We start from the raw sequence: 50,520 nt of genomic DNA on the forward strand, positions 1-50,520 counted from the left end.
GGCCGCACCACCATGTGCCCCACCGAAATATACTGCGACCCGGACCGGCCCAACTGCTTGCGCCTGCTGCCGATCGAGACCCGGCGCAGCCAGGCCAGTCTGGAGCGTTTCAAACGGATTCCCCGCAACTGGGTGACCCTGCCCCTGGACCCCAAGACACCGGAAACGCTGCGCGCCACCCTCGATCAGGTCTCCGCCAGCCAGTGGGTCAGCGACGATGAGGCCCGGGCACTCGGTTTCTGTCCCGATGAAAACAGTGAGCGCAACGACCAGGGACAGGTGGCCATCCCTCGCTGGCGCCACGCCATGATCAGCCTTGATCACCCGCTGCTGCGCCGCGGCCTGCGGATCATCGACACTCCGGGGCTCAATGCCCTGGGCAACGAACCCGAACTGACTCTCAAGGTGCTGCCCCAGGCCCAAGCCATCGTGTTTCTGCTCTCGGCCGACGCCGGTCTGACCGCCAGCGACATGACCCTGTGGCGCGACCATATTCAGGGGCTTCGCCAGCAGCGCGGCAGCGCCGTGCTGACCCTGCTCAACAAGGTCGACAGTCTGTGGGATGATCTCCAGCCACCGGAGCAGGTGGCTCAGACGGTGGAGCAACTCCGCCAACTGACCGCCCGCCAATTGGCCCTGGAGCCCGAACAGGTCCTACCCCTGTCGGCCAAGCAGGCACTGCTGGCCCGCGCCCGCGACGACGCCGAGCGTCTTGAGCGCAGCGGTTTTGGTCACCTGGAAAAGGCCCTCGGGGAGACAGTGGCCCGCAGTCGTCAGCAACTGGCCGGCCAACGCCTGATCACCGACAGCCAGAGCATGATCGACAACGTCTACCACAGCCTCAAGGGCCGGATCGCAGACGCCCAACAGGAGCTGTTGCTGATACGCACCGGCGATCGGGCGCAGAGCGATGCCCTGCTCAACGAACGGCGCGAGGCCATCCGCCAGAAACATCGCCAGTACCACAAACAGTCACTGTCGCTGCGCACCAGTCAGATGCTGCTGGACAAGCAGAGACCGTCCCTCATCCAGGTCATCAGCCCGGAGCGGCTGGCCCGGGAAATCGACCACACCCGCCAGAAACTGACCAACAGCTGGACCACCCTGGGGTTGTCCCGCTCCATGGCACACCTGTTCGATTGGCTGGACCACCAGATGGGCCACCTGGAGCGAGAAGTGGAGCGTACCAACCGGGTACTGGACTCCATTTACCAGCGCCCCGAGCATGCCATTGACGCCGACCAGACCCCAGCCAACTACCGGCTGGACCTCGCGGACCAACGCCGGCAGTTGCGCCAACTGCACCATCAGGCCGACCAGTTCCGCGCCTCGCTGGACAGTCTGTTGAGCCTCAAGGGGCCACTGATTCAGCGTTTTGTCAGCACCCTCGTCCAGGAGGCCCGGACGCTATGGCATCAGCTCTACAACATCATTGATCACTGGCTGAAACAGGCCCTGGTGCCGCTGTTTCAGCGTAACCAGTATCAACGGCAGTTGCTCGAACACCATATGTTGCGCCTGACCCGCATGCGCCGGGAACAACAGGACCAGGCTCAGCAGGTGAGCACCCTGCGCGACAATATCGACCAGATGGAGCGCGCCCTGGCAGACCTCCAGGCGGTGCGCGAGCAGACCCAACCCGCCATGAATCAACCGGAGCATCAGGCCACGGTGGTTCCCCTGCACCGCCCCCGGGCGGCTCAGACCGCCCCCTGATCCGGACCGCATCGCTTGCAGCATTCCCGGCGCAACCTTAGACTTGCGGGTTTACTCTCCATCCAGGACTGAGATTGCCAATGCCCGACACCCTGCCCGACGACTCGGTGGGTCTGGTCACCCCCCAGACTCTGGAGTTCACTGAGCCGCTCACGCTGGCCTGTGGCACCACGCTCGAGCGCTACGAGCTGGTGTACGAGACCTATGGCACCCTCAACGACGACCGCTCCAATGCGGTACTAATCTGTCACGCCCTGTCCGGTAACCATCACGCCGCCGGCTACCACAGCATGGACGATCGCAAGCCCGGCTGGTGGGACAACTACATCGGCCCGGGCAAAGCCATCGACACCAACAAGTTTTTTGTGGTCTGCCCCAACAACCTCGGCGGCTGCAGCGGCTCCACTGGCCCGCGCAGCACCAACCCGGCCACCGGCAAGCCCTGGGGACCGGATTTTCCCATGCTGCGGGTACGTGACTGGGTCGAGAGTCAGGCCCGTTTATCCGATGCGCTGGGCATTGAACGCTGGGCCGCCATCGTCGGCGGTAGTCTCGGCGGCATGCAGGTGATGCGCTGGGCTCTGGAGTATCCGGACCGATTGGGTCACGCGGTAGTGATCGCCTCGGCAATGAAGCTGAGCGCCCAGAACATTGCCTTCAACGAAACCGCCCGGCAGGCGATCATGTCCGACCCGAACTTCCTTGACGGGCGCTATCTGGAGCACAACACCCTGCCCCGCAGCGGGCTGGCGGTGGCGCGTATGATTGGCCATATCACCTATCTGTCCGATCACGCCATGGGCGAGAAATTCGGTCGGGAATTGCGCAGCGGCAGCTTTGTGCGCGGTCAGCACGATCCGGTGGAGTTTCAGGTGGAGAGCTATCTGCGCTACCAGGGCGACAGCTTTGCCAATAACTTCGATGCCAACAGCTATATTCTGATTACCCGAGCGCTGGATTACTTCGACCTGGCCCGGGAATACGACGACAATCCGGTCCAGGCCTTTGCCGAGGCCCGCTGCCGGTTTTTTGTGGTGTCCTTCAGCAGCGACTGGCGCTTCTCGCCCCAGCGCTCCCGGGAAATTGTCGACGCTCTGCTCGGCGCCCGCCAGCCGGTCACCTACACCGCCATTGATTCGCCCTACGGCCACGATGCCTTCCTGCTGCCCAGCGAACGCTACCGGGAGGCCTTCACCCGCTACATGGCGGGCGTGGCCCGGGACGCGCAGCGCCAGGAGGCCAAGGCATGAACGGAGCCCCCATGCGACTCGACCAGACCGAAATTCAGCACTGGATTGCCGAGGGCAGCCGCATTCTCGACCTGGGCTGCGGCGACGGCACCCTGCTCAAGTATCTGCAGGAGACCAAGAACACCTCCGGCTACGGCCTGGAGATCGGCGCCGACCAGATCAACGCCTGCATCGACAAGGGCCTGAACGTCATTGAGCAGAACCTGGATGACGGCCTGGGCAATTTCGCCGACCAGAGCTTCGATACCGTGATCATGGCTCAGGCCATCCAGACCATGCACTACCCCCATAAAGTGCTGGATGAAATGCTCCGGGTGGGCAAGGAGTGCATCGTCACCTTCCCCAACTTTGGCCACTGGAAAGCCCGTTGGCACCTGGCGGTGCGTGGCCGCATGCCGGTGTCCGACCTGCTGCCCTTCGAGTGGTACGATACCCCCAACATCCATTTCTGCACCTTCCGGGATTTCGAGGTGCTCTGCCGGGACAAAGGCATCACCGTGCTGCACCGCCAGGTGGTCAACGAAGCGTCGCCGAACTTTCTCAAGGATGTATCGCCCAACCTGTTTGGCGAGACCGCGATTTACCACCTGCGCCTCGGTGACCGGGCCGGTCAGTAGACCGGTCTTCGCTTCAGCCACCCCCAAACCGGGAGTCAGCCTCCATGGGATTGCGACAGCCCTTCGGTCTGTACAACATCCGCACCGCGCTGCTGGCGTTTGTGCTCGCGCCCTTTCTGTTGATCATGATCACCACCGCCGGCTTCAGCCTGCGCCAACTGGAGCAGACAGCGGAAACCGATATGGAGGAGGAAATCGAGCTGATCGCCCGCTCCATTCGCCGCCCCCTGAGCTACGCACTGGAAAATGGCCACGAGGAAACCCTGCGTCGAACCGTGACCTCGGCGGGGGATATCGGTCGGGTGTACGGCGTCTATGTCTACGACGAGCAGGGCAACCGCATCACCGCCCAGGGCCCGAGCAACGTACAGGTACAGGACATTGAGGCCGCCAGCCTCGCCTCCCGGGGCAGCGAGCAGAGCGCCTTTGAGGAAATCGGTGGTGAGGCGGTATTTTCCTACTTCATGCCCCTGACCGACAGTGGGGGGCGGATCCACGGGTTACTCCAGGTCACCCGGCGAGGCAGCGACTTCGTCCAACAGATTCGCGCCTTCCGTACCCGGGCGATCAGCATTCTGGCCGGTTCGGCCCTGCTGGTGCTGATTCTGGTGTGGATCGGCTATCAGCGCGCCATTGGTCGCCACATCCAGTCCATGGGGAGCGGTATGGCCACCGTCGCCAGCGGCCGCCGGGACCATCGCCTGGATACCGAGGGCCCCACCGAGCTGCGCTTCCTGTCCGAAGGCATCAATCGGATGCTCGACAGCATCGTCGCCTCCGAGCGGGAAATCACCACTCGTCGGGAACGGGAATACCAACTCAAACACCAGCTACACCAAGCCGAAAAACTGGCCGCCATCGGACGTTTTGCCGCCGGGGTCGCGCACGAGTTGGGCACCCCCTTGAGCGTGGCCGACGGTAAGGCCCAGCGCGCCCTGCGCCGAGCAACCCCCGAGGATGCCAAAACCCTGCAGGACATCCGCCAGCAGCTGCAGCGCATGGAGCGGATCATCCGCCAGCTGATGGATTTTGCCCGCCCGGTGACCCCCGAGCACCGGGAAGTCCGCTTGACCGATCTGATGCAATCCTCCCTGCAGCAGGTGGAAGAGGAGCGTCGCAAACAGGTGGTCGACATCCAGGTTCAGGCGTCCGAGGCCCCCTGCCCCGCACTCAATGCCGATCGCCTGCGCCTGGAGCAGGCACTGATCAACCTGCTGCGCAACGCCGTGCAGGCCACCCCCAACGGCCTCGTCCGGCTGAGTTGGCACTGCACGGCCGACGCCGTGCAGCTCGTGGTGGAGGACAACGGCCCGGGCATCGACCCCTCGATACGCGAACAGCTGCTCGAACCCTTTGTCACCACCAAGCCAGTGGGGGTCGGCACCGGGCTCGGGCTGGCAGTGGTCAACGCCGTGGTCACCGAGCACGGTGGCCGTATCGACATCGGCACCAGCGAGCTCGGCGGGGCCCGCTTTGATCTGACCATCCCCTTTCAGCCCCCGGCCGACTCGCCGTCCGCCCTGAACGCACCTGAGGTAACTCCCAATGCCTGACACCCCCAGTGCCGCTCCCGTGGACATTCTGGTGATCGAGGATGACCCGGACTTGCGTCAATTGTTGCTGGAAGAGCTCACCGATGCCGGTCACCGCTGTGCCGGCAAGGGGGATCTGGCCAGCGCCCGGCAGTGGCTGAGCGAGGAGGCGCCCAAACTGGTGGTCAGCGACCTGCATCTGCCCGATGGCAACGGTCTGGACCTGCTCGAAGAGTTGCGTCAGTTGCCCGTCCGCCCGAGTTTTATCGCCATCACCGCCTTTGGCACCATCGATCAGGCGGTGGATGCCCTCAAACGCGGCGCCGATGACTTTCTGACCAAACCCCTGGACCTGGACCACTTTACCCTGTCCATCACCCGCACTCTACAGCGCCAACAGTTGGAGCAGGAGCTGAGCTACTATCGGCGCCTGCTGGATCAGGGCGAGTTTCACGGCATGATCGGGCGCAGCCCGCGCATGCGCCAACTGTTCACCCAGATACAGCAGGTAGCCCAGGCCGGCGGCCCGGTGCTGGTGACCGGAGAGAGTGGCGTGGGCAAGGAGCTGGTAGCCCGCGCCATTCACCGGGAAAGCGATCGTCGGGATGGCCCATTCATTGCGCTCAACTGCGGCGGCATTGCCGCCAACCTGCTGGAAAGTGAACTGTTCGGCCATGCCGCGGGCGCCTTTACCGGCGCCAGCAAGGCCCGGCGCGGCCTGTTTGCTGCCGCCGACGGCGGCACCCTGATGCTCGATGAGATCGGCGAAATGCCCATGGAGATGCAATCGAGCCTGCTGCGGGTACTGCAGGACGGTCGGGTGCGGCCAGTGGGCAGCAACACCGAACAGGACCTGAACGTGCGCATCATCGCCGCCACCAACCGGGAGCTGCCCGATGAGGTCAGCGAGGGGCGCTTTCGGGAGGATCTCTACTACCGGCTGGAAACCTTCACCATCGAAGTGCCGCCACTGCGCCAACGCGGCGATGACCTGGAGCGGCTTATCGCGCACATGGTGCACCAGTTCAACCAGCGCCGTCAGCAACCGGTGGACGGCCTGAGTGGCGAGGCGCTCAACCTGCTCAAGCGCTACCCCTTCCCGGGCAATGTGCGCGAGCTGTCCAATATCATCGAACGTGCGGTCACTTTCTGCTCGGAGCGCCTGATCGGGCCCGAACACCTGCCCGAGCGGATTCACCAGGCCACGCCAACCCCGGAGCCCGCCTCCGGCGACTCTTGGCAGCCCCCCACCGGCGAGGGCGAGCTGGTGTCGCTGGATGCAGTGGAGCGCAGTTACATCCACTATGTGCTCGATCAGGTGGACGGCAACAAAAAGCGCGCCGCCGATATTCTCAACATCGGTCGCCGCACCCTCTACCGCTGGCTGGAAACCGACGCGTGAATTTGCCTCTCTGAGCAGCTTGCGCCCATCCGACACACTCAAGGGTGAGTCAAATTGGCACATGAGCGAAAGGGCACAGTGACCCAGTCCACACACAGCAGGCCGCAACCTAAACAAAACCCATACAGATCAAAGCGTTATAAATTTTTTGGACTTCTGGCACGGGCGTTGCGATAAACCCGGGTACGCAACACAACTAACGGGTTTTTGAAAACCCACACTCTGTTTCACTGTGAGGAGAAACTTATGCGTACCATCAAACATCCCGTACTCGCTCTGCTGGCGTCTGTTGGTCTGCTGTTCGGTGCAGCGACCGTTTCCGCCCAGGGCGAAGCGCAAGCCCCGCAGGCCCAGCCTCAGGCTCAAGCAATGGACGTAAGCGAAAACCAGGTGGAAAGCTTCGTGGACGCCTACATGGCGGTTCAGGGCATCAACCAGGAGTACACTCAGAAGCTTCAGGCGGTGGAAGATCCCGAGAAAGCCACCGAACTGCAGCAGGAAGCCCAGACCAAGATGCAGGAAGCAGTGAGCGATTCCGGTCTGTCCATCTCTGAGTACCAGCAGATCGCCAACCAGGCCGGTCAGAGCGAAGAGCTGCGCAGCCAGATTGAGGCGGAGCTGACAGCGCGTATTGAACAGGACTCCTAAAACGGAGCAGACCAACACGCATCGATAACGGGGCCAGACGGCCCCGTTTTTTTGTATTCCAACCTTATGCCAAAGACCCACCGAGTAAGGTAGACTTTCTCCTGGTCGTGCTCGCGTCCGAACCCTTGTCATTCGAAGCCGGAGAACCCACATGTCACGCCTGCTGTCCCTGACCGCCCTGCTAGCGCTGCTACTGTCGCCCCTGACCCATGCCCAGAGTGGCTCGGAGCGCTTTGGTGATTACCAGGTGTACTACAGCGTGTTCAACAGCACCTTCGTATTGCCCGACATCGCCAGCGTGCACAATCTGGTGCGCAGTGAAGACCGGGCCCTGGTCAACGTCAGCATTGCCCGCGCCGACGGAGGATTGGGCCTACCCGCCAGACTGAGTGGTACCGCCAACAATCTGTTACAACAGAGCCAGACCCTCGAGTTCAAAGAGATCAGCGAAGGCGACACGACTTACTACATCGCTCCGGTGCGCCATCTCAATGAAGAGATGTACAACTTCCGGATTACCATTCAGCCCGAGGGCGCCGAGCAGAGCTTCGAACTGCGCTTCAGCCAAAAGCTGTACATTGAAAAGTAATTTCACCATCCACTGAGGAGCATGCATGCAGAAACTGGTACTCGCCAGTGGCAACCCCGGCAAACTGAAAGAGTTTCAACAACTGCTCGCCGATTGCGGCTATCAGGTCCTCTCCCAGGGCGAGTTCGGACTCGACAGCGCCGAGGAAACCGGCCTGACCTTTGTCGAGAACGCCATCCTGAAAGCGCGCCACGCCAGCGCCCAAACCGGCCTGCCGGCCCTGGCCGATGACTCAGGTCTGTCTGTGGATGCTCTGGATGGCCGCCCCGGCATCTACTCGGCTCGCTACGCTGGCCCGAAGGCCACCGACGCCGATAACAATGCTCGCTTGCTGCAGGAACTCGAGGGCGTCCCCGAGGCCGAGCGCGGCGCCTGCTATCACTGTGTGCTGGTGTTGATGCGCCACGCTGAAGACCCCACCCCGGTGATCGCTCAGGGCCAGTGGCGCGGGCGCATCCGCACCGGACCCAAGGGTGAGGGCGGCTTTGGCTACGACCCCCTGTTTCAGGTCCTCGAACGTCAGTGCAGCGCAGCGGAGCTGGGCAAAGAAGAAAAAGGCAAAATCAGCCACCGGGCCATCGCCACCCGGGCGCTGCTCGCCGGGCTGACCAACGGGGCGTCCTGACGCCCCGCACGCAAACGGACAATTGGCAATTGAAATTCACGCCAACCTGTGGCGTAATCCCAATTGTCGTACTAATAATAACGCCAGGGTTGAGGCGCCCCGTCATGGAGCAGTAGACGTGATGCCGACCGTAATGGCGTCGTGACATTCACATCTGCTCAAGAAGGACGGGCTGTACTCATGATGAAAACTCTCTCCGGCACTCGCGCCGATTCACTCCTGTTCAACGCTCTCTCCATACTCAGGGTCTGCTCTATCGCCTTGCTCACCCTACTTGCGCTTCCAACCGCCGCAGACTCACCGGAGTTGGAACAGCTCGCCTCTCTCTACGGTGTCGACCCTTCCCGGGAAATGGTCGCCATTTCGCCCAACGGTGAACTTCTGGCGTTTCGTACCCGGGATGGCGATAAAGACCTGATTCTGGTTCATTCCCTGAAGGAAGGAAAAAACATCACCGGTGCCCACGTCGGGGAAATGGACCCGCGGCGGCTGCATTTTGTCAGCGACCAATACCTGATCATGGTCGCCTCCAAGGAAACCCGTCTGATGGGCTTTCGGGGCCGTAACGAAATCAGTACCGCCTATGCGTTGAACGTCGAGACCGGCGACATCGAACAGTTGTTGCGCCCGGGCCATGTCATCTACGCCGGCCAGCAGGGCCTGGGGCGAATTCTCGGGATTTCCGACGACGGCCGGAAGTTGTACATGCCCGCCTATGTGCCCCGCTCCAAAACCGATCGACAACCCGATTACGCCCTGCTCGAAGTCGATATTGAGAAACCGCGCAATCCCAAGGTCCTGGAAGATGGCCACTCCTATACCGTGGACTGGTTCGTCGGGCGCAACGGAAAAGTCCTGGCGCAGGAGCGTTACAACGAAGACGACTATCAGCACGAGATTCTGGTGCGTGACGGCGATGACTGGCGGGTTATCTATTCGGACAACTCGCCGCGCACCGTGGCCTCGTTTATCGGAGAAACACCGGATCAGCAATCACTGGTGATGCTCAAGGAGGACTGGGATACCGGTCGACTCGAGTATTACCGATTGAACCTGAACAGTGGCAAGCAGGAACGGCTCGACCTCAACCGCAACGATAGCGACATCGCCAACGTCCGTCTCAACGCCGAGCGGGTCGCGATTGGCATCACCTACGCGGGCTTTAACCCCAGCTACCACTTTTTTGATGCCGTGCTGAATGATCGGGTGAGCAAACTTCAGGCACAGTTCAAGGGTCACTCCCTTTATGTGGTCAACGCCGACTCCGAGCTGAACAATCTGGTGCTGTATCTGGAGGGGCCCTCCACCGCCGGCGAGTTTTACCTGTCGCAGAAAAATCAACCGGTGCGTTTTTTGTTGAGTGCCTATCCCGGTATCAGCGAAGCCGAAGTGCAACCCTCGGTACCCTTTGAGTTCAAAGCCCGGGACGGATTGGTCATTCCCACCTTGCTGACCATTCCGCGGGTTCACGCCGCCAACCCGGAAAACCTGCCCGCCGTTGTGCTACCACACGGGGGGCCGGAATCTTACGATCGCCAGGAATTCGACGCGCTGGTTCAGTCGATTGCCGCCCGTGGCTATGCCGTCATTCAGCCCCAGTTCCGTGGCTCTTACGGCTTCGGATACGAGCATTGGGCGGCCGGTCTGGGCGAGTGGGGCCGAGCCATGCAGGATGACGTATCCGATGCGGTAAAAGCCCTGAGCAACGTCGGCTTTATCGATCCGGACCGGGTCTGCATTGCCGGCGCCAGCTACGGCGGTTACTCAGCCCTGGCGGGCGCAGCCTTTACCCCCGATCTGTATCGCTGTGCCATTTCCATACATGGGGTCAGCGACCTGAACGCCATGCTGGAACATGAAGAGAAGGACCTGGGCGAAGACCACTGGGTCATCGAATACTTCTCTCGCTCTATCGCCAAAAACTACTTCACCCCGGAGCGCTTGGCCGCTCACTCGCCCGCCAACTTCGCCAGTGGTATCAGCGCCCCGGTGCTGTTGGTCCACGGGGAAGAAGACGAGATTGTGCCGATTGAGCAATCAGAGCTGATGCTGGAAAAACTGCAGGCGGCCAACAAACCGGTGAAGTACCTGCCGCTGAAAGATACTGGCCACAGTTACGGTGAGGAGCCGGTGCGCCAGATGCTGATCGAGGAGGTACTGGCATTTCTGGATGAGCACCTGGCGCCCTCCGGGCAGACACTGGCAACGACGAACAGCGAGGCAGATTAGACTTCCGCCCTTCCGAGACAAGAGCGGCGGAGGTAAGGGAGGCGGAGGTCATGGTATAGTGACGGCCTGTTTTTAGTGAACCGCCGGATTGCCATGCGCCTCCCCCCGCTCTCGCTCTACATTCACATTCCCTGGTGCGTCCGCAAATGCCCCTACTGCGATTTCAACTCGCACCAGGCCGGTGACGCTCTACCCGAGGCAGAGTACGTCGCCGCCCTGGGGGCCGACCTGGCCGCCGAGGCTGATTTGGCTCAGGGGCGCGCCATCCAGACGGTATTTTTCGGCGGGGGCACGCCGAGCCTGTTTTCCGCCGAGGCGATTGGTCGGATTCTGGAAAACGTCGATCAGACGGTGGGACTGGCCTCCAATGCGGAGATTACCCTGGAAGCCAACCCCGGCACCTTCGAGCAGGCGCGCTTCAGTGCCTATCGCCGCGCCGGGGTGAACCGGCTGTCCATCGGGGTGCAGAGCTTTCAGGCCGAGCAATTGCACAAGCTGGGCCGTATTCACGGTCGCGATGAAGCGCTGGCCGCCGTGGCCATGGCCCGGCAGGCCGGCTTCGACAATATCAACCTCGACCTGATGCACGGGCTGCCAGAGCAGAGCACCGCGGCCGCCTGTGCCGACCTGCAACAGGCCATTGAACTGGCCCCCGAGCACCTGTCCTGGTATCAGTTGACCATCGAGCCCAACACCCATTTTTACAGTGCGCCCCCGCTGTTGCCGGTGGAGGATACCCTGGCCGATATCCAGCAGGCCGGCGAAGCCCTGCTGGCCGAGGCGGGCTACGGCCAGTATGAAGTATCTGCCTATTGCCAGCCCGGCAAGCCCGCCCGGCACAACCTCAACTACTGGACCTATGGGGATTATCTGGGCATCGGTGCCGGCGCCCACGGGAAAGTGACCCATCCCGAGCGCGGCGACATCACCCGGCGCTGGAAAACCCGCTTACCCGCTCACTACCTTGAGCGGGCCGCCGCTGCTTCGACCACGCCCGCGAACGCGGAGCACCCGATGCTCGCCGGGCAGGAGACCCTCAAGCCCGAGGACCTGCCACTGGATTACCTGCTCAATGCTCTGCGCCTGAACGAAGGCGTACCGGCGCAAGCATTCGAGGCGTACACCGGTCTACCTCTGTCCAGGCTGGACCCGGCCTGGCGCGACCTGGAACGCAAGGGACTGGTACATCCCAAGGACAAGCGCCTGTGTACGACCGACCTCGGGCGTCGGTTTCTCAACGACGTGCTGGCCGCTTTTTAGTGTTTCATTCTGCTAGCGGCTGCTGTCGGCTTCCAGGGCTTTGATCTGCTGATAGATCCCCTCGGCCTCTTCGGTCAATAAAGAGTAGGTTTTGATATCGCCACTGCGCTGGGCGAGCATGGCGTCCTTGAGGCGCTGTTCGTAGGCTTTCTGCAGCTTTTTACGGGGGTCTGACTTGAGCCAGCTCAACATGGTGGGTCACTCCTGAAGTTCGATAGTGTGACCAGTGTACGTGCCCTTTGCCCAAACGGACGAACCCTGATAGCCCATGGGGCCAACAGAAACTGGTGATTTCCCGTATCAGGGACTATGATACCGGTTACAGACCGACCTCTCATAATAGTAATAACGGACCGATTCCATGACTCGTACCATCAATCACGCCAGACTGCTGTTCTGGTCATTCACCGTCGCGCTGGGCGGCTTCCTGTTCGGGTTTGATACCGCCGTCATTTCCGGCGCGGAACAGGCCATCCAGGCACAGTGGGCGCTCTCGGATGCCCTGATCGGCCTGATGGTCTCATCGGCGTTGGCCGGTACGGTCATCGGTGCCATCTTTGGCGGCATTCCCTGCGACCGTTACGGGCGCAAGATAACCCTGTTCTGGATTGGAGTCCTGTATCTGGTCTCGGCACTCGGCTCGGCCCTCGCCCCCGATGCCTACAGCCTGATGCTGTTCCGCTTTCTCGGTGGGCTCGGCGTGGGCGCCTCCTCAGTGGCCGCCCCGGTATATATCTCGGAAATCGCCCCCACCGGTCTGCGCGGCCGCCTGACCGCCATGTTTCAGTTCAACCTGGTGTTCGGCATCCTGTGTGCCTATCTGTCCAACTACGGTGTGGCCAGTGCCGGGGGCGACTGGCGCATCATGCTGGGCGTGGAAGTGGTGCCCGCCCTGCTGTTTGTGATTCTGATTCTGTTTGTGCCCCGCAGCCCCCGCTGGCTGATCACCCGGCGCGCCGCCCACGACGAGGCTCGCCGAGTGCTCACGATGATCGACCCCAGCCGGGTCGAGCAGGCCCTGGCGGAGATTGAGCACAGCCACAAACAGAAGGCGCAGGGCAGCGAGCTCCGGGAGTTTCTGTCCGGCCGTTATCGCTGGCCGATTCTGCTCGCCTTTCTGTTTGCGTTTTTCAATCAGGTGTCCGGCATCAACGCGGTGATCTATTACGCGCCGCGCATTTTTTCCATGGCGGGCATGGAGAGCAGTGCCGCGCTCTTGTCCTCCGCCGGACTCGGGCTGGTGAACCTGGTCTTTACCCTGATCGGTCTGGCGCTGATCGACCGCTTCGGGCGGCGCTTTCTCATGTACATTGGCTCCTTTGGCTACATTCTGTCACTGACTAGCCTGGCCCTGATTTTTCATCTGGAAGCCTTCGGTGGCAGCCTGGTGCCGCTGCTGATTTTTGTGTTTATCGCCTCCCACGCAATCGGTCAGGGCGCCTGCATCTGGGTCTTTATTGCCGAGATCTTCCCCAACAGCGTCCGCGGTTACGGCATGTCCCTGGGCTCGGGCACTCACTGGGTATTTGCCGCCCTGGTCGCGTTCAGCTTTCCGTATTTTGCCGGCACCCTCGGCGGGGCACCGCTATTTGCTTTCTTCGCTGTCATGATGGTGCTGCAACTGCTGTTCGTGCGCTACCTGATGCCCGAGACCAAAGGTGTTTCACTGGAGGACCTGGAGGTCCAGCTCAGTCAAAAGCGGTAACCGGCCAGAGGGTGAAGTGCTACACTTAGTGCGAGCGCTTCGCCCACTCTGCCAGTGACCGACCTTCATGCTGCGACTGATTCGCTACACACGCGAAAACCCCATCGCCACCCGCCTGCTCGGGCTGATCATCCTGAGCAGCTCGGCCATCACTCTGGTGGCCATCCTGATGCAACTCTACTCAAGCTTTCACGACGACCTGTCGGCACTGGAAGAGCGCCTGGATCAGGTCCGCGTCAGCACCCTGGCGAGCATCACCAAAAGCCTGTGGGGGTTTGACCAGGATCAGTTGTCGATTCAGATCGACAGTGTGCTGGATGTAGAAGACGTGGTGCAGGTGAGCGTTTCCTGGCGCGACTGGAATAACGCCGAGCAGACCCTGATCGAGTACAAGGAGGGCACGACCCAGGCCGATATTGAAGCGCGTCCCAACCAGTATCTGATCAAGGAATACCCCCTGGTCTATCAGGACGAAAGCACACCCCGGCAAGAGCTGGGCACCCTGCAGATTACCGCCAGCCTGACCAACATCTATGACCGACTGTGGCAACGCACGCTGTTTATCGCCGGCGTACAGGGCACCAAAACTCTGATCATTTCGTTTTTCATCCTGTGGTTGGTGTACACCCTGCTGACCCGCCATATGGAAACCATCGCCCACTACGCCCGTCAGCTCCACCTGGATAACCTGACCACCCCCTTGCGCCTGAAACGCATCAAGCCGGATGACAACCCCGACGAGCTGGACAATGTCGTGGAGGCGATCAATCACATGCGGGAAACGCTGCTCGAGGATATCGAGCAGCGTCAGGCGATGGAGCTGGCGCTCCTGCACGAGCGGGAGGAGAAGGCCCGCAACGAGCGCCAGAAGTTGGCCGCCGAAGATGCCAACCGGGCCAAGAGCCAGTTTCTGGCCACCATGAGCCACGAAATCCGCACCCCCATGAACGGGGTGATCGGCATGTTGGACATGCTGCGGGACACGCCCCTGAACGACAACCAGAAACACTACCTGGATGTGATTCACCGCTCCGGGGAAACCCTGCTGGAAATCATCAACGACATCCTCGATTACTCGAAAATCGAGGCAGGCAAAATGCAGCTCGAAGTGGCCGCCTTTGATCTGGAGGACCTGATTGAAGACTGCCTGCGCCTGTTTGGTGCAACCGCCAACAAGCAGGGTATCGAACTGATGGGTGGCGTGGACCCGGATGTTCCCCGCAAACTCAAAGGCGACCCGACCCGGCTGCGCCAGATTCTGATCAACCTGCTTGGCAATGCCTTCAAGTTCACCAACAAGGGACACATTGTGCTGGAAGTCTGCCGGGCCGAGGACTACACCGACGAGCAACCGCGGCTGCTGTTTTCCATCCAGGATACTGGCATCGGGATTGCGCGCTCCTCGCAGACCCACCTGTTCGACTCGTTCAATCAGGAAGACACATCGACCACCCGGCAATACGGCGGCACCGGCCTCGGTCTCGCCATCTGTAAAAGCCTGGCTGAATTGATGGGCGGCACCATCGGCGTCGAGAGCGAGAAGGGGCGGGGCGCCCGCTTCTGGTTTACGGCCGCCTTCGAGTCCATGCCGGACCGCCAGAGGGCACAGGAGGAGAAAGCGCTGGCCATACTCAAGGGGCGCCGGCTGCTGTTTGTCGACCCCAGCCCACGCCTGGGGGACTTCCTCGCCCGCCACTGCAAACGTTGGGGTATGACTCTGGACTGCATTGCGTCCGGGGCCGACGCCATCGCTCGGCTGCACGGGATGAACGAGCAGAACAAAGCCATCGATTTTATTGCCATCGGCAGCCAGCTCGATGACATGGAGGGCATTGCGCTAGCCGAACAGCTCAAAGGCGATTCGATCGCCCAGGACATTCCCCGACTGCTGCTTGATGCGGGAGAGCTCGGCGCCGAGCCCGAGAATCTGGCGAACCTGGGCATTCACAGTGTGCTGCACAAACCGTTTTCTGCCCGCAGCCTACGCCGCCGGCTGATCAGCATGCTGGGCGAAAACCTGGAGGATGAGAACACCCAGGTGCCGACGCCCACCGACTATCAGCAATTCGCCCACCTGAGGGTGCTGGTGGCTGAAGACAATGCCGTCAACCGGATGGTGATCAATGGGTTGCTGGGCAAGATGGGTATCGACGCGCGGCTGGTGGAAGACGGCCTGGCCGCCTATGAGGCCGCCTGCCGGGGAAGCTACGACCTGATCCTGATGGATTGCGAAATGCCGGAAATGGATGGCTTTGAAGCCACCCGCAGCATCCGCGAGCACGAGCGCCATCACAACCGTCCGGCGATTCCCATTGTGGCGTTGACCGCCCACGCCCTGCAGGAACACCGTGAAGAGGTATTCGCCTCGGGCATGAACCATTATCTGGGCAAGCCCATCACCCTGGCTAAGCTGTATCAGGCCTTCGAAAAGATGGGCCTGAACCGGCACGGCGGAGAGGCCTGAGTCTAACGAGGGCCCGCTATTTGGGCATGGCCACTTCCGGGCGGTGCACCTCACCGGGCGTGACCGACTCCTCGGCCATTTTTTCCCGGGCCCACTGCCGATCCTCCCGATCGGCGTCCAGCCCTTCTTGCGGCCGTGCGTTGGGGCGATAGACTAGACGCACCAACACCGGAAAGTGGTCTGAACCAAAAGCCGGCAGACGCCGGAGGTTTTCCAGCACAAAGTGCTCGCTGTGAAACAGGTGATCCAGAGGCCAGCGCAACAACGGAACCTTGGCGTGAAAACTGTTGCACATGCCCCGCCCGATACGTGGATCCAACAGGCCACTGATTTTGCGGAACAGGCGGGTGGTCGCGGACCAGGCCACATCGTTCAGGTCGCCAGTCACAATCACCGGTGAATCACTTTCCGCCACACTGCGACCCACCACCAGCAGCTCCGCATCGCGCTCCGAAGAGGTTTCATTTTCGGTCGGGCTCGGCGGCGCCGGATGCAGGCAATGCACCACAATTCGTTCACCGGAGGGCAACACCACTTCGGCGTGCATGGACGGTACATCATCTTCCACCAGAAACTGAATTGCCACATTCTCCAACGGATAGCGGGAGTAGACGTGCATACCGTAGAGGTTATCGAGGGGGCACTTGATGGTGTAGGCATAATCCGTTTCGAGGACATCGAGCTGTTGCTGCCACCAGCGGTCGGACTCCAGGGTCACGAGAAGGTCGGGTTGATGCTCCTTAACCAGAGACAGCAATCGCTGGGCCTGGCGATTGGGCGTGAGGACATTGGCGGTCATGATGGCGATTCGGTTGGCCCGATCCGACTCACTCAACGAACCCACGCCGCGAACCTCTTTGGGATGCAGGCGGGTGTAGGGCAGGATCCACCAGGCGTGATAGGCGAAACAGGCCGCGCTGATCAACGCCATGGCCCAGCTGTGCCCGGCGTCCGAAGGTGGCAACCACCAGGGCAGCAGCACCAGAAGCAACGCTAACAAGGCCAGCTGTAAACGCGGAAAATCCAGCCCCCGAATCCACCAGCGATCGTGCCGCAACACGGGCAGAACGGTCAGCAGTACCAACAGCGTCACCGCCACCCACAGGCTTGCCAGCATGATTGAATCCCTTTGTTCGCCTCAATAGTGCGATGAGCCTAAGCGATCCATGGCATGCTGGCAAGGTAGCGGGTCTCAGTGCTTAGCGGGCCTGCTCCAGAAGCGGTTTCAGCCGCTCATAGGGCACAAACCCGGGCACCACTTCATCCCCCGCCACCAGGCTCGGGGTGCCGCGCAACCCAAGGCCGGTGAAGACGCCGTAGTTTTCCTGCACCTGGGCACCCTGGCCGGCACTGCGCTCAAGCTGCGCTTCGGTCTCCGTGGCCTTGGCCACATCGCGCAGGGAGCGGGCGGTGTGCATGCCACTTTTGCCCATCAGGCGCCGATGGACCTCGGGGAACTTACCCGGCGCCTCCTGCCAGACCTGCATGGCAAACTGCGCCGAGTTGGTATTCAGCCCCTCGACGCTCTGCTGGCGCAAAGGCAGAAAGACGTTGATGACTTTCAGGTCGGGATACTCCTCAATGGCTTGCGCCAGCACCGGCTCCAGGCGTTTACAGAACGGGCAGTTGTAGTCATTGAAGACCACCAGCACCCGCTCGCCTTCGAGATTCCCCAGCGCCGGGTGACGGGCATCGTTCATCCACTCGCGCTGATCCTCCAGGGCCGTGGCGGAATTTTTCTGTTGCTCCAGGTGGCGCTGCACGCTGGTCACCAGGGAGTCGATGATCTCGGGATTATCCCGCAGCAGGGTATCCAGGGTTTTGAGCTGTTCCTCCTGGGTTTCGGTCAGCGAGTCGGCCCACGCCAGCGGCGCGAGCAATACAGTGGCCAGCACCAGGGTGCTCAGACGGTTCAAAAAAGTCATGATCATGATTGTTCTCCAGAACAGGATTTATGAGGCCCACCACAGCCGCAGCCACAGGCCCGGCGGTGTGGTGATGCCCACGGTAAAAGAGGAAATTTCGCCCTTGCGGACAATCGCAATAGAGGGGGTGGCGGCTATGCCCCAGGCGCGCGCGAGCTCGCCCCGGGGATCATTGACCACCGGGAAGTCGTAACCCTTGGCGCTCATAAAGCGGGCCAGGCGACGGTTGTCACCGGAGGTCAGGGCGACCGACACCACGGTGTGGTCCTCGGCCAGCCAGTCGACGGTGGGCGACACCAGTTTGCACACGCCGCACCAGGTAGCCCAGAAATAAACCAGCACGGGGCGCTCCTCACTGAGCGCCGCCAGGTCGACGGTCTCTCCGGTCAGGGTATGCATGGGCCAGTCCGGCAGGCCCTGGTCCGGCACCGATCGGCTGCGCCAGGCGTCGGACAGGGTGGAGACCAGGGCAAACAGCAGTACAAACACCGCCACTTGACGCAGCCAGCCCAACCAGCGCCGTGTTGATCGTTCCGGTGTCGCCGTCATGGTGCCCCTCCAGACTCGGATTGATCGCCCGCCTGAGCCAGCGCCGCCAACACCTGATCGGCGGTCAACACGGTGGGCAGGTCGATGCCCTCCGGCGCGCCCGGCCCATAGACGCGATTGAAGGGCACACCGTACTGCCCCTGCGCCTTCAGGTACGCACTGATGCGTTCATCCGGCCGGGTCCAGTCGGCCCGCAGGCGCCGGATATCCGACTCGCCCAGGGCGCTATAAACCGGCTCCTGTCGTAGCACCCCCAGCTTGTTGGCCTGACAGGTGATGCACCAGTCCGCAGTCACATCGACAAACACCGTCTGCCCATCGGCTACCGCGGGCGCAATCGCCTCGCGCTCAAAGGTCTCCCAGGCATGGTCCTCGGGCAGCGGCTGACCCCAGTGCCCCAGCGCCAGACTGCCGAGCAGACCCACACCGAGCAGCGACGGCAGACCGGCGGCGAGAGTGACCCCCAGCGCCCGCCCGCCTTTGCGCCGGTAAACCAGCCACAGAGCGGGCAGCGCGAGTATCAGCAGAACCAGAACCAACGCGAAAGCGCTTAAAAAGTTCATCCAGAGACTCAGCAACCAGACACTGGTGGCCCCCATCAGAGCGCCAAACAATACTTTGAGCCAGTGCATCCAGGGTCCGGGACCGGGCAGCCAGCGCACCACACCGGGCCAGAGGGCGATCGCCAACCAGGGCACCGCCATGCCCACCGCCAGGGCGGTAAAGGTCGTCAGCAGTTGCAGGGCGTTGGCGCCGAGGGCGAAGGCCACGGCGGTCCCGAGAAAGGGCGCGGTGCAGGGCGTGGCCAGGAAGGTGGCAAACACGCCTTGGACAAAGTGGCCCCACAAGGAATGGCCGCCCCGTTGCGCCATCCAGTTACCCAGCCCGCCGGGTAGACGCAGCTCGAACAGCCCCAACAGATTCAACGCGAACAGCCAGGTGACCACCGTCAGCAGGCCAATAAACCAGGGGCTCTGAAATTGAATGCCCCAACCCAGAGCGCCACCGGTCAGTTTCAGCACCAGCAGAAAGGCCGCCAGCAGCCAGAACGACACCAGTATCCCCAGCGCCGAGGCGAGAAACTGCCCCCGCACCTGGCGTCTATCCCGCCCCGAGGCGCCCACCAGGCTGTGCAACTTCAGGCCCAGCACCGGCAGCACGCAGGGCATGGCGTTCAGAATCAGGCCGCCGAGCAGCGCGACACCGATGATCTGCCAGAGGGCCAACCCGGCCTCCGGCGCGATCGGTGCGCTGGCCGCCTCCAGGGTCACCGGGTACTCCGCCGCCAGGGATTGATCGAGCAGGGTCAGAGACAGGGTTTCCCCCACCCAGTCCGGCGCCTCGGCCCAGAACTCCGGCTGAAACAGGGCGGTCAGGGTGGTGCCATGCACGGTGATCTGCGGTTTCTGAAACAGGGTTTCATCGGCACCCGGGAAGTCGCCATCGAGCAGCACATCCGGCCGGGACCAGCCCGCCGGACGCTCCAGGGTGGCGCGCAGATAACCCGAACTTTCATCCCACGCCAGAGACGTCACCTCAATTCCCGGCAGAGCTCGGGGCACTTGGCTCAGGGCCTGGTTATAGACGTGTAATTGCTCATCCAAGGGCTGGAGGGAATCGGGGTCCACATCCAGGGTCAGGTCGTAATCGGTCAGCACACAGATATCGGTGCAACTGGACAGGGTAAAGCGCCCCTGCAGCCGCATCGGCTGATCGGCCCGCTCGGGGTGAATCTCCAACGGGAAGCCCACCTGCCCCCGATAGCCCACCGTGTCGATGCCCATCAGGTCAAAGCGCTCGGGCGCGGGCCAGCGCCACCGGACTCGTTCGAGATTTCGCGAACCGGACCAGTCCATGGCCGGTGCCACGCCCCCCTCACCGGGCGAGCGCCAGTAGGTTTTCCAGTCACCGTCCAGACGCACTTCGAGTAGCGCGCTCAGGCGCCCGTCGTCGTGCCGCTGACCGGTCAGAGAGAGGCGCACCTGCGCCTCGGGGTGTTGTTCGGTACTCAGCCAGCCCGTGGTCGGGGCGGCGGAGACCGAGGTCGCCCAGGCGAGCAACAGGCTCGCCCAGATCAACCATCGAGAGAAAAGCATAACGTGTCTCCAAACAGAATCGATCGTATAGGGTGCAAACTCGCCCGGTACGGCCGGGCGAGCGGTTCAATCGACGCTATTCGCGAAACACACAGAAGAGCAGATGCCGCCGACGCGGCGGGACAATGGGCTCGGACAGACGCCAGCGACCCCCTTTACCGGCCGCCAGCCCGATCAGCAGCCAGAGCAACAGCAGACAGGTGGGCAGAAACAGGTCCGCCTGGAACACCTGGCTCTGCAGCCACTGTTCGGTCAGATCGCAGTCGCCGTGCTCGGGGTTGAGGTCAACGGGAATCGACGCCAGATCGGCGTTCAGGATGGGCGCAAACTCGGGCTCCGCTACCGAGCGCTCATACAGCTCGGCCTTCAGCGGGCACAGCGAGGCCGCCGCCAGAGGCTGGCTCCAGCACAGGACCAATACCAGTCCGGCCGCCAGTAGCGACCAGAGAGCATTGCGTTTTGAGGCGGCGCGATTCAACATAGGTTCAGGATACGGCAGCAATCCGGGTAGCCGCTAAGACTACTGGATGCCGGCAAGGTTCTCAAATCTCCCCAACCGACCTCACCCATGACCGACACGGCCGATTACACGTTCTCCCCCATTGGCATCATTCGCTCCCCCTTTGTGGAGAAGTTCGGCATTCCGCGCCAGCCGGGCCTGGCCCCCGCGGTCCGGGCCCAACTCGAGCTGCTACCTCCGTACAACGACCCTCAGGCGCTGGCGGGGCTGGAGCACTGCTCGCACCTGTGGCTGCAGTTCGTGTTTCACCGCCCTCCGAGCGACCAGTGGCGCCCCCGGGTCCGCCCCCCGCGCCTGGGCGGTAACCGCAGTCTGGGCGTATTCGCCACCCGCTCGCCCCTGCGCCCCAACCCCATCGGATTGTCGGTGGTGAAGCTGGAGGGGGTGAAGCAGGAAAGCGGCAAACTGTGGCTGGAGTTGTCGGGCATTGACCTACTCGACGGCACGCCGGTGCTGGATCTCAAGCCTTACGTGCCCTACACGGATTCGCTGCCGGAGGCGGAGAACCGCTTTGCGGATAGCGCCCCGGAGTGGGTGGAGGTGGTGTTCATGCCGGAGGCGGAGGCCGGGTGCCGGGTGTTGGGTGCTCGCACGGGTGAGGATTGGGAGGCGCTCGTGCGCCAGATTCTGCAGCAGGACCCCCGCCCCCAATACCAGAAGCCGGACCCGACCCGACGCTACGGCATGACTCTCAAAGACGCCGAGGTGCGCTGGTTTTACCAACCTGACGACAGCGGCAACCACCGGTTGATTGTCACAGAAGTCCTTCCGCACTGATCGATATAATCTGTCGCAAATACACACGATGCGATCACTTTTGAGGTGGTTTGGGTCACGTCCGGCCCGCTGTGTGGTGCACTCTTCCCGGACACGCCGTTCATACATCCCTGTAGGCTCGGATCGCCGGTCCCCGGCTCCACGGTCCGGGAAGAGTGCACCACACATCGGCCCTCAGTGCCGGTAGCACCCAATGGTGGCGTAGGGCGGATAAGCGAAGCGCATCCGCCGTCACCCATCGTCGAGCCCCTCGGAAACGTCACGTGTATTGACGGCGGGTGCGGCCTCCGGCCTTACCGCGCCCTACGCCAACCTTTGGTCTTCGTTAGCACTGAGGCCTGCCGTGGGTTATACCACTTCGAGACTCTCTGAGGCATGGATGCCGATGAGAAGCCTCCAAGGGCCGCTCCTTGGCATCCATGCCATCGCGGCATTAGTGAATCCCTTCACGTCAAGGATTCACGGCGGGTCTCGAAGTGGTATAACACACGGCAGGCCGGACTGGATCGAACCCACCTATGCAGGAACTTGTGGTATTATGCGGGCCCTTTTTCATCCCCTCCCCCGCAGGGTCAATGCCAACCCGAATCCGCTGAGGTGACTGCGTTCATGAGCAAAAAGTCATTGGACAAAAGCAAGATCAAGTTTCTGTTGATGGAAGGTGTCCACCAATCCGCCGTCGACACCCTCAATGCCGCCGGCTACACCAACATCGACTACCTCAAGACCGCGCTGGCTGAAGACGAGCTGATCGAGCGCATCAAAGATGCCCACTTCGTCGGCCTGCGCTCGCGCACCCAGCTGACCCGCAAGGTATTTGAAAACGCCAATAAGCTGATCGCGGCGGGCTGCTTCTGCATCGGTACCAACCAGGTCGATCTGAAAGCCGCTCAGGAACACGGCGTGGCGGTGTTCAACGCGCCCTACTCCAACACCCGTTCGGTGGCCGAGTTGGTGCTGGCCGAAGCGATTCTGCTGTTGCGCGGAATTCCCGAGAAAAACGCTGTCTGCCATCGCGGTGGCTGGCAGAAGTCGGCCGTGGGTTCCTACGAGATTCGAGGCAAGACCCTGGGCATTATCGGCTATGGCTCCATCGGCAGTCAGTTGAGCGTACTGGCCGAGAGCCTGGGTATGAACGTCTGCTTCTACGATGTCATTCCCAAGCTGCCGCTGGGCAATGCCACCCAGATGCGCAGCCTGAACGAGCTGCTCAACCACGCCGATATCGTCAGCCTGCACGTGCCGGAAACCGGCTCAACCAAAAACATGATTAGCGCCGAACAGCTCGAGCAGATGAAGCCCGGCTCCATCCTGATCAACGCCTCGCGCGGTACGGTGATTGATATCGACGCGCTGGCCGAGGCGGTCAAGGCAGATAAGCTGGCCGGCGCGGCCATTGATGTCTTTCCGGTGGAGCCCAAAGGTAACGACGACGAGTTCGTCAGCCCGTTGCGCGGCCTGGATAACGTCCTTCTGACCCCCCACATCGGCGGCTCGACGGTTGAAGCCCAGCAGAATATTGGGGTGGAAGTGGCCGAGAAGCTGATCATGTACTCGGACAACGGTACCACCACCAGCTCGGTCAACTTCCCGGAAGTGGCGCTACCCGGACACCCGGACGCGCACCGCCTGTTGCACGTGCACGGCAACGTACCGGGCGTGATGTCGGCGATCAACCGGATTTTCTCGGACAATCAGATCAACATCGCCGCCCAGTATCTGCAGACCAACGAGAAGGTCGGCTACGTGGTAGTGGACATCTACTCGCCCTACAGCCCGGAAGTGCTCAAGCAACTGCGGGAAATTGAAGGCACCATCCGCTGTCGGGTGCTGTTCTGAACTGGCACCTCCAAAGCCCTGTAGGTCGGATTAGCGAAGCGTAATCCGACACAACAAGCTCAAACCCTGCGTCGGATTACGCCTCGCTAATCCGACCTACTGGAAGAAGAACCGTTCGACCGCGGCGAAGGCCGGGTCGCGGTACTCGGGCGTCTCGTTCACCAGATGGTGACGGGCGCCCTCCAGCATTTCCACTCTCAGGTTAGGCAACTTGCGGCCGATCTGCTGCAAGTTGTACTGCCAATCCACGGTGTCATCCCCGGTGCCCTGCACCATCAATAGTTCATCATTGCGTACCGGCCAACTCCGGAAGACCTCGTCCCAACGTTTCATGGCGCCCACCCAGTCGACACTCAGGCGTCGGTACTGCAGCGGGTCCTCGGATGCCAGAAAGCGATTGAAGTCCGCATCATGGGAGCTATCGATAAACGTCCGGGGAATCTCCCGCACCCAGCGGTGCAGCAGGGCATAGAGCCACCGGCTGAGCCCCCAGCCGCGCGGCAGCACCAGAGGCGCGAACAGGGCGGTACGGCCGGTCAGGGCGTTCCCATGGCGCCAGAGGTGGTTAAGCAGCGTGGCGCCTCCCATGCTCTGCCCCAGAGCACATCGCGTCGGGCCGAACAGGTGGCGGGAGCGCTCCAGCAGCTGCTGCAGGACATCGGCATAGCGATCAAAGCTGTCAATCACCAGGCGCGGCCCCGAGCTCAAGCCGTGGCCGGGCTGATCATAGGTGAGAACCGACAGGTTATGCCTGAGCGCAAATCGCACCGCATGAACGTACAGTGCCGAGTGATCGAAATACCCATGCACGATACTCAGATGACCCCGTGGCTGCGGAGGTAGCCAATAATGGCAGGCTATGTCCCACTGATCCACGCGGACCCGCCCAACGCCCTGAGCCACGTCAGGAAATTCAGCCGCCAAATCCAGCCCGTAGTGCCTTAAATAAGCCCGAGTGGTCGCATCGCCGACATTGGCTCCATCTTCCGCGGGATCAAACGCAAGATAGGGCAAAATTTCGGGCAGCTCTGAAAAATCCGGGGCGGATTTGGATAAGGTCACGGACGAGGCTCCTTTAAGGGACACTGGCACCAAATTCTGGCTGCCGGGCGGTATAAACACAACCCTGAGACAACCGCTGTTAGTCTATAAGACAAGATCCTGATTCGATCCGCTCGGTTGCTCAATGGTGGGAAATATGACAGATTAGCGCCTGTATGCCACCAGAATAATCAAGGTCCCCTACCCCAACTCCATGAAAGATTATATTTTCAATATCCACGACGTCATATTGATGATGACCGTCGCCGAGAGCATACTCCTGGCACTGCTCCAGGCCGCCATGCCCGCACAAAACCGGCTGTACGGGCGCCTTTTGAGCGCTTTCCTGTTGGTCATTGCCACAGGCTCCGCAACCACCCTGATCCTCTGGAACGATCAGGTCCACATTGGACCGACCGTTGACCAGTACTGGATTCCTTACTTCCTTATGGCCGCTCTCATGCTCAAAGGGCCGGCACTGTACCTGTATGTAGCCTCCATTACCCGCGCCCAGTTTACGCTCCGCCCCACTCACTTGGTGCACCTGGCGCCGGCGCTCGTGACCTGTCTGATCATGGCCCTGTTTGCCATAGACAGTAATGACCTCCGTCACCTCTGGGCCATGGGCGATGAGCAGCCGGAGAGGCTGGTCACTTTCCTCTGGGATTCCGCCAAGCTGGTTCCGCTGGTCTATTCCTTCGCTGCCGTGGCGCTCGTGCAACGATACCGCTCCGAGCTCAAGGACGAATACTCCCACTTCTCCAGTACCGAGCCGCGCTGGTTGAACATTCTGACCCTGGGATTTTTCGCCAGTTGGACCTGGACGATGATCGTCCACATTCTGGCAAAGTACACTTCTCCGGAAACCGCAGACTACCTGGGAATTGCCGATAACTACATTACCTTTATCCTGATCAATGGCCTGTTTACCTACAGCCTGATATACGCCCACCAATTGCTTGAAACACGAGCCGAGGAAACCCGTGCACCGGCTGAGGATAAACCCTCGGAATCGGCTATCGACCGGGTGAAGGCCGCGATGGAAACCGACAAGATCTATCTGCAGCAGAACCTCAACATTGAGCAGTTCTCGGCTCGCCTGGATCTTCCGGTAAAAGAGGTTTCTTCAGTGATCAACAAACACTTTGGGACCAACTTTTTCGAGTTCATCAATACCTACCGGGTGGAGGAGGCCAAGCGACTGTTGGCCGACCCGAAAGCCACAGAAAAAACCATTCTGGATATTCTGTTGGAGTCCGGGTTCAACAGCAAGTCCGCTTTTCACCGGTTCTTCAAGCGCCTGACGGGCATGTCCCCTTCCGAGTACCGCAAAGACAAGGGTGCTCACTAAACCTGAACAACAGGCAAAAAAAAGCCGCTCTTGATGAGCGGCTTTTTTTCATCTGAGCAAATCGTTATTCGGCCAGCTCCCAGCGGATATTATCCAGCCGGAACACCACATTGCTCTGCTGACCCGAAACGGGCCACAGGCTGAAGGGCGTATTGACACGACTGATGATAAAGCCCGAACCCGACGTCAAGTCCGCGATGGATACCGATACGGTATGCCACTCACCGTCGTTCTGCAGCGGTACCGACAGCTCATTCGAGGTACACGGATAAATGCAGTCAGCCTTGACGAGGAAACCATCAGTGTTGTTTCCGGCATCCACCACCTTCAGATCAAACACGAGGTTCCCGCCAGCGTATGCACTCAGATCCTGCGGGTCCGTTGACTGAATGTACATGGTACCGAAACCGCTGGCCCCGAAGGCTATTTCCAGGACGTCGCCGCGATCACCGTCAGATACGGTGGTAGAGGTGATGCTCTGACCCCCTTCAACATAGAAGTCCACGCCCGGATCCGTCCAGAGTGCATCCAGACTACCGTCGACAAACACATCGACCGCCTCGGTGCCTTCAGGCGCCGTGCCATCCAGTTTCGGATTGACGCTACAGGACGGGCCAAAGCAGGTCACACGGATGTTGTTCAGCTGCACGTGGGCGGTACCGCTACTCAGCTCAAGAACGAAGGGCGCATTGATGTCACTGTAGTTGACCTGACCCGCCGGATCGGCATTGCCGACAAAATCCGAAAACCGGACCGAGACGCTTTGCCACTCGCCTGTGGGCGGCAATTCAATTTCACGCGAACTGACGTTGGGCCATACGCTGTCGAGCTTGACGCTCAGGGTGGCGTCCTCACTCGCGTCGACTACCCGCATATCAAAGGTAATACCGCTGAGCTCTTCATTGAGTGAAAAACTGAAACCGTCATCGACATAGTCGACACTGCTCATATCACCGGACAGCAGGAAGACATTGCTCAGGCCGTTGAACTGAACATCCCAGACAGTCTGGTCATCCACCTGAAGCGCCGTATCGACAACCAGGTTTCCAGCGGTTTCCTGCCACTGTCCCGGAACCAGCGTGTTACTCACTTCGGTATCAAACACTGAAAAGTTCAGCGTTGCCGGGCCGTTTTCATACAGGGCAAACTCTTTTTCGGTGCCGCCCGTGCCCTCTACATCCTCGGCATCTTCATCGATCCAGGCGCACCCCTTGCCAGTATCGGGATCAACGTCACACTGATAAACGCGAACATAGTCGACCACCATTTCCTGAGGGAAAGTGGTCGCATCATCCGGCGCACCGGGCCAGTTACCACCGACGGCGACGTTCATGATCAGGTGAAACATTTCGTCGAACGGAGAAGCCGGGTTACCAGTCTCAAAGCCTTCGTCTTGCCCCTGCCAGGAGAGAGTAAACCAATCGTCAGCCGTCTGGGTCGCAAAGTGGACATCATCCACATACCAACGGATTTCACCCTCCTCCCACTCAATCGCGTAAGTGTGGAAGTTTTCCCAGATCGGCTCTGCGGGCGTAAAACTGGCTCCGCTGTTGAGGTTGTTCGGCCAGGGACGACCGTAGTGGAGGGTGCCGTGGACTTCATTCTCGCCGCTGGCGTTGGTATTCACCGCTTCGAAAATATCGATCTCGCCACTGAGCGGCCAGTCTCCGTAAACCCACTCCGTCGGCAGCATCCAGATGGCGGGCCACAGGCCTTGCCCCTGAGGCGTCTTGGCGTTGATTTCGATTCGCCCGTATTTCCAGTCCGCCTTGTTCTTCGTGCGCAGGCGGGCCGAGGTGTAGTCACGGGTAACCGAGGTGTCATCAGGATCGTACGCCGGGTCATCATCGAAAACGGCTGGGCCGCTATGGGTTTCCTGCCGGGCAACGATGTGCAGATGGCCGTCCGCCACATAACTGTTTTCTTCGCGCGCCGTGTAACACTGCAGCTCATTGTTACCACCGCCGGCGCAGTTCACTTCGTGAGACCAGTTGTCGGTATTGATCGAGTCACCGTCAAACTCGTCGCTCCAGACCAGCGTCCAGTCTTCGCTGACACCGCTGGCGGTGCTGCTGGAACTGTCACTGCTGACTGAAGAGGAGGAAGAACTGGAGGAACTGACGCTGCTGCTTGAGTTATCCGGAGTGTCATCGGAGTCACTGCCACAGCCGGCGATCGCCAATAGCGCCATACCCAGGCCGATGACTGGATAATTTACTGTTTTCATAAACACCTCATTATTATCATTGATGTTCCGCTTGGCCCGGGAGCCGATCGCCCCGGGCTAAACGTTCAGTGCGCCATGCACTGGGTTTATGGGCAGAGTCCCTCGCCCTCGTACTGCATTTCCAGACGAACGTTGTAGAGCTTGACCTGCAACTCTCCGGCCGTGCTCATATAGAAAGGTGACAACACCATCGACGGATCCACGCCGGCCTCAACCAGGCAGCTCAGATCAATCGACAGGGTCTGCCAGCTGTTCTCTTCGGCACTGGCCAACCACTCGGTGATATCCACGTTGGCGACGCAGTCCTGGCCACAGCGCATGCCCAGAGCCACTGCTGAAGTGGGCGCCTTGACCACATTGACGTCCAGACGCAGATGGGCTTCTCCGGCATAGGCACTCAGATCCACCCGCCCGGAAGAGCGCAGGGCGACTTCCGCAGGGCCCGCACCGGTCCAGCGAACGGCCCGGCTGTCTTCCTGGACCAGGCGGTCGACCGACTGGATTTCAATACCGGGCAGCTTCGCGCCACTACCGGTGACCACACGGGCCCGTTCAGTGACATCGCTGAGCACCCACTGCCAAGGCTCCATCGGACGGTTTTCAAACAGCGGCAACACAGTCTGCGCTTCGGATTCGGTCAGGCCACTGTCTTCCGAGAGCGGCTCCAGATTGCCTTCATCGGCGTAAGTCAGACCATAGCCATAGGGGAACTGGGCCGTTTGACCGTCGCCCTGATTCAGCGGCGTCTGGTCGGCACGGGCCGGCCAGGAAAACGACAGCTTGCCGCTAAAGTCGTGACGCGGCTGACCCTCTGCATCGGCGACCAGCACATCGGCCACGCCGACACCTTCAGAGCCGGGCAACCAGGCCACCACAAAGGCATCCGAGGCATTGATTTCCGGGTTGACCCAGAGCGGACGACCGGTCAGGAATACCGAGACCACCGGAATGCCCTCATCGCGCAGGCGCTTGAGCAAGGCCAGGTCAGCCTTGGGTTCATAGTCCACATCGGCGCGGTCGCCCTGCATTTCCGCATAGGGGTCTTCACCGAACACAACGACGGCCACGTCCGGCTTCTCGTCGAAGTTTCCGTCCACATCGAGTTCGACGGATCCGCCGGCAGCGGTCACCGCCTCGGCAATCCCATCGTAAATTGAGCTGGCTCCGGGGAAGTCGTCATTTTCATTGCCCGTGCCCTGCCAGGTCAGCGTCCAACCGCCGGCCTGCTTACCGATGTTGTCCGCGCCATCGCCGGCCACCAGAATGCGCTGGGTCGGATTCAGCGGCAGCAGACCGTTCTGATTTTTGAGCAATACCAGACTTTCACGCACGGCCTGACGGGCGACCGCCCGGTGTTCATCGGCACCGATCAGGTCTTCACGTCCGGCGTAGTGCCGCTCTGAAGGTTTGGCTTTTTCGAACATACCGGCGCGGAACTTGACCCGCAGGATCCGGCGTACCGCATCATTCAGACGCTCTTCGGAAATCTCGCCGGACTTAACCTGGGCAACGGTATTGGCGTGCAGGGCCCGCCACTGATCCGGAACCATAAATATATCCAGACCGGCGTTCACCGCTTCAGGACAGGAATCCTGCCGGCAACCATCGACAAACTCGTGGCCATTCCAGTCACCCACGATCAGACCGTCAAAACCCATTCGCTGCTTGAGCACTTCATTCATCAGGTAACCGTGGCCGTGCAGTTTTTTGCCCTGCCAGCTGCTGAACGAGGCCATGACGGTCTGGACACCCGCATCCAGGGCACCGAAGTAACCCGTGCCGTGCACATCGCGCAATTCCAGTTCTGAGAAGGGTGCATCACCGCGGTCGATCCCGCCCTCGGTGCCGCCGTCGGCAATATAGTGTTTGGCCGTGGCCAGCACCCGGCCCTGACCGAAGAATTCGTCGGTGTTTGCCCGCCCCTGAAGACCTTCCACCATGGCTTTGCCGTAGTCGTAAAGGATTTCCGGATCTTCGGCGTAGGCCTCATAGGTGCGGCCCCAGCGATCGTCCCGGGCCACGGCCAGGGTCGGCGCGAAGTTCCAGTCCAGCCCCGTGATGGCAACTTCCCGGGCGGTAACCGTGCCAATTTCGCGGATCAGGTCCGGATTGCGGGTGGCCCCGAGACCGATGTTATGGGGGAAGAGAGTAGCGCCCTTGACGTTGTTGTGACCGTGTACGGCATCGGTGGCCCAGACAATGGGAATGGCGGCAAAACCATCGCTATCGTCCATGGACGCCTCATAGAAACCGTCCGCCAGTCCCAGCCAGTCGTCGGCCGTGGCATTCTTGTCACCGCCGGGGAAGGAACCGCCGCCGTTGAGAATCGAGCCCAAGTGGTAGCGCTTGACGTCTTCCGGCGTCACATTGCGCAGTTCCGGCTGGATCATCTGGCCCACTTTCTCTTCGACGGACATGCGAGCCAACAGCGCATCAATCTCCGGCTCGTACGCCATCGGATCGGCCAGGGGCGTCGGATGCTCCGGCCATAGGTCGGCGCCAGTGGCGCTTTCGGATGGGTTGTCGTTGGTGGGGCCGTTACACCCCACCAGAACGGCCAGGGCCAAGGGGGCCCAAAGGGTCAGGGACTTCTTCATTGTCGGTCTCGCTGTTATTCGTATGGGGAAAAAAGGCTCCGGGGTCGCCCGCGCGGAGCCAAGCTTTTTCAAGGAGAGTCAGAGCGACGCATAACAACCACTTACCAATAAGCAATTCTCAGTGCACAACGTCGATCGATAACACGGACGAGTCCCACGCTCGCCCGTATTGCCATTCTTGACCGGTAATGGACAGGGGTCGTCCCACTTTGATGAGAGTGTGAAAGGTGGTGTTTGCCACTTTTGGGCCGCCGGGAGGCGGCAAAGGTGGGACACGGGTTCCCACCGGTGGCTGGGGCTGAAAGCTCCGGAGGATGCGGGCTTCAGTGGTCTCGCAGGTGGCGCATGATATTTACGAAGCTATCGACCCAGTAGCGCTCGGGATGGGCCGCCAGGTGCTCCAATAAAGCGTTGTGCGCCTCCCGGGAGACCGACAGGTAGTCGCCACCGACGCCGTGGAAAGTAAAGTTGGCCATGGTACCCCGGCGGGCCGCTTCCTCGACCACCGCGATCAGCTCTTCGCCGGACACCTCGGTTGGCACGGCCACCGTAATGCCAAAGCGGTCCAGGGATTCCAGCGAGGGAGTAACTCCTCCGGAACCGATGGATTTGGCCCCGAGAAAGAGCGGCTTCACCGGTGTCAGGTAATCCCGATCTCCGACCCGGACATCGCCGCAGGGGGGCGTATAGGTGCGCTCCGTCTCACCATCAATCAGAAACAGAAAGTCATTGGCCAAGGTGATCTGCTCGGCAAACGCCTCGACCGGGATCTGGCTCAGATCCTGATGCGGCGCCACCCAATCCCGCCCCGGACGCTGCTTGTCGCATTGATGGAACAGTGAATGGTTGCCCAACTCATGCCCCTGACCGGCCGCCGCGCGCCACTCGTCCAGACGCTCCAATAACAGCGGGGCCGCCGCCGGCACATAAAAACTGCCCCGGAACCCATGCCGGTCCAATTCGGGAATCACATAGTCCAACTGGGAGGCGAGCGCATCATCATAGGCAAGATTGACCGCGGCTTTGGCATTGCCGGGCCAGGAAATCGGTTCGGCCGAAGAAGACACCGGCCACCACAGCAGCAGAGCACACAGCAGCCCGACGGTTTTAAGACGCAAATATCGCATAAACATTACCCGGAGAGTTTAGAGGCAGGCGTTATAGTACTGCGGACCTTATCCCGACGCCATAGGCCCCGGTCACGCCTTTGAACGCCCTACCACCAGAAGTTGATCAGAATATTGAGTGGGCCAAACGCGTCCACATTGTGCCACCAGTGCTTGGGCAGGAACAGGGCATCGCCCGGCTCCAGATCTGCGACCTGGGCGGTGGATAGCGCTTGGGCGAAGCGCGGGTAACGGTTCAGGTCCGGCGCCCGCAGGTCCACCAGGCTGATCGGTCGGCCTCCCGGGGTGTGGGGCGCATCGGCGATATACAGATTGTCCTCCTGATCCGGCGGAAACAGGGTAAAGCGCCGACGTCCGGCCGCCACACAGGCGATATTGTCGGCGGCATCGTTGTGAGTGGCCACCCGGGTCGAGTTCCCCATCCACAGGTTGGGCTTCACTTCCGCACTCACCCCCGGAAGCGTACAGACCTTTTCCAACCCCGGAAAATAGTCGGGAATGGGTGTGGAGCCGACATAAAAGGCCGCCGGTCGGGGCGCCCGCGACTGCGAGGCCAGAATCTCCAACGCATCCGGCAGAAAACCTTTCATCCGGGTGAAGTTGAATCCACTCAGATCATCCGTATAGAACAGCCGCCCGCCCTCTTTGGGACCGGCGATCATGGCCTCCAGAGGCTTTCCGGCATCAAAAGGCAGCAGGTAGCGAGCCACCGCCTCCGGCGATTGCCGCGCCGCCGCCACCAGGGGCCAGTGCTGGGCGTAGCCTTTGAGCAGTACCGGGTACTGGGGCGGGGCCTGCTGAAAGTCGACGGCCAAAGCTCGCTCCCGATCCCACCAGGCCACTTGCTGGGCCCGGGGCTCGGTCGGTTGCGTCGGTGAGTTCAGGGTAACGGAAACAGTCATGAAGCATCAAAATCCAGAAACAGGTTAGCCGTCAGTCGACCCCGGGCCGGGTCGGCACTGAGGTCCCGGTCGGGCTCGATCAGCCCGGAGTGCAACAGGTTCCCGGGATAAATCAATAATCGATCCGGCCGGTAATCCACCTGGTGAATCAACTCAAAATGGGCATCGCTGCCCCGACAATAACGTGCCGGAGGCGTCCCGTGCTCGCGCATGTGCCGCTCGGCTTCCTGCACAAAATGTGCGAAGCGCTCATCGGTAATACGCTCGTAGCCGGTCGGGCGATGGCGAAAGAATCCGGTGCCGCCAAAAGGGCCCGGATTGAGGTAGTGCATGATCGCAAAATAGAACCCGCGACGGGTGTCGTAATGGGGCACACGCTGCAGCACGGCGAGATCGGATTCCGCCCGGGTGACCAGGGAGAACAACTGATGAACGCAATGGCCCCGGTGTGACGCCGGCACCGCGTACACTTCCCGGATCAGCGGCTCCACCCGAGACAGTACCCGGCGGGTGTAATCCGCCGGGAGGTTGGCACGTATCCCCGGATAAGCGGCCTGCCCTTCGCCGGAAAAGGCCGCCCATTCACTGGCGACCCGTTTGAGAGGCTCCAGGTCGCCCAGCACATAGTCCAGCACGATCACCGGGGTCTGCTCGTCACCGATGCGCACCACGGAAGCATCCACCTCTCGACTTATCCGCTCCAGCGCTGTTGCACCCGACATGATCACCTCTCAGCCGTTGGCCGCCTGGGCCATGGGCATCTTGCAGTAATAGTCGATAAACGCCTGATGGGAAGGCAACTTGGCCACCAGCTGTTCGGTCGATTGCCGCAGCTTTTTCAGGAAGTCCGCAAGCTCTTTCTCGGTCATCACACCCGCCATGGGATGGTAGGCCTTGGGCGTGATGCCCTGGCCCATCATCACCTGTATCCACGACTCTTCGCCAAACAGTTCATTTTCAATTTTGAACACCCGGGCCGAATCGCTGAACAGATCAATTCGCTGGCGCAACGGCGCCGGTATTTCCATGTTTTTGCAGTAGCGCCAGAAGGGTGTGTCGTCTCGTTCGGTGACTTTGTAGTGCAGAATGATGAAATCCCGGATACGTTCGACTTCGAGCTTGGTCTGCTGATTGAACTCATCGATGTCCGACTGGACCATCTGGCCGCTGGCCGGAAACAGTTGCACGAAGCGAACCAGGCTGCGCTGAATCAGGTGGATGCTGGTCGACTCCAGGGGCTCCAGAAAGCCGCTGGCCAAACCCAGCGCCAGGCAGTTTTTCACCCAGTGCTTGCGCCGGGTGCCGGTGCGGAACTGAATCGGTTTCGGGTCGGTAATCGGCTCGCCCTCAAGGTTGCCGAGCAGGGTTTCCCGGGCCTGCTCATCACTCATGTAGCGGCTGGAATACACCAGGCCGTTACCGACCCGATTCTGCAGCGGAATGCGCCACTGCCAACCGGCATCATGGGCGATGGAACGGGTGTAGGGAATCGGCTCGCCCACGGATTCGGTCTGTACCGCCAGGGCGCGGTCGCAGGGCAACCAGTGCGACCAGTCTTCGAAGCCGGCGTTCAGGGACTGCTCGATCAGCAGTCCGCGGAAGCCGGTGCAATCGATAAAGAAGTCGCCATCCACCTGTTTGCCCGACGCCAATGTCAGGGACTGGATTTCGCCATTGTCCGGGTTGAGGTTCACTTTCTCGATCTTGCCTTCCACCCGCTCGACACCCAGTTTTTCACTGCGCCGACGCAGGAACGCTGCGTAGCGACCGGCATCCATATGGTAGGCGTAGTTCATCCGGCCATTGGGCAGAACCGCGAACTTGTTTTTGTGAGACGCCAGCAATTCGGCACAGTAGTCACCGTAAGGATAATCAATGCCTTTGGCCTTTCCCGCCAGCCAGAAATGCAGAAAGCTGCAGGCCCAGCAGTCTTTGCCCGCATAGCCGAACGAGTGAATGTATTTGTGATCTTTCTCTCGCCAGTTTTCAAACGAAATGCCCAGCTTGAAGGTACCGTTCACTTCCGCGAGAAATTCCCGCTCGTCGATATCGAGCATTTTGTGAAAGGTCATCAGTGGCGGGATGGTGGCTTCACCGACGCCAACGGTCGGGATATCGTCGGACTCCACCAGTTTGATATCGAGATTTTTTCCAAGCGTCTGCGACAGCAGCCCGGCCGCCATCCAGCCGGCAGTTCCTCCACCAGCAATCACTATGCGTTTGATACTGTCAGTCATGGTCACCTCGGCTCACTCTGAGCAAGTCGTGCCTAAACGGTATGAAGCCCGTGTCGGCGAATATGGTTTATCAGGGAGCGGTTGTCCGGAAGCCCTTGCAGCAGCTTCCGGGTTTGCACCCCGTTTTCATGGAAAGCGGTCTGAGCGGCGGCTCCCGATGACCGGACCCGGCGCTCCAGCGCCTCCGGGGCGGTATACTCCGGGCGCATGCCATAAAGGATGTACTGGTAGCTGGCCGACGGAAACAGCTCGTCCCGGTACAGGCTGTCGCAGGTCCAGGGGCTGCGCGAGCGCCACAGCAACAGCTGCTCGGCCAGCTCATCGGGCACACTCTCTTCGGCCCGGTGCGCTCGCCAATAATCGGAATCCTCACGGGTGCTCAGAACATAATGCAGCTTGAGAAATCCGATGATGTTGTCCCAGTGGCGGCAGAAGCGTCGATTGAACCGACGGGCCACCACCGACATTTCCTCCCGGTTTTCCGGCATCTGCTGGACCAGGAACTGGGCCGAGCGCTCCACCAATACCAACGCGGTGGCCTCCAACGGCTCGATGAACCCGGCCGACAGACCAATGGCCACACAGTTGTTCTGCCAGAACCGTTCGCGGTGCCCGGGATCAAACTGAATCAGACGTGGGGACAACTCATCCAGTGTCGCACCGGAGTCCGTCCCGCGTACATAGGCCTCCAGCCGCTCATACACCCTATCCTTATCGATATGCGCGGATGAAAACACGGCGCCGACACCGCGCCGGGTCGGCAGCGCAATATCCCAGATCCAGCCATCGGGATGGGCCGTACTGAGGGTTTGCGATGCGACGGGGCTCAGCTCGCTTGAGTAAGGTACCTGCACCGCCAGTGCGGAATCGTTGAACAGTACCGGGCGCTGACTGACCCAGGGAACCTGATAGTGTTGTCCGAGAAGACGGGACGCCATACCGGTGCAGTCAATAAACAGGTCCCCAGCAAGGGTTTCGCCGGACTTCAGATGCAGGTGTTTGATATCACCATTATCCCGGGGCTGAACACCGGTCACCTCTCCCAAGTAATGCACCACGCCCAGATGTTCCACACAGTGGCGCTGCAGCAGGCGGGTAAATTTACCGGCATCCAGGTGATAGCCGTAGTTCAGGTTGAACGCGTACTCCGGGGTCGCCAGTTGCTTGGGTGCCCGTCCGTCGTCACATACCGCTGATTGCGGGCTGACCGCATAGGCGAAGGGCAGGTCCCGATGGGCGTAGCGCCAGTGCTCCGCCAGATTCAGGCGTCCGTATCCGGCAGGCAGCGTGAACGGATGATCATACCGATCGCCGTCGCCGCGGCACCAGTTCTGAAAGCGTGACCCCTGTTTGAAACTGACATCACATTCGCGGATGAACTCGGATTCCGACAGACCGATGGTCCGCAGGGTTTCAAGCATCGAGGGCCAGGTGCCTTCACCGACACCGATGGTCGCAATATCCGGCGACTCCAACAACGTGATCCGTCGATTGGGTCGGGAGTCAAGACGAGCGTCGGCGGCCAGCAGGCCCGCAGTCAGCCAGCCGGCGGTGCCGCCGCCAACGATGACGACGTGTTCGGTCGGACTATTGTGCACGCTCATGGTGGTTCCGTGATTTGCGCTCAATCAGAGCGCGCATTTTGCCCATGGACGCAATGGTCATATAGATGGGCTCCAGGTAGCCGCGCTCGTGCAGGCTCGCGACCTGCTCCGCGCTCAACGCTTTGAGTCGCTCTTCCTGAATGGTATAGAAACCCATCAACTGGCCGGTGGTGCCGTCTTCCAGAGTGATATCCATGGTTACCGGCTCCAACAGCTGCAGCTCGGTCAGAGTATCAATGAAGGCGATGTCGTGCTGGTGCCAGACATGAATGGCTTCCAGCATACCGGACACCCGGTCCAGATAATCGGTATTGGCCCCGTGCTCTTCGAACAGACGGGTGCCGGTTTCAGTGTTGACCTTGGGGTGCTCAACATCGATGTGCATCATGCGGCGCGGCTCGTCGCCGTCATCGCCGGGGTAGGTGCCGATGGAGAAAGGCACCCGCTGCATCATCAAGGGGATGTAACCGGCATCCCAGCGGTCATCCTGAAGAAAAAGGTTCTCTTCCTGCTCAAGGCCAAACAGAGCCACGGCAAAGAAGCGCCCGCTGTTCGGGTCTTTTTGAAACAGTATGGGATAGTGAGCCTGTACCGCGCGAAATTCCGGGGAAAAGGTCTGCCCCCACATCACCGCATCGCCGTTCTCGGGCCGGAAGCGCATGTCCACCCGCAAATCACGGTGTTGTTCACTGTTCAGTAATACGGTTTTCACCTAAAGGCTCCTCGTTTTTTGTGCTTATCGTAATAAAGGCTCAGAAATCAACAGATCAGAGACAAAAAAGCCGCCCGATAACGGCGGCTTTCCTTGCATCGTCAGGGTGACAGCCCCAACCGGCGCTGTCACCCCAGACATCGGCTCAGGCTTAGAAGCTGTAGCGAGCGCCGATGTTGTAGCGAGCGTAGCCCTGGTAGAAACCCAGAACCTGCTCATCAGCACGGCCGAAGTTGCGACCGCTCTCTTCGGTGAGGTTCAAGCCCTCGAAGAAGACGGACAGATTATCGGTCACGTCGTAGCTTACGTTCAGGTCCACCTGACTGTACTCATCCACATAGATCGGGTTGTTGCCCGTTCCGGAAGCGGTTGAGGCCAGGAAAGAATCCCGCCAGTTGTAGGCAATCCGCGCCTGCCAGCCGTCTTTTTCATAGAAGGCAATCAGGTTGGCGGTATCACTGACACCGGTAATCGCAAACTGCGGGTCACGCAGCACCATGTTGTCAAACTCGGTGCTTTCATCTACCAGAGTGTAGTTGGCAATCACACCAAATCCAGTATCCCAGAAGTTATGCTGAACCGCCAATTCCCAACCGTCAATGTCGACAGTCTGGTCAGAGTTGGCCGTTTCAGTCACGTCAAACGGAGAGTTGGGATCCTCACCGGGAATACCGACAATGATGATATTGCCGCTTCCGTCCATATAGGCGGTTTCGGGATCAGGGAAGTTATCGAAGATGTACTGGCGAATAGCGCCCACATCGTTCGGCGCGATACCACTATCGATGGCCGCTTGGGCGCGTTCACCCAGTGCCGGATGTGGGGTGTTGGCCAGAGGCGCTTCTTCACGCACCACACGTGAACCCAGGAAGTTTTCCACTTCTTTCTGGAAGTAACCCACGGACACATAGCTCGCTTCCCCGTAATACCATTCCGCCGACAGATCGAAGTTGTCAGACTTGAACGGCTCCAGACCGGGGTTGCCGCGGCTGGCGGTACCGCCATTGACCCGTACACCCTGGCTGTAGCTGGTTCCACCACGCAGGTCCAGCCAGTTGGGACGAGCGATGCTCTGGCCGTAAGAAGCACGCAGGATCACATCCTGAACCACTTCCAGGCTCAGATCCAGCGAGGGGAGCAGGAAGTCATAGTCACCGCTATCAATCACGGAGTCAGCGTCGCCGACAGTCGGCATGGTGAACTCGTTCGCGGCTACCCACTCGATCGGACCGTAGCTTTGGGCCGTCGCTGGAGTGCTGACTTCGGTCGACTCATAGCGAACGCCGGCATTGACGCCCAAGGGCATTTCGGCCACAAAGGTATCCCAGTTGAACTGGACGTAGGCGCTATCCGAGTCTTCATAAATCTCATTGAACTGATCCGGAGCGGCAGCGCAGTAGAACGAACCACCTTCGGCACAGTCGGCCGGACCGGAGCCGTCATCGTAATTGGCGGCAGCGAAATCACGAACATCCTGGAAGTTGAATGCAAAACGCTCATTCAGCGGCATGGTATTGGAACCGCCCAGGAACGCCATCTCTTCCGAAGTGGTGTCCGCATACTCTTTGTCGAAGCGATCGAGGATTGTCTCACGGGTGAAGAAGTCGGCAGGCATATCACCGGCCTCACCCAAACCACCCCAAGTGTCACGCTGGACGTTGGAGAAGGCTGAGCGATAGTCGCTTTCAGTGCGGGCAATACCGAACTGCAGACGCATGGCGTCGTTGAATTCCCACTCACCGTCGAGCTGAACCTGGTCGATTTCGTGCTTCATCTGGCTGTTACGGAAGAAGCTACCGGACACCTGCAGGTCTTCTGTGCGCAGGGAGCTTCCGCCGGCACCGTCGACGATATCCAGGATCAGGACCGGCATATCACCTTTGACATTCAAGGTGGTCTGGTCACGCACATAAGCGGAAACCGCGATACCGACGCTGTTGCCGTATGGGTTGTTAGGCCGGGCTTCTGCCTCAGAGCTATGCACATCCAGAGACAGAGTCAGCGGATCGATGGGATTCCACTCGACATTGAAGCCGACGGAGTTGTTCTCGTAGAGTGAGGACTGCTCACCGACACCAAACGGCAGGTCACCGTTGGTCATGTCTTCGGAGTACAGCAGCGGAGTCTGAACCGAAGGCGACTCATTGTCAGTGAAGATGGTGCTTTGACCGCCAAAGTTGAACCAGCCACCTACGTCGTTGTACTCAGAGTCGATCTCGTTCTGACTATAGGTATAGTCCAGCGTGGTGGTCAGATCTTCGTTGGGCGCAAACTGCAGGGTCAACTGACCGTTGGTCCGCTTGCGCTCAAACTCGGTAAAGGCGTAGCCCATCTGTTGCGGTGTGGAGTACACATCTTCCGCTGCCGGCTGGTTCTGGTGATTACCGTTGGCGAAGTCGACGCCACCCCATTCGTTGGTGACACCGGGGGCACCGCTCCAATCCTGCACTACTGTGCCCGGGAATGAGCGCCAGCCAGTACCGATTTGAGCGGCAGCGGACCCGCCTTGGCGCTCCTGGTAGCTGGCAGTGACTGCCACACCGAACTTACCGTCGGCATAGGTATCGGTGAAAATGCCGGAGATTTCCGGGGTCAGCTCACTATCCACCGATGATTCATCCATAACGCCCTTAACGCCGATTGAGGCGCGAGAGTCCAGCTCCAGCGGACGCGGGGTCAGGATATTGATGGTAGCACCCATACCACCCGGGGGAACGTCGGCGCGGGCGGTCTTGTACACTTCAACGCCGGTCACACCTTCCGAAGCCAGATTGGCAAAGTCAAAAGAGCGGGAGCCGGAGGCGACAGTGGCTTCCAGAGTCGCGCCGGGCATCTGACGACCGTTCAGAGTCACCAGGTTGAAGTCCGGCCCCAGACCACGAACGGTCACTTTGGCCCCTTCACCGTCGCGACGGTCGATCGAGACACCGGTGATCCGCTGAAGCGATTCAGCAAGGTTGGTATCCGGGAACTTACCGATGTCTTCGGCGGAGATCGCATCCACGATACCGCGGGAGTCCCGCTTGATATCCATGGCACGAGTCAAACTGGCCCGAATACCGGTAACCACGATTTCTTCCAGCATTGCCTCGTCACCGTCTTGGGCGTGGGCACCGCTGGCCAGGCCGACCATCGCGGAAGACGCGACGACGGAGGCGATAAGCTTGCGCTTGAAACTGCTGTTGTTGGTCATATGCGAATCCTCAAACCGTTATAATTTTAATCTTGCCGATGCGGTCGATGAGTGACGACCGCTCATTTGACACTATCCTCGCATCCCGCAACTTTCGTCGTCCCACTTTGCCGAAACACCCCAAGGTGGCCTGTCTCACTTTACGTTTCGTAAAGCGAGACACCCTTTCAGCCCCCGTGTGACGGCACTTTCCGGATACCGAACGCCCCCGGGGCGACCTTCAGCCGAACCCCGTCCGAGAAGCTTACGATCCGCTCTGTATCCCCAAAGTTGTAGGCCAGATAGGTCGTCTGTACGCCCGATTCAAAAACCACGGCGGCCGGATAGTCGGCCGTGACCTGGCCGGACCCCGAACGCAAATGACCCAACTCCGTCCAGGCGTGTAACCACTGATAGGTATGGGCCCGGGTCTCGCCTCCCTCCGGCGCATACTCAAAACCGGTCTCGGTCATATCCGCCAGTGCCGCCTCGGCGTCGGTCATCGCCCAGATGTTCCACCAGATATCCCGCCAGTGCCCATCCCTCAGACCGGAAGGCTTGCCATTGCCGGACTCACTCAGCCCCAGAGCCACATAGTCAGCCAGGTAATCCGGGTACTGCCCGAGGTGAAGCACCAATGGGCTGAGCGGCAGCCCCTGAATGCCCAGAATGTGGGCATGAGCCTCGCTGAACCAGGTGGTAAACACATGCCCGGCCCCCCAGACAATGGAGGTAGTGAGTTTGTCGTAGGCATCGGGGAAGTTCCGGTAGATCGCCGGGCGCTCGCGATAGCCGTCAATGTCATTCCAGTACTCCCAGAAGGCGGCGGCCGTGGAGGCGTGCAGGTAAACGCCCCGCTCCACCAGCTCTGGCTGTTCGGTCACCAGCCCGTACAACACCACGGCGCCGTAGGCCGTGGCCGCCTCGGAGGTCGACTCATTGTTATTTCCGAGCAGATAGTTGGCGGCCCCCGATGCCCAGGAGAAGCCGAGAGCGGGATCGAAATACCGCAGGTAGGGGAACTGAGGGTCGTCACGACCCGCCGCAAAGTCCCGGATCAGCAACTCGACCATGGGGCCCCAGCGGTCTTTGGCGCACCAGCCCGGGTCGACCCGACATATCTCCGCGGCGGCACGGACAAAGTAGCCATAATGAAAGTGGTGATCGTTCAGAGCCTGGTGGGTACCGAACGACTCGTGCACCCCCAGCACCGTGTTCCAGCGGTCGTCATAGACAAAATACCGGGCCTGCTCGGCGGGGTCGGCGGTAAACCAGTCCTCCAACTCGGATTTCAGCCAATCAATCAGACGATTGGCCTCTGGCTCAAGCCCCTCTTCCCGGGCCAAAAGGGCCAATTCGGCCACCTTGCCGTAATTTTTCCCCGCGAAATAGGTGTCGGTCGCCTGGTTCCAGTCCTGCGGGTCCTGGGCCATAAAGTCATGCACCAGTGCCCGCAGCCGCTCCGGGTCATAGTCACCCAGCCCGGAGGGGAGCCCGGGAAGAACACCGACAGAGGGCAGCTCGTACGCGAAGCCTCCCGTCACTGCAAACCGCATGACACCCCGGGCACTGCGCACCTCGTAGTCGGTAAGCGCTTGCTTACTGTTTTTCCAGTGCAGTGGCTGAAGCCCCGCCAGGGTTCTCACTGGCTCATCCCGGTATCGATACTGATGGGAGACGGTCACCCGGTAGCTGTCCGGATCGACCTTGTAGTCCACCTCAACCTCATCCACGGGCTGCCGGGCGTGGGCGATAAAATCGCCAATCATGGCGGCCGACGGGCCGGATTCCGGCGCCGGGAGCCAGGTCAGGGTGAAGTGGCTATTGCGGCTGGCGGCGGTGATTTCCGAGCCATTGACGCCGGTGAACTCGGTCGTCCCATGTCCGGTCAGCAAAAAGTGGTTCAGGTTTCCCGCCACATCGGTCCAGAGCCCCAGAGTGTTGCCCTGCCGATAGAAAATGCCTTTGCGCTCACCGTCCGGCTCCAGGGTCCGGATCTGCAGGTCGCCGCGAAACACACTGAGGTACACATAAGGGGAGCCCTGCACGAACGTCGCCGACATCACCGGGCGGTGGCCATTGCGCCACTCCAGAGACACGGTGCCATCACTGTAGTCCCTGACATAGGCATCGAGGCGATCAAACTGACTGTTGGCAATGGCAATACCATCAAACACTTCGGCCAAGGGCTCGGGCACCGGGTAGGTCACACCCTTTTCCTGGACTCGCAAACCGGCGGGTATGCCCATCAGCCGCATCCCGCGCTCGGTGATTCTGGCCATCAAGGGGTCCGGCGTGATGTGTCCGGGGCCGTCGGGATCATCCACCCCGTGCGCACCAAAAAAGGTGACATTGCCCCACCAGCGGTGGGCCATGGTGGGCTCGCGGGCGGCCGGAGCGACGACGCTCGGCTGCAACGGCAGTGGCTGCACCATACCGCCACAGGAGGGAACCTGCGCTTTCACCACCCCGGCGCTGGTCAGCCTGGCCTGCTCACGCTCCTCCTGACACTGGTAGCTTTGTGGCTGAACGCTGAGGCTCACCGAGCCGGCACCATGCTCCCCCGGCGGCTGGCAACCCGCCAGCACAACGCCCAACACCACTACACTGAATACCACTCTCGCCCGTGACACGTCGCCCTCTCTATTGTTATGTACCGCCGCCGGAGGTCCGACGCGGGTAACCGGTTTACCGGCCTTGGAGGACATAGAACCTGAAAGGGCGTAGCTCGTCGCCCCACTTTACACTTACGTGAAACTGGGACATCACAAGCGGAAAACGGGAAGGATTCAGAGAAGTGAGACGGCGGGTGCGGCCTTGGGCCTTACTGCGCCCTACGGGGGCTCTGGTGGGCGGATCGGCCCGACGGATCAATGGCCTACCCCGGCAGTGGGTGTAGGGCGGATAAGGGCCGCAGCCCGCATCCGCCGTTACTTGAACACTACTGCCGGATCAACTCAAACTGCTGATTGGTGCTGTCGGCACTGCAGGTCCACTGAACGATATTGGCCCCATCCCCCTGACTGCGGGCCTCCACGTCCAGACACTTCTCGCTCTGCCGACCAATGATGCGCCAGCGCCCTTCGCCCGCGCTCTGAAAGCGGAACTGCTGGTTGTGGCCGCCCAGATACTCCCAGAGCATCAGATTGGCGCCATCGTCGGTGGACAGGCCTTCCACATCCAACGCCCGGCTAGAGGCATTGAGTGGCGAAATGCGGTGGTAATCGCCATCGACCGGGGAGATATCCCACTTTTGACAATCGTTGTTCAGCCAGCTCCACTGCTGCACATTGGTGCCGTTTCCGGTGCCGCAATTGGCCACATCCAGGGTCTTGCCGCTGTGCACCGGCACAATGCGATAGATGCCATCCACGGTGCCGTTGCTGCCGCCCCCTGAACCGCCGCCGGGCGCGGTGCCCACACTATCGCAACCGGAGACATTGATGCTGGAACTGTCTGTGCGCACCAACTGGCAGTTGGGGTTGCCGTTGGAGACCGAGCCGCTCAACACATGGGTATCTGAAGCGTCCTCCAGAAAAATGCCGTGGGAGGTGGTGTTGGCGATATCCACATAGTTGACGGTGGTGCCATGGCTGTCCGAAACGCTGAAAAAGCCCCGCCCGGAGTTGCGCGAATAAACACTCTGCACGCTGACATTGGGGCCGTTATTGTTGGCCACCCGGAAGGTCGCATAACCACCCCCCTGATTGTTGTAGTGGCCGGTCACATTGCCCACGGTGCCGTTGCGGGAATTGTTTAGCAGCAGGCCGCAGCCCCCGTTGTTGGTGACCGTCACATCGCCGATGGTGAAACCGTCAATCCCGTAGGTTTCCACCCCATGGCCCTTGGCTCCATTGATGTTGATGTTGCCCGCAATGGTCAGGTCAGTTGCTGAGCCGGTGGAATCGTCCACCCGGATGCCCAACCCGACCGGGCTGTTGTTGCTCAGGTCCATGGTGATGTTTTCCAGGGTCACATGGGAGCATCCCCGGAACCAGATACCGTAGCGCGGATTACCGGTCACGTGCAGGTTGCGTACCGTGATGTTGTCGCGACGATCACAGTACACCGGCACCACCAGATCGCCGCCGTTGGCATTGACGGTGTGTCCGTGAAAATCCAGTGTCTGACCGGCACGGGGCCGGATGGAGTAGACATTGCCCCCATCGGGGCCACTATCGCCGGAGTTGCGAATATTGACCGTACCGGAGCCCATATTGTTGATCGCGGCGTTGATCGCATCGAAATAGCGGGAACCGTCATACACCGTATTGCCATCCACCCGAGCCAACCAATTGCCATTGGTGCGGGTCACTTCGGCGTCCGCCCAGAGGCTGGGCGACAGGAATATCAGAAACAACAGAACAACCAGCGGCGAGCGCCGCAGACGAGATAGGAACATAGATTCTCTCCAGTTTTTATTGCCGTTATGGTGGAGACGCTGACGCGTCGGTCCGACGAGAGATACCGCATGTGAGGACTGCCAACCCCACTCAGGTCGGGAACCATGAACCTACAAGAGTTTTCCGCTAACTTGTATTACATTACGCTCAAAATGCGAACCATTTCACACATTATAAATCACTAAAGCGCATAAATAGTCATATAAGGGCATGAAACCCAGTCAATTCCGTCAATATCGCTACCAGACAAGCGCATAAAGCAGGTGCATAAACACCACCACTGCGGTCAACTGCCAGCGCAGTTGGGGATATCGCGCCGGGTACTGGCGATCCACGCCCGCCAGATATTCAAACAGACGCAACCCCAAAAACAGAGCCGCCTGGAGCACGAGCGCTTCCGGGGGACGCAGGAACGCAAAACCGACGATGCTCGCGACCGGGAAAGCCACCGCCACTAACGCCCGGCGCGTGGGATGTGCCGACTGGTACAATACCGGCCAAAGCACACCGGCCATAAAGCCCAGAATCAGAGCGCTGTACAGTTGAAACAGGCGTAACGCCTGACCGGTCTCAATCAGGCCCAGAGCGGACAAGGGCGGCAGGAGCACAAAAGGCAAGAGCCCCAGATAGCCGAGGCGCTGGATGGCGTTCAGACGTTTGATAAACGACAGGTTCATTCAGGTTCTCCAGGGAATCGGTGGTGCGGGCAGCGGATCACCCTCGTAGCCGGGTACCTTGCCAAAACGCTCACTGCCCGCTTCCCACTCATCCTGAGCCTCGGTGATCTCCTCCCGGCTGTGCCCGACGAAGTTCCACCAGATCAGAATTTCTTCCCCCAGTGGCTCTCCGCCCAGCATCAGCAGGCGGGTACCCGCCGTCAAATGGACGCGTACTTCATCGCGACCACCACCGATATACGCGAGGTGGTTGGCGGCAAACGCTTCACCCTCCACCTGAATATCGCCCTCAAGGGCGACCAGACCGTATTCGAAGTCAGGTCGCAAACTCAGAGTCAGATCACCGGCCTGCTCCGCCAGAAATTCCACCGCGACCAGCGGACTGAAACTCAGCGTGGGTGCTTGACGGCCGGCGTACTCGCCCACCAGCAGCGTCGCCTCGACATCCCGCTCCTGCCAGCGAGGCAACTCCGGGTAGTGATCAAACCGCGGTGCCGTATCTTTGTGCGCTTTGGGCAAGGCAATCCATAACTGAGCGGCGTGCATCATCGGCTCTGGACCGGTGGCCTCTTCGGTATGGGCAATGCCGTGACCCGCAGTCATCAGGTTGACCTGCCCCGGGCGAATCACCTGCTCACTGCCGAGACTGTCCCGGTGCAACACCTCCCCCTGAATCATCCAGGTAAAGGTCTGCAACCCGATGTGCGGGTGGGGCCCGACCCGAAAGCCGGGGGCATCCTCCGGAAAGCGGCTGGGTCCGGCGTGATCGAGAAAGCACCAGGCGCCGATGGTCCGCCGCTGTCGGCGCGGCAGAATCCGGTTCACCGGGATGCCGCCCACATCCGCCACCCGGGGCGTCACGATCTGAATCTGATAGCGGCCATCGACCTTCGGACACTCCAGATTGGATTCCGGGGCGGTGGGCCATTCAGTATTGGTCATAAGCGAGTCCTGTTCAGTTGGGCGCGCGTTGGGGGCCTGCTATAGTCTACCCCTATTTCCATCAACGGGATCACTTGCGCCAGAGGTCACCATGTCAGAGACACCGCACACCATCCGCTGGGGCATCATCGGCGCCGGCGATGTCTGCGAAATCAAAAGCGGGCCGGGCTTTCAGAAGGCGCCAGGCTCGGAGCTGGTCAGCGTCATGCGCCGCAATGCGGCCAAGGCGGAGGACTTTGCCCGGCGCCACGGTGTCCCCCAATGGACCGACAATGCCGAGGCGCTGCTGAGCGATCCCGATATCGATGCCATTTATATCGCCACGCCTCCCGCCAGTCATAAAGATTACGCTGTTGCCGCACTGGCCGCCGGAAAATCCGTGTATGTGGAAAAGCCGGTCGCGCGCAACGCGGCCGAGTGCGAAGCGATGATTGCGGCCGAGAGCACCTCAAACGGCAAGCTTTGCGCGGCTCACTACCGGCGGTTTTTACCGAGCTTCATGAAGTTGAAGGCGTTACTGGACGAGGGCGCGATTGGGCGGCCATTGATCGTTCGGCTGGATATGCTGCAACCGGCGGACTCAGCGTTGATCGCCAACTCTGAAGAGAACTGGCGCATTGAGCCGTCCATTGCCGGTGGCGGTCTGTTTCACGATCTGTCTCCCCATCAATTGGACCTGATGCTGCACTGGTTCGGTCCGGTGTCCCGGGCGAACGGGTTTGGCACCAATCAGGGCGGTCACTACAAAGCCGATGATTGTGTACACGGCTGGGCCGAGTTCGACAGCGGCGTGGTGCTACAGGGGCGTTGGCACTTTGCGGTGCCGGAATCCGAGGCGCGGGATCTGTGTGAGGTGATCGGCACCGAGGGGCGGATAACCATCAATTTTTTTGGAGAGCAGGTATTGAGGCTTTTCAATAAGGATGGGGAGCAGACTTTCCGCTTACCCAACCCACCCCATATCCAGCAACCGATGATTGAGCAGGTGGTGCGTTATTTTCAGGGAGAGCGGGACAATCCGTGCAGCATGACGGAAGCGCGGGATGTGATGGCGTTGATGGATGCGTTTGTGCGGTGATAAGGCCGAAGGCCGCATCCGCCGCCACAAAAAAGGCGGCCCGCTTACGCGGCCGCCTTTTTGTTTCGCGTGACGTGAACGATCAGTCGTTCGCGCGCTGCTCCAGAATCTCTACAGCCGGCAATACTTTACCTTCGACAAACTCCAGGAAGGCGCCACCACCGGTGGAGATGTAGGAGATCTTGTCCGCCAGGTGCCACTTGTCGATGGCGGCCAGAGTGTCACCGCCGCCGGCGACGGAGAAGGCGCTGCTCTCGGCGATGGCGTCGGCCACGACTTTGGTGCCCTTGGCAAAGGCATCAAACTCGAACACACCACAGGGACCATTCCACAGAATGGTTTTGGCGTTCTTGATGATCTCCGCCACGCGCGCCGCGGTTTCCGGACCGTAGTCGATGATTTCTTCATCGGCGCCGATCTGATCGACCTTCTTCACTTCGGTCGGCGTATCATTGGCCCAATCATCAAACCCGGCCGTGGTGGTACGCACGTCAGTGGCGTAGATCACTTCGGTGGTGTTGGTCAGACGCTGCGCTTCGGGGATCAGGTCTTTCTCGTGCAGGGAGTTACCCACTTCGTAACCGGCCGCGGCCACAAAGGTGTTGGAGATGCCGCCACCGACCACCAGGGTGTCGGAGATCTTGGATAGCGAGTCCAGCACGCTCAACTTGGACGAGACCTTGGCACCACCCACGATGGACACCAGCGGGCGCTCCGGGTTATCCAGTACCTTGCCCAAGGCATCCAGCTCGTTGGCCAACAGCGGACCGGCGCAGGCGACGGGCGCGTACTTGGCCACACCGTGAGTAGAGGCCTGGGCGCGGTGTGCGGTGCCGAAGGCGTCCATCACAAACACGTCGCACAGCTTGGCCATTTTCTTGGCCAGCTCGTCGTCGTTGGCCTTCTCGCCCTTATTGAAGCGCACATTCTCCAGCAACACTACGTCGCCGTCGCCCATATCCACACCGTCGACCCAATCGCGGATCAGGGGGACGTCTTTACCCAGAGACTCGCCCAGCGCCTTGGCGACCAGTGCCAGGGAGTCTTCCTCGCTGAACTGGCCCTCTTCCGGACGCCCCAGGTGGGACATCACCATGACCTTGGCGCCCATTTCCAGGGCTTTCTTGATCGTGGGCACGGCGCCGTCCAGGCGCACGGTGCTGGTGATTTTGCCATCGCGAATCGGGACGTTGAGGTCCTCGCGGATCAGTACGCGCTTTCCGGACAGGTCCTGGTCTTGCATTCGTTTTACGGTCATGAATGGCTCCAAATTCGTTGCATTCTGGGTGGCCGTCGGGTCTGACAACCACCCCGGAAAAAAATAGCCCGACTCGGGCGAGTCGGGCTAATGATAGCGCATTCGCGCCCGGCCGTCGCCGACGCGCGCTCTCGCGAGGCGCTCGGGGAGCGGCCGGAACCGCTTACAGCAGGCTTTCGGCGGTTTTGGCGATGTTTTCCGCAGTGAAGCCAAAGTGCTTCATCAGGTCGCCACCTTTACCGGACTCCCCGAAGGTATCCAGAGTCACGGTAGCGCCATCCAGGCCCAGGTACTTGCGCCACTGGTCGCCGTGGGCGGCTTCCACCGCCACCCGGGCGGTGACGCTGCGCGGCAGCACTTCGTTCTGGTATTCCTTGCCCTGCATATCGAACAGGGTGGTGCTCGGCATGGACACCACGCGCACCTTGCGACCTTTCTCGGTCAGCAGGTTGGCGGCTTCCAGGGTCGGCGCCACTTCGGAACCGGTGGCCATCAGAATGACTTCCGGCTCGCCGTCGCAATCGCTCAGGATATAACCACCGCGGGCAATCGCTTCCACCTGCTCGTCGGTACGCTCCATGGCGGGCAGACCCTGACGGCTGAAGACCAGCGCGCTCGGGCGATCCTTGTTCTCGACCGCGAGCTTCCAGGCGGTGGCGGTTTCGGCCGCATCACAGGGGCGCCATACGTCCATATTCGGTGTGGCGCGCAGGGTGGCCATGTGCTCAACCGGCTGGTGAGTCGGACCATCTTCGCCCTGACCGATGGAGTCGTGGGTGTAGACAAAGATGTTCGGCAGCTTCATCAGAGCGGACATCCGCACGGCGTTGCGGGCATAGTCCATGAACATCAGGAAGGTGGCGCCGTAGTGAATGAAACCACCGTGAGCGGTGATTCCGTTCATCATGGCGCTCATGCCAAACTCGCGTACCCCGTAGTACACATAGTTACCGGAGGCGTCTTCTTTGGTGATCGGCTTGGAACCGTCCCAGATGGTCAGGTTGGAACCCGCCAGGTCGGCGGAGCCACCCATCAGCTCGGGCAGAATCTTGCCGAAGGCTTCGATGGACTTCAGCGACGCCTTCCGGCTGGGCATATCTTCTTTCTTGGCCTGGCACTCTTTGATGAACTCGTTCGCTTTGGCGGCGAAGTCGGCCGGCAGCTCACGCTTGATCACGCGGCGCTCAAATTCAGCGGCCAGTTCGGGGTGGGCTTTTTTGTACGCCTCGAAACGCTCGGTCCAGCTGCTCTCGGCGGCCTTACCCTTCTCTTTGGCGTCCCAACCTTTGTAGACTTCGTCCGGAATTTCAAACGCACCGTGTTTCCAACCCAGCTTCTCGCGGGTCAGGGCAATTTCATCATCACCCAGGGGCGCGCCGTGGGAGGAGTGGCTGCCCGCCTTGTTGGGCGAACCAAAACCGATCACGGTTTTGCAGCAGATGATGGTGG

Annotated in this window: 38 protein-coding genes; 16 read left to right on the top strand and 22 right to left on the bottom strand. The window is 60.6% G+C overall.

The features are described 5' to 3' along the window. The 10 genes from B3187_RS16585 to hemW form a co-directional block, all read left to right on the top strand. Nucleotides 1–1,716: hypothetical protein (locus B3187_RS16585; RefSeq protein WP_286807587.1), on the top strand; the 1,716-nt coding region annotated here is incomplete at its 5' end. 80 nt (nucleotides 1,717–1,796) lie between these two features. Next, entirely contained in the window at nucleotides 1,797–2,966 is a 1,170-nt protein-coding gene (gene metX, locus B3187_RS16590) for a homoserine O-succinyltransferase MetX (protein WP_123638456.1), read from the top strand. A gap of 11 nt (nucleotides 2,967–2,977) precedes the next feature. Beyond that, nucleotides 2,978–3,583, top strand: a complete 606-nt coding sequence (metW, locus tag B3187_RS16595) for a methionine biosynthesis protein MetW (RefSeq protein ID WP_123638914.1) — start codon at nucleotides 2,978–2,980, stop codon at nucleotides 3,581–3,583. A 44-nt stretch (nucleotides 3,584–3,627) separates the two neighbouring features. Beyond that, nucleotides 3,628–5,136, top strand: a complete 1,509-nt coding sequence (locus B3187_RS16600) for a sensor histidine kinase (protein WP_123638457.1) — start codon at nucleotides 3,628–3,630, stop codon at nucleotides 5,134–5,136. Then, on the top strand, nucleotides 5,129–6,517 hold the full coding sequence (locus B3187_RS16605; protein WP_286807591.1) for a sigma-54-dependent transcriptional regulator: 1,389 nt from the start codon (nucleotides 5,129–5,131) through the stop codon (nucleotides 6,515–6,517). The genes B3187_RS16600 and B3187_RS16605 overlap by 8 nt, the downstream gene beginning before the upstream one ends. A gap of 246 nt (nucleotides 6,518–6,763) precedes the next feature. Then, nucleotides 6,764–7,165, top strand: a complete 402-nt coding sequence (locus B3187_RS16610; RefSeq protein ID WP_123638459.1) for a DUF4168 domain-containing protein — start codon at nucleotides 6,764–6,766, stop codon at nucleotides 7,163–7,165. Nucleotides 7,166–7,316: 151 nt separating this feature from the next. Beyond that, a complete protein-coding gene (locus B3187_RS16615; protein WP_024461443.1) occupies nucleotides 7,317–7,754 on the top strand; it encodes a DUF4426 domain-containing protein in 438 nt (145 codons plus the stop codon). 25 nt (nucleotides 7,755–7,779) lie between these two features. Next, on the top strand, nucleotides 7,780–8,379 hold the full coding sequence (gene rdgB, locus B3187_RS16620) for an RdgB/HAM1 family non-canonical purine NTP pyrophosphatase (protein WP_123638460.1): 600 nt from the start codon (nucleotides 7,780–7,782) through the stop codon (nucleotides 8,377–8,379). 180 nt (nucleotides 8,380–8,559) lie between these two features. Then, nucleotides 8,560–10,608 (top strand): alpha/beta hydrolase family protein, encoded by a 2,049-nt coding sequence (locus tag B3187_RS16625; protein WP_286807593.1) that lies wholly within the window; start codon nucleotides 8,560–8,562, stop codon nucleotides 10,606–10,608. 93 nt (nucleotides 10,609–10,701) lie between these two features. Then, a complete protein-coding gene (hemW, locus tag B3187_RS16630; protein WP_286807595.1) occupies nucleotides 10,702–11,868 on the top strand; it encodes a radical SAM family heme chaperone HemW in 1,167 nt (388 codons plus the stop codon). A 12-nt stretch (nucleotides 11,869–11,880) separates the two neighbouring features. On the opposite strand, the gene B3187_RS16635 is transcribed toward hemW, so the two are convergent. Then, nucleotides 11,881–12,060 carry a DUF6435 family protein gene (locus tag B3187_RS16635; RefSeq protein ID WP_024461446.1) on the bottom strand — a complete coding sequence of 60 codons (180 nt, stop codon included), beginning with the start codon at nucleotides 12,058–12,060 and terminating at the stop codon, nucleotides 11,881–11,883. A gap of 169 nt (nucleotides 12,061–12,229) precedes the next feature. On the opposite strand from B3187_RS16635, the gene B3187_RS16640 reads away from it, so the two are divergent. Next, nucleotides 12,230–13,573 carry a sugar porter family MFS transporter gene (locus B3187_RS16640; protein WP_286807598.1) on the top strand — a complete coding sequence of 448 codons (1,344 nt, stop codon included), beginning with the start codon at nucleotides 12,230–12,232 and terminating at the stop codon, nucleotides 13,571–13,573. Between the two features lie 67 nt (nucleotides 13,574–13,640). Next, the gene (locus B3187_RS16645) at nucleotides 13,641–16,037 is read left to right on the top strand and encodes a response regulator (RefSeq protein WP_286807600.1); all 2,397 of its coding nucleotides are present in this window, start codon (nucleotides 13,641–13,643) and stop codon (nucleotides 16,035–16,037) included. A 16-nt stretch (nucleotides 16,038–16,053) separates the two neighbouring features. Here the strand turns inward: B3187_RS16645 and B3187_RS16650 are convergent, their stop codons facing one another. From B3187_RS16650 to B3187_RS16670, 5 genes are all read right to left on the bottom strand, one after another. Then, nucleotides 16,054–17,154 (bottom strand): endonuclease/exonuclease/phosphatase family protein, encoded by a 1,101-nt coding sequence (locus B3187_RS16650; RefSeq protein ID WP_286807602.1) that lies wholly within the window; start codon nucleotides 17,152–17,154, stop codon nucleotides 16,054–16,056. 82 nt (nucleotides 17,155–17,236) lie between these two features. Further along, the gene (locus B3187_RS16655; RefSeq protein WP_286807604.1) at nucleotides 17,237–17,968 is read right to left on the bottom strand and encodes a DsbA family protein; all 732 of its coding nucleotides are present in this window, start codon (nucleotides 17,966–17,968) and stop codon (nucleotides 17,237–17,239) included. Between the two features lie 21 nt (nucleotides 17,969–17,989). After that, nucleotides 17,990–18,511 carry a protein disulfide oxidoreductase gene (locus B3187_RS16660; RefSeq protein ID WP_286807605.1) on the bottom strand — a complete coding sequence of 174 codons (522 nt, stop codon included), beginning with the start codon at nucleotides 18,509–18,511 and terminating at the stop codon, nucleotides 17,990–17,992. Further along, the gene (locus B3187_RS16665) at nucleotides 18,508–20,607 is read right to left on the bottom strand and encodes a protein-disulfide reductase DsbD family protein (protein WP_286807607.1); all 2,100 of its coding nucleotides are present in this window, start codon (nucleotides 20,605–20,607) and stop codon (nucleotides 18,508–18,510) included. The genes B3187_RS16660 and B3187_RS16665 overlap by 4 nt, the downstream gene beginning before the upstream one ends. A gap of 76 nt (nucleotides 20,608–20,683) precedes the next feature. After that, nucleotides 20,684–21,088: a hypothetical protein gene (locus B3187_RS16670; protein WP_286807608.1), complete on the bottom strand. Its 405-nt coding sequence runs from the start codon at nucleotides 21,086–21,088 to the stop codon at nucleotides 20,684–20,686. 87 nt (nucleotides 21,089–21,175) lie between these two features. On the opposite strand from B3187_RS16670, the gene tsaA reads away from it, so the two are divergent. Then, nucleotides 21,176–21,904 carry a tRNA (N6-threonylcarbamoyladenosine(37)-N6)-methyltransferase TrmO gene (gene tsaA, locus B3187_RS16675; RefSeq protein ID WP_286807610.1) on the top strand — a complete coding sequence of 243 codons (729 nt, stop codon included), beginning with the start codon at nucleotides 21,176–21,178 and terminating at the stop codon, nucleotides 21,902–21,904. A 609-nt stretch (nucleotides 21,905–22,513) separates the two neighbouring features. After that, the gene (gene serA, locus B3187_RS16680; protein ID WP_286807612.1) at nucleotides 22,514–23,743 is read left to right on the top strand and encodes a phosphoglycerate dehydrogenase; all 1,230 of its coding nucleotides are present in this window, start codon (nucleotides 22,514–22,516) and stop codon (nucleotides 23,741–23,743) included. A 96-nt stretch (nucleotides 23,744–23,839) separates the two neighbouring features. Here serA and B3187_RS16685 read toward each other — a convergent pair whose 3' ends face one another. Then, nucleotides 23,840–24,805 carry an alpha/beta hydrolase gene (locus tag B3187_RS16685; protein WP_286807613.1) on the bottom strand — a complete coding sequence of 322 codons (966 nt, stop codon included), beginning with the start codon at nucleotides 24,803–24,805 and terminating at the stop codon, nucleotides 23,840–23,842. Between the two features lie 193 nt (nucleotides 24,806–24,998). Here B3187_RS16685 and B3187_RS16690 point away from each other — a divergent pair, with 193 nt between their 5' ends. Then, the gene (locus B3187_RS16690; RefSeq protein ID WP_123638469.1) at nucleotides 24,999–26,135 is read left to right on the top strand and encodes an AraC family transcriptional regulator; all 1,137 of its coding nucleotides are present in this window, start codon (nucleotides 24,999–25,001) and stop codon (nucleotides 26,133–26,135) included. Between the two features lie 64 nt (nucleotides 26,136–26,199). Here B3187_RS16690 and B3187_RS16695 read toward each other — a convergent pair whose 3' ends face one another. The 13 genes from B3187_RS16695 to B3187_RS16755 all read right to left on the bottom strand — a co-directional run bounded on the left by B3187_RS16695 (nucleotide 26,200) and on the right by B3187_RS16755 (nucleotide 46,735). Further along, complete coding sequence (locus B3187_RS16695) at nucleotides 26,200–28,362, bottom strand: glycoside hydrolase family 16 protein (protein WP_286807614.1); 2,163 nt, start codon at nucleotides 28,360–28,362, stop codon at nucleotides 26,200–26,202. Between the two features lie 86 nt (nucleotides 28,363–28,448). Continuing rightward, nucleotides 28,449–30,959 carry a glycoside hydrolase family 3 N-terminal domain-containing protein gene (locus B3187_RS16700; protein ID WP_286807615.1) on the bottom strand — a complete coding sequence of 837 codons (2,511 nt, stop codon included), beginning with the start codon at nucleotides 30,957–30,959 and terminating at the stop codon, nucleotides 28,449–28,451. A 323-nt stretch (nucleotides 30,960–31,282) separates the two neighbouring features. Continuing rightward, the gene (locus tag B3187_RS16705; RefSeq protein WP_123638471.1) at nucleotides 31,283–32,086 is read right to left on the bottom strand and encodes a polysaccharide deacetylase family protein; all 804 of its coding nucleotides are present in this window, start codon (nucleotides 32,084–32,086) and stop codon (nucleotides 31,283–31,285) included. A gap of 89 nt (nucleotides 32,087–32,175) precedes the next feature. Beyond that, nucleotides 32,176–32,988 carry a cupin-like domain-containing protein gene (locus B3187_RS16710; RefSeq protein ID WP_286807616.1) on the bottom strand — a complete coding sequence of 271 codons (813 nt, stop codon included), beginning with the start codon at nucleotides 32,986–32,988 and terminating at the stop codon, nucleotides 32,176–32,178. Then, nucleotides 32,985–33,710 (bottom strand): DUF6445 family protein, encoded by a 726-nt coding sequence (locus tag B3187_RS16715; RefSeq protein ID WP_286807617.1) that lies wholly within the window; start codon nucleotides 33,708–33,710, stop codon nucleotides 32,985–32,987. The genes B3187_RS16710 and B3187_RS16715 overlap by 4 nt, the downstream gene beginning before the upstream one ends. A gap of 9 nt (nucleotides 33,711–33,719) precedes the next feature. Beyond that, on the bottom strand, nucleotides 33,720–35,225 hold the full coding sequence (locus tag B3187_RS16720; RefSeq protein WP_286807618.1) for a tryptophan halogenase family protein: 1,506 nt from the start codon (nucleotides 35,223–35,225) through the stop codon (nucleotides 33,720–33,722). Nucleotides 35,226–35,257: 32 nt separating this feature from the next. After that, nucleotides 35,258–36,829: a tryptophan halogenase family protein gene (locus B3187_RS16725; RefSeq protein WP_286807619.1), complete on the bottom strand. Its 1,572-nt coding sequence runs from the start codon at nucleotides 36,827–36,829 to the stop codon at nucleotides 35,258–35,260. Further along, on the bottom strand, nucleotides 36,813–37,541 hold the full coding sequence (locus B3187_RS16730; protein WP_211331070.1) for a SapC family protein: 729 nt from the start codon (nucleotides 37,539–37,541) through the stop codon (nucleotides 36,813–36,815). Before B3187_RS16730 ends, B3187_RS16725 begins: the two co-directional genes overlap by 17 nt. A gap of 151 nt (nucleotides 37,542–37,692) precedes the next feature. Then, a complete protein-coding gene (locus B3187_RS16735) occupies nucleotides 37,693–40,734 on the bottom strand; it encodes a TonB-dependent receptor (RefSeq protein WP_123638476.1) in 3,042 nt (1,013 codons plus the stop codon). Between the two features lie 167 nt (nucleotides 40,735–40,901). Continuing rightward, nucleotides 40,902–43,346, bottom strand: a complete 2,445-nt coding sequence (locus B3187_RS16740) for a glycosyl hydrolase (RefSeq protein WP_286807620.1) — start codon at nucleotides 43,344–43,346, stop codon at nucleotides 40,902–40,904. 308 nt (nucleotides 43,347–43,654) lie between these two features. Next, entirely contained in the window at nucleotides 43,655–45,115 is a 1,461-nt protein-coding gene (locus B3187_RS16745; protein ID WP_286807621.1) for an RICIN domain-containing protein, read from the bottom strand. Between the two features lie 240 nt (nucleotides 45,116–45,355). Further along, a complete protein-coding gene (locus tag B3187_RS16750) occupies nucleotides 45,356–45,793 on the bottom strand; it encodes a DUF3429 domain-containing protein (protein WP_211331071.1) in 438 nt (145 codons plus the stop codon). Continuing rightward, nucleotides 45,794–46,735 (bottom strand): pirin family protein, encoded by a 942-nt coding sequence (locus B3187_RS16755; protein WP_286807623.1) that lies wholly within the window; start codon nucleotides 46,733–46,735, stop codon nucleotides 45,794–45,796. A gap of 91 nt (nucleotides 46,736–46,826) precedes the next feature. Here B3187_RS16755 and B3187_RS16760 point away from each other — a divergent pair, with 91 nt between their 5' ends. Then, nucleotides 46,827–47,813: a Gfo/Idh/MocA family protein gene (locus B3187_RS16760; RefSeq protein ID WP_286807624.1), complete on the top strand. Its 987-nt coding sequence runs from the start codon at nucleotides 46,827–46,829 to the stop codon at nucleotides 47,811–47,813. A gap of 82 nt (nucleotides 47,814–47,895) precedes the next feature. Here B3187_RS16760 and B3187_RS16765 read toward each other — a convergent pair whose 3' ends face one another. Further along, nucleotides 47,896–49,071 carry a phosphoglycerate kinase gene (locus B3187_RS16765; protein ID WP_286807625.1) on the bottom strand — a complete coding sequence of 392 codons (1,176 nt, stop codon included), beginning with the start codon at nucleotides 49,069–49,071 and terminating at the stop codon, nucleotides 47,896–47,898. A gap of 163 nt (nucleotides 49,072–49,234) precedes the next feature. After that, nucleotides 49,235–50,520, bottom strand: a 1,286-nt coding sequence (locus B3187_RS16770; RefSeq protein ID WP_286807626.1) for a transketolase family protein, incomplete at its 5' end; no start/stop codon positions are given.

Source organism: Marinimicrobium sp. UBA4209, assembly GCF_002381585.1.
GTDB lineage: Bacteria > Pseudomonadota > Gammaproteobacteria > Pseudomonadales > Cellvibrionaceae > Marinimicrobium > Marinimicrobium koreense.

Coding starts and splice junctions, on each gene's coding strand:
- metX (WP_123638456.1), top strand. CDS start 1,797: ATGCCCGACACCCTGCCCGACGACTCGGTGGGTCTGGTCACCCCCCAG.
- metW (WP_123638914.1), top strand. CDS start 2,978: ATGCGACTCGACCAGACCGAAATTCAGCACTGGATTGCCGAGGGCAGC.
- B3187_RS16600 (WP_123638457.1), top strand. CDS start 3,628: ATGGGATTGCGACAGCCCTTCGGTCTGTACAACATCCGCACCGCGCTG.
- B3187_RS16605 (WP_286807591.1), top strand. CDS start 5,129: ATGCCTGACACCCCCAGTGCCGCTCCCGTGGACATTCTGGTGATCGAG.
- B3187_RS16610 (WP_123638459.1), top strand. CDS start 6,764: ATGCGTACCATCAAACATCCCGTACTCGCTCTGCTGGCGTCTGTTGGT.
- B3187_RS16615 (WP_024461443.1), top strand. CDS start 7,317: ATGTCACGCCTGCTGTCCCTGACCGCCCTGCTAGCGCTGCTACTGTCG.
- rdgB (WP_123638460.1), top strand. CDS start 7,780: ATGCAGAAACTGGTACTCGCCAGTGGCAACCCCGGCAAACTGAAAGAG.
- B3187_RS16625 (WP_286807593.1), top strand. CDS start 8,560: ATGATGAAAACTCTCTCCGGCACTCGCGCCGATTCACTCCTGTTCAAC.
- hemW (WP_286807595.1), top strand. CDS start 10,702: ATGCGCCTCCCCCCGCTCTCGCTCTACATTCACATTCCCTGGTGCGTC.
- B3187_RS16635 (WP_024461446.1), bottom strand. CDS start 12,060: ATGTTGAGCTGGCTCAAGTCAGACCCCCGTAAAAAGCTGCAGAAAGCC.
- B3187_RS16640 (WP_286807598.1), top strand. CDS start 12,230: ATGACTCGTACCATCAATCACGCCAGACTGCTGTTCTGGTCATTCACC.
- B3187_RS16645 (WP_286807600.1), top strand. CDS start 13,641: ATGCTGCGACTGATTCGCTACACACGCGAAAACCCCATCGCCACCCGC.
- B3187_RS16650 (WP_286807602.1), bottom strand. CDS start 17,154: ATGCTGGCAAGCCTGTGGGTGGCGGTGACGCTGTTGGTACTGCTGACC.
- B3187_RS16655 (WP_286807604.1), bottom strand. CDS start 17,968: ATGATCATGACTTTTTTGAACCGTCTGAGCACCCTGGTGCTGGCCACT.
- B3187_RS16660 (WP_286807605.1), bottom strand. CDS start 18,511: ATGACGGCGACACCGGAACGATCAACACGGCGCTGGTTGGGCTGGCTG.
- B3187_RS16665 (WP_286807607.1), bottom strand. CDS start 20,607: ATGCTTTTCTCTCGATGGTTGATCTGGGCGAGCCTGTTGCTCGCCTGG.
- B3187_RS16670 (WP_286807608.1), bottom strand. CDS start 21,088: ATGTTGAATCGCGCCGCCTCAAAACGCAATGCTCTCTGGTCGCTACTG.
- tsaA (WP_286807610.1), top strand. CDS start 21,176: ATGACCGACACGGCCGATTACACGTTCTCCCCCATTGGCATCATTCGC.
- serA (WP_286807612.1), top strand. CDS start 22,514: ATGAGCAAAAAGTCATTGGACAAAAGCAAGATCAAGTTTCTGTTGATG.
- B3187_RS16690 (WP_123638469.1), top strand. CDS start 24,999: ATGAAAGATTATATTTTCAATATCCACGACGTCATATTGATGATGACC.
- B3187_RS16695 (WP_286807614.1), bottom strand. CDS start 28,362: ATGAAAACAGTAAATTATCCAGTCATCGGCCTGGGTATGGCGCTATTG.
- B3187_RS16700 (WP_286807615.1), bottom strand. CDS start 30,959: ATGAAGAAGTCCCTGACCCTTTGGGCCCCCTTGGCCCTGGCCGTTCTG.
- B3187_RS16705 (WP_123638471.1), bottom strand. CDS start 32,086: ATGCGATATTTGCGTCTTAAAACCGTCGGGCTGCTGTGTGCTCTGCTG.
- B3187_RS16710 (WP_286807616.1), bottom strand. CDS start 32,988: ATGACTGTTTCCGTTACCCTGAACTCACCGACGCAACCGACCGAGCCC.
- B3187_RS16715 (WP_286807617.1), bottom strand. CDS start 33,710: ATGTCGGGTGCAACAGCGCTGGAGCGGATAAGTCGAGAGGTGGATGCT.
- B3187_RS16720 (WP_286807618.1), bottom strand. CDS start 35,225: ATGACTGACAGTATCAAACGCATAGTGATTGCTGGTGGAGGAACTGCC.
- B3187_RS16725 (WP_286807619.1), bottom strand. CDS start 36,829: ATGAGCGTGCACAATAGTCCGACCGAACACGTCGTCATCGTTGGCGGC.
- B3187_RS16735 (WP_123638476.1), bottom strand. CDS start 40,734: ATGACCAACAACAGCAGTTTCAAGCGCAAGCTTATCGCCTCCGTCGTC.
- B3187_RS16745 (WP_286807621.1), bottom strand. CDS start 45,115: ATGTTCCTATCTCGTCTGCGGCGCTCGCCGCTGGTTGTTCTGTTGTTT.
- B3187_RS16750 (WP_211331071.1), bottom strand. CDS start 45,793: ATGAACCTGTCGTTTATCAAACGTCTGAACGCCATCCAGCGCCTCGGC.
- B3187_RS16755 (WP_286807623.1), bottom strand. CDS start 46,735: ATGACCAATACTGAATGGCCCACCGCCCCGGAATCCAATCTGGAGTGT.
- B3187_RS16760 (WP_286807624.1), top strand. CDS start 46,827: ATGTCAGAGACACCGCACACCATCCGCTGGGGCATCATCGGCGCCGGC.
- B3187_RS16765 (WP_286807625.1), bottom strand. CDS start 49,071: ATGACCGTAAAACGAATGCAAGACCAGGACCTGTCCGGAAAGCGCGTA.